The sequence below is a fragment of the Pseudomonas sp. FW306-02-D09B genome, from assembly GCF_058782685.1.
In genome coordinates this window covers 1-42,581 of record NZ_JBYSXY010000030.1, presented here as the reverse complement: position 1 = coordinate 42,581, position 42,581 = coordinate 1, and the positions used below count along the sequence as shown (strand labels likewise).

Annotated in this window: 29 protein-coding genes; 15 read left to right on the top strand and 14 right to left on the bottom strand. The window is 58.9% G+C overall.

Going from position 1 to position 42,581, the window contains the following annotated elements; genetic code table 11:
- Positions 1–105: 105 nt before the first annotated feature.
- The 3 genes from AC3WK5_RS28260 to AC3WK5_RS28250 all read right to left on the bottom strand — a co-directional run bounded on the left by AC3WK5_RS28260 (position 106) and on the right by AC3WK5_RS28250 (position 3,335).
- Positions 106–1,953 carry an amidohydrolase gene (locus AC3WK5_RS28260; RefSeq protein WP_177474935.1) on the bottom strand — a complete coding sequence of 616 codons (1,848 nt, stop codon included), beginning with the start codon at positions 1,951–1,953 and terminating at the stop codon, positions 106–108.
- 306 nt (positions 1,954–2,259) lie between these two features.
- Positions 2,260–2,574 carry an SCP2 sterol-binding domain-containing protein gene (locus tag AC3WK5_RS28255; RefSeq protein WP_103319720.1) on the bottom strand — a complete coding sequence of 105 codons (315 nt, stop codon included), beginning with the start codon at positions 2,572–2,574 and terminating at the stop codon, positions 2,260–2,262.
- 50 nt (positions 2,575–2,624) lie between these two features.
- Positions 2,625–3,335, bottom strand: coding sequence for a histidine phosphatase family protein (locus AC3WK5_RS28250; RefSeq protein WP_103319722.1), 711 nt, complete (start codon positions 3,333–3,335; stop codon positions 2,625–2,627).
- A gap of 205 nt (positions 3,336–3,540) precedes the next feature.
- On the opposite strand from AC3WK5_RS28250, the gene sohB reads away from it, so the two are divergent.
- Together sohB and AC3WK5_RS28240 are read left to right on the top strand one after the other, a co-directional pair.
- Positions 3,541–4,563, top strand: a complete 1,023-nt coding sequence (sohB, locus tag AC3WK5_RS28245; protein WP_103319724.1) for a protease SohB — start codon at positions 3,541–3,543, stop codon at positions 4,561–4,563.
- Between the two features lie 211 nt (positions 4,564–4,774).
- Complete coding sequence (locus AC3WK5_RS28240; RefSeq protein WP_103319726.1) at positions 4,775–8,608, top strand: dermonecrotic toxin domain-containing protein; 3,834 nt, start codon at positions 4,775–4,777, stop codon at positions 8,606–8,608.
- A gap of 80 nt (positions 8,609–8,688) precedes the next feature.
- Here AC3WK5_RS28240 and AC3WK5_RS28235 read toward each other — a convergent pair whose 3' ends face one another.
- Together AC3WK5_RS28235 and AC3WK5_RS28230 are read right to left on the bottom strand one after the other, a co-directional pair.
- Positions 8,689–9,183, bottom strand: a complete 495-nt coding sequence (locus AC3WK5_RS28235) for a DUF934 domain-containing protein (RefSeq protein ID WP_054597001.1) — start codon at positions 9,181–9,183, stop codon at positions 8,689–8,691.
- The gene (locus tag AC3WK5_RS28230; RefSeq protein WP_103319727.1) at positions 9,167–10,825 is read right to left on the bottom strand and encodes a nitrite/sulfite reductase; all 1,659 of its coding nucleotides are present in this window, start codon (positions 10,823–10,825) and stop codon (positions 9,167–9,169) included. Before AC3WK5_RS28230 ends, AC3WK5_RS28235 begins: the two co-directional genes overlap by 17 nt.
- Before the next feature lie 521 nt (positions 10,826–11,346).
- Between AC3WK5_RS28230 and AC3WK5_RS28225 the strand changes: the two genes are divergently transcribed.
- The gene (locus tag AC3WK5_RS28225) at positions 11,347–12,432 is read left to right on the top strand and encodes an ABC transporter substrate-binding protein (protein WP_103319729.1); all 1,086 of its coding nucleotides are present in this window, start codon (positions 11,347–11,349) and stop codon (positions 12,430–12,432) included.
- Between the two features lie 7 nt (positions 12,433–12,439).
- On the opposite strand, the gene AC3WK5_RS28220 is transcribed toward AC3WK5_RS28225, so the two are convergent.
- Together AC3WK5_RS28220 and AC3WK5_RS28215 are read right to left on the bottom strand one after the other, a co-directional pair.
- Entirely contained in the window at positions 12,440–12,658 is a 219-nt protein-coding gene (locus tag AC3WK5_RS28220; protein WP_103319731.1) for a DUF2970 domain-containing protein, read from the bottom strand.
- 77 nt (positions 12,659–12,735) lie between these two features.
- Entirely contained in the window at positions 12,736–13,092 is a 357-nt protein-coding gene (locus AC3WK5_RS28215; protein ID WP_054597005.1) for a hypothetical protein, read from the bottom strand.
- 504 nt (positions 13,093–13,596) lie between these two features.
- Here AC3WK5_RS28215 and AC3WK5_RS28210 point away from each other — a divergent pair.
- Entirely contained in the window at positions 13,597–18,498 is a 4,902-nt protein-coding gene (locus AC3WK5_RS28210) for an NAD-glutamate dehydrogenase (RefSeq protein ID WP_103319733.1), read from the top strand.
- Positions 18,499–18,574: 76 nt separating this feature from the next.
- Here AC3WK5_RS28210 and AC3WK5_RS28205 read toward each other — a convergent pair whose 3' ends face one another.
- From AC3WK5_RS28205 to pdxR, 4 genes are all read right to left on the bottom strand, one after another.
- Positions 18,575–19,282, bottom strand: a complete 708-nt coding sequence (locus tag AC3WK5_RS28205; RefSeq protein WP_103319735.1) for a lytic polysaccharide monooxygenase auxiliary activity family 9 protein — start codon at positions 19,280–19,282, stop codon at positions 18,575–18,577.
- 168 nt (positions 19,283–19,450) lie between these two features.
- Positions 19,451–20,158, bottom strand: coding sequence for an ATPase (locus tag AC3WK5_RS28200; RefSeq protein ID WP_103319736.1), 708 nt, complete (start codon positions 20,156–20,158; stop codon positions 19,451–19,453).
- Between the two features lie 268 nt (positions 20,159–20,426).
- On the bottom strand, positions 20,427–20,720 hold the full coding sequence (locus AC3WK5_RS28195) for a putative quinol monooxygenase (protein WP_019690768.1): 294 nt from the start codon (positions 20,718–20,720) through the stop codon (positions 20,427–20,429).
- 125 nt (positions 20,721–20,845) lie between these two features.
- Positions 20,846–22,279, bottom strand: coding sequence for a MocR-like pyridoxine biosynthesis transcription factor PdxR (pdxR, locus tag AC3WK5_RS28190; protein WP_103319738.1), 1,434 nt, complete (start codon positions 22,277–22,279; stop codon positions 20,846–20,848).
- Between the two features lie 187 nt (positions 22,280–22,466).
- Between pdxR and AC3WK5_RS28185 the strand changes: the two genes are divergently transcribed.
- Together AC3WK5_RS28185 and AC3WK5_RS28180 are read left to right on the top strand one after the other, a co-directional pair.
- Positions 22,467–22,988, top strand: coding sequence for a GNAT family N-acetyltransferase (locus tag AC3WK5_RS28185; protein WP_103319740.1), 522 nt, complete (start codon positions 22,467–22,469; stop codon positions 22,986–22,988).
- A gap of 244 nt (positions 22,989–23,232) precedes the next feature.
- Positions 23,233–23,727 carry a hypothetical protein gene (locus AC3WK5_RS28180; protein WP_054597012.1) on the top strand — a complete coding sequence of 165 codons (495 nt, stop codon included), beginning with the start codon at positions 23,233–23,235 and terminating at the stop codon, positions 23,725–23,727.
- 191 nt (positions 23,728–23,918) lie between these two features.
- On the opposite strand, the gene AC3WK5_RS28175 is transcribed toward AC3WK5_RS28180, so the two are convergent.
- Both AC3WK5_RS28175 and ccoN read right to left on the bottom strand, forming a co-directional pair.
- Positions 23,919–24,140, bottom strand: coding sequence for a hypothetical protein (locus AC3WK5_RS28175; protein ID WP_054597013.1), 222 nt, complete (start codon positions 24,138–24,140; stop codon positions 23,919–23,921).
- A 58-nt stretch (positions 24,141–24,198) separates the two neighbouring features.
- Positions 24,199–25,626: a cytochrome-c oxidase, cbb3-type subunit I gene (ccoN, locus tag AC3WK5_RS28170; protein ID WP_103319758.1), complete on the bottom strand. Its 1,428-nt coding sequence runs from the start codon at positions 25,624–25,626 to the stop codon at positions 24,199–24,201.
- Between the two features lie 264 nt (positions 25,627–25,890).
- Between ccoN and AC3WK5_RS28165 the strand changes: the two genes are divergently transcribed.
- A complete protein-coding gene (locus tag AC3WK5_RS28165) occupies positions 25,891–27,564 on the top strand; it encodes a nitrite/sulfite reductase (protein WP_103319742.1) in 1,674 nt (557 codons plus the stop codon).
- Positions 27,561–28,055 (top strand): DUF934 domain-containing protein, encoded by a 495-nt coding sequence (locus AC3WK5_RS28160; RefSeq protein WP_103319744.1) that lies wholly within the window; start codon positions 27,561–27,563, stop codon positions 28,053–28,055. The genes AC3WK5_RS28165 and AC3WK5_RS28160 overlap by 4 nt, the downstream gene beginning before the upstream one ends.
- Positions 28,056–28,132: 77 nt before the next feature.
- Here the strand turns inward: AC3WK5_RS28160 and AC3WK5_RS28155 are convergent, their stop codons facing one another.
- Positions 28,133–29,539 carry a DUF1254 domain-containing protein gene (locus tag AC3WK5_RS28155; RefSeq protein ID WP_103319746.1) on the bottom strand — a complete coding sequence of 469 codons (1,407 nt, stop codon included), beginning with the start codon at positions 29,537–29,539 and terminating at the stop codon, positions 28,133–28,135.
- A 272-nt stretch (positions 29,540–29,811) separates the two neighbouring features.
- Between AC3WK5_RS28155 and AC3WK5_RS28150 the strand changes: the two genes are divergently transcribed.
- The 7 genes from AC3WK5_RS28150 (at position 29,812) to AC3WK5_RS28120 (ending at position 42,490) form a co-directional block, all read left to right on the top strand.
- Complete coding sequence (locus tag AC3WK5_RS28150) at positions 29,812–30,255, top strand: SRPBCC family protein (protein ID WP_103319748.1); 444 nt, start codon at positions 29,812–29,814, stop codon at positions 30,253–30,255.
- A 235-nt stretch (positions 30,256–30,490) separates the two neighbouring features.
- Positions 30,491–30,991, top strand: coding sequence for a thiol peroxidase (gene tpx, locus AC3WK5_RS28145; protein ID WP_019690760.1), 501 nt, complete (start codon positions 30,491–30,493; stop codon positions 30,989–30,991).
- 179 nt (positions 30,992–31,170) lie between these two features.
- Positions 31,171–32,493, top strand: coding sequence for an MdtA/MuxA family multidrug efflux RND transporter periplasmic adaptor subunit (locus AC3WK5_RS28140; protein ID WP_103319750.1), 1,323 nt, complete (start codon positions 31,171–31,173; stop codon positions 32,491–32,493).
- Positions 32,490–35,594, top strand: a complete 3,105-nt coding sequence (locus AC3WK5_RS28135) for an MdtB/MuxB family multidrug efflux RND transporter permease subunit (RefSeq protein WP_103319752.1) — start codon at positions 32,490–32,492, stop codon at positions 35,592–35,594. The genes AC3WK5_RS28140 and AC3WK5_RS28135 overlap by 4 nt, the downstream gene beginning before the upstream one ends.
- Complete coding sequence (locus tag AC3WK5_RS28130) at positions 35,591–38,698, top strand: efflux RND transporter permease subunit (RefSeq protein WP_103319754.1); 3,108 nt, start codon at positions 35,591–35,593, stop codon at positions 38,696–38,698. The genes AC3WK5_RS28135 and AC3WK5_RS28130 overlap by 4 nt, the downstream gene beginning before the upstream one ends.
- The gene (locus AC3WK5_RS28125) at positions 38,695–40,188 is read left to right on the top strand and encodes an efflux transporter outer membrane subunit (protein WP_103319755.1); all 1,494 of its coding nucleotides are present in this window, start codon (positions 38,695–38,697) and stop codon (positions 40,186–40,188) included. The genes AC3WK5_RS28130 and AC3WK5_RS28125 overlap by 4 nt, the downstream gene beginning before the upstream one ends.
- Positions 40,189–40,408: 220 nt before the next feature.
- Positions 40,409–42,490 (top strand): putative bifunctional diguanylate cyclase/phosphodiesterase, encoded by a 2,082-nt coding sequence (locus AC3WK5_RS28120; RefSeq protein WP_103319757.1) that lies wholly within the window; start codon positions 40,409–40,411, stop codon positions 42,488–42,490.
- Positions 42,491–42,581: the final 91 nt, after the last annotated feature.

Below are 42,581 nucleotides of genomic sequence, written 5' to 3'. Positions count from 1 at the left end.
GTCCAGCGGGAGCAAGCTCCCTCGCCACAGATACTTCTCAGGCCTCCAGACTTCCTTAAGTGAACAGCATTGCGCCATTGGCGGGCTTACTGTCAAAGGCATTCGTCAAAACGCAAAACACGAACAGCCAAACGCGCCCCAGAATCCCTGGAAGTCGCTGACGGGTGCGTTCGACAAGCGCGCCCGCTCATGGCTGTGGGCATGCACTGCGCAGGCACCTGCGCATTGATGCATCTGGGCAGTGAGCGGTGCCAAGGGTTTCCAGTGCCCCGGCACGTTCACCACCGGTGACCAGTCGGGCATGACCGGCAAACGCGGTGGGCCGAGTTTTTCGAATTCGAGGCTGCCGTACACCACCTTGCCATCGACCACGGTCAGCACCGATTCAATCCATTTGATCGCTTCGTCGTCGACGCTGAAGTAGTCGGCAGACAACGCCACCAGATCGGCCAGTTGCCCGACCTTGATCTGGCCCTTTGAGCCTTGCTCGGAGGAGAACCAGGCGCTGCCATGGGTGTAGAGTTCCAGCGCTGTGTCGCGGCTCAGGCCTTGCGGGTAAAGCTCCAGGCCGCCGACGGTGCGGCCGCTGACCAGCCAGTAGAGTGATGTCCATGGGTTGTAGCTGGAAACCCGTGTGGCGTCGGTGCCGGCACCGACCGGAATACCTTCGGCGAGCATGCGCTGGATCGGAGGGGTGTGCTCGGCGGCTTTGGCGCCGTAACGGTCGACAAAGTATTCGCCCTGAAAAGCCATGCGGTCCTGAATCGCAATGCCGCCGCCCAGTGCACGAACCCGCTCGATGTTCTGCGGGGTGATGGTTTCGGCGTGATCGAAGAACCACGGCAGCCCGTCGAACGGGATATCGCGGTTGACCTTTTCGAACACATCGAGCATCCGGCTGATCGATTCGTTGTAGGTGGCGTGCAGGCGAAATGGCCAGCGCTGCTCGACCAGATGCCGCACCACCGGTTCCAGTTCCTGCTCCATGGTTTGCGGCAGATCGGGGCGTGGTTCGAGGAAGTCTTCAAAGTCGGCGGCGGAGAACACCAGCATTTCGCCAGCGCCGTTGTGCCGCAGGAAATCATCACCCTGGCCGTAGTGCGAGGTACTGGTCCAGTTCTTGAAGTCGGTCAGTTCTTCCTTGGGTTTTTGGGTGAACAGGTTGTAAGCGATGCGCACGCTCAGTTGCCGGTCCTTCGCTAACTGCTGGATGACCTGATAGTCGTCCGGGTAATTCTGAAAACCGCCTCCGGCATCGATGGCGCTGGTGACGCCGAGGCGATTGAGTTCGCGCATGAACTGCCGGGTCGAGTTGAGCTGATACTCCAGTGGCAGCTTCGGCCCCTTGGCCAGGGTTGAGTAGAGAATCATCGCATTCGGGCGGGCGATCAGCATGCCCGTAGGGTCACCATTGGCATCGTGCTGGATTTCGCCACCCGGCGGGTTCGGGGTATTGCGGTCGTAACCCACCACTTTCAACGCCGCGCGGTTGAGCAGGGCGCGGTCATACAGGTGCAGGACGAACACCGGTGTGTCAGGTGCAGCCTTGTTCAGCTCTTCAATCGTCGGCAGACGCTTTTCGGCGAACTGGAACTCGGTCCAGCCACCGACCACGCGCACCCATTGCGGTGCCGGCGTGCGGTCGGCCTGATCCTTGAGTATGCGCAAGGCGTCGACCAATGACGGCACGCCTTCCCAGCGCAGTTCGAGGTTGTAGTTCAGGCCACCACGGATCAGGTGCAGGTGCGAGTCGTTGAGGCCAGGGATCACCGTGCGTTTTTGCAGGTCGATGACTTGCGTGCTGGCGCCGCGCAGGGGCATGACGTCCGAATCATTGCCGACGGTAATAAACAGCCCGTCCTTGATGGCGACCGCGCTCGCAAGGGGTTTATCCCGGTCGACCGTGTGCATGCGACCGTTGAACAGGATGAGATCGGCTGGGGAGTTGGTCATGCTGGTGCTCTGCGCAAATAGAGGACTGGTCCAGGCGCTGACGGTGCCTGCCGAAAGGCCTTGCAGTACGCGGCGGTGGTTGAAGTCGTCGTGTTCATCAGGTGGGCTCATGGCGCCGTTCTCCGCAGGTGTTCGGTCGAGCGAGCAGCCGAATGTGCAGCCATACGGCCAGCAAAGAATATAGACGGCAAATCCGCAGTCGATGTGTCGGGCGTGCACATTTACGACTGGCAGAAACGACGAATCCCGCCATAAGGGCGGGATTCGTAAGCAGCCAGAGGGCTCCCAAGGTTGGGAGCCGTCGTCTTAGCTTGGGAACAGCTCGGACAGTTTCATGGCCAGCATCATGTCGCCTTCAGCGCGCAGTTTGCCGCCCATGAACGCTTGCATGCCGTCGGTCGAGCCGTCGACGATGCCTTCCAGGGTTTCGCCGTCCATGACCAGAGTCACTTGAGCGTCCGGGTTCTCGCCTTCTTTCAGCTCGCACGTGCTGTCTTTAACGATCAGCGAGAAGTTCTTGTCGTCGTCGATGCGGAAACCGAAAACCAGGTCCAGACCGGCAGCAGCGGCTGGGTTGAACTTGGCTTTCATGGCTTGTACGGCGTCAGCTACGGAGGTCATGGTTCGATCCTTTTATGAAGTGTTACAGCAAGGGTCACAGTGATCCGGACTCAACGGAAAGTGATGAGCTCCGGGGCCTTCAGCAGTTGCAAATGTGCATGACTGTTGAAGGAAGCCAGTGTCACCTCGCGACCACGGAACTTCAGTTGGTTGAGCGAGGTGTTAACGATTTGCCAATTCAGCTCAAAGGCCTGCCTGGCCGGCATTTGAGTAATCAGGTGGAGCAGGGCAGTGATGGTTCCGCCGGAGGTGAACACGGCGATTTTCTGGGTGTTGTCGGCCTGTTCGAGAATACGCTGCAAACCGGCCTGGACCCGCTCGACGAAGCCTGGCCAGCTTTCCAGCCCCGGTGGGTCGTAAGTACCGGCCAGCCAACGCTCGATGATCAAGGCAAAGATTCGCTGAAACTCGCCGCGATTCTGCGCGGCATTGCGCAGAATATTCAGGGCTTCGGGTTCTTCGGGCAGCAGGTCTGGAATCAGCGCGCGAATCACCGCGTCGGCGTCGAACTCGTTGAAAGCCGAATCGATTTCCAGCGGCGGCACTGGCAGGCCGACTGCGCCGAATTGTGCCAGGGCACTGCTGGCGGTGTGTTGCTGGCGACGCAGGTCGCCCGACAGGCAGCGATCGAAACTCAATCCCAGTTCAGCCAGGTGACTGCCGAGTATTTCTGCCTGGCGAATACCGGTCGGCGACAGCACGTCGTAGTCGTCTGCACCGAAAGAGGCCTGGCCATGTCGAATCAAATAGATGCTGCCCACGTCCGCGTCATCCGGGTACGTTGAAGGTTTTGCGAGGTTATGAGGATGGCGATGAGCTGTCAATGAAAAAACATACGCTTGTTTGAAATGCTCGTTGGAGGCCTGTTGCAGAAGGTTTCACGACTGGTCGCAACGCGGCTGCATGGGTATGCTGAAGGTATACGCGCCTGCGTGTTCTGCGGCGCACTGTCGTTAAGGAGTCAATGTGGAGTTTTTTGCCGAGTACGCAAGTTTTCTGGCTAAAACCGTTACCTTGGTGATCGCCATTCTGGTGGTCCTGGCCAGCTTTGCGGCGTTGCGCAGCAAAGGCCGGCGCAAGTTCACGGGCCAGTTGCAGGTCAGTAAACTCAATGATTTCTACAAGGAGCTGCGTGAGCGCCTGGAGCAGACACTGCTCGACAAGGACCAGCTCAAGGCCTTGCGTAAATCCGAAGCCAAGTCCGAGAAAAAACAGAAGAAAAAGCCGGAAGCCAAACCCCGGGTGTTCGTGCTGGATTTCGATGGCGACATCAGGGCTTCGGCGACTGAAAGCCTGCGCCACGAAATCACCGCACTGTTGTCCCTGGCCACGCCAAAGGACGAAGTCGTGCTGCGCCTGGAAAGCGGCGGTGGCATGGTTCACAGCTACGGTCTGGCGTCCTCGCAACTGGCGCGCATTCGTCAGGCCGGTGTGCCATTGACCGTGTGCATCGACAAGGTCGCGGCCAGCGGCGGTTACATGATGGCGTGCATCGGCGAGAAGATCATCAGCGCGCCGTTTGCCATTCTGGGTTCGATCGGGGTGGTGGCGCAGTTGCCTAACGTCAATCGCCTGCTGAAAAAACACGACATCGACTTTGAAGTCCTGACGGCGGGTGAGTACAAGCGCACGCTGACAGTGTTTGGCGAAAACACCGAGAAGGGCCGGGAGAAGTTCCAGGAAGACCTGGATGTGACTCACGAACTGTTCAAGAACTTCGTCTCACGCTACCGGCCGCAACTGGCCATCAACGAAGTGGCCACCGGTGAAGTCTGGCTGGGTGTTGCCGCACTGGAAAAACGACTGGTCGATGAGCTGAAAACCAGTGATGAATACCTCGCCGAACGGGCCAAGGGCGCAGAGCTGTTTCACCTGCATTATGCCGAACGCAAGAGCCTGCAAGAACGCGTCGGCCTGGCGGCCAGCGGTTCGATTGATCGGGTCTTGCTGACGTGGTGGAGCCGTCTCACCCAGCAGCGTTTTTGGTAGGGAGCAAGGGGCTCGCCAATGCGGGCCCGTTTTTACGGCGTCGAGTGCAATGCTCGACGCTGTACAGGCTCAGTTTCGAGTGTTTACCCGCCGCATTTCAGGTCTTTTGAGGCCGTCGTGTTTTCCCACCGGATTGAGGACATTTCCTGCTTTTTTTGCGGTAGGCGATGCATAAGCTCTCAGCTCCCGAATCAACTGCAAAGGATTGCAAATGATGGCGCTAGAGAGTCAACACCCGCCGGTCACCCGCCGGTTATCTGCTCGAAACAAACAGCCACTGTCGAGCCTTGCACTGGACGCCGTATTGCCCTCGACCCCGACCCAATATGCCGCGAAGCTGATCGAGGAACGTTGGGGAACAGAGTTATTGGCTGCTCGCCTGGTTGACCTCAATTACCATTTCTATGGTTACCCTGCACAGCAGGACGTGCAGCAAGGCCGGGTCAGAAAATCACAAAGCCTGGTACAGGTCTTGCTGAGCAACAATCAGACTGTGGGCGCGGGTCGTTTCGGGGAAACGGGATTCGGCCTGTACACGCCTCCTGTCGTGGGCCCGGAAGTCCAAATCGTCGAGATCGATGAGTCTATCAATCCAGACGGCGGGTTCCTGGACTATGAGGGCATCTACCGCCAGACCGACCCTCAGCTCTACGGTCCGAGCACTCAGCTAAAGCTGCAGCCGGCAGCGTTCAAAAAGTGGGTGTGGGAGCTGGAGTTCAAGGACAAATACACCGCTTATGTGCACGCCGCGTGGCCTTCCGACGAGGTCTGTCTTGCCCCCCAAGGTTATCCGCTGCGCACTTCGGTCAAGACGGCCTTTGTCATGGCGGCTTATTTGCAACACCGGGAAAACAGCCTGACCCAGGACGGACTCAAACTGGCACTGCAGATAGCCGGGTTTGATCCGCAGCAAACGTGGGAGCAACTGACGGTTGAGCAATTGCAGGCCTGGGCGACGACCGAATCCTCCATAGAGGCTGCGCGTCTGGTCATTTACCGTTATGTATCGAGCGATATCTGGAGCTTTCGAGAGAGAATCAGTGAGCGGATTTTGCTTTATGTCCCGAGTAACTCTTCTCCGTTCCACGAATTTGCCGATCAACAGGCCTTGCACAAATGGGTGGTCGATGTGGGCCGGGACGTCGCCCGGCGGGATGCTCTGGCAGCGCATTTTTCCGAAGATGACCGGCAGGACGGCACATTCCACGCAGGCGTGTCGACCGCGTTGGACGGCATGGCGCTTTACCCCAAACAGCATCATTTGAAGAAAGGCCATGGTTTTTTCAACGATGATGGTTACTGGGATCCTGCCGATTACATTCACTTCGAGGTCGCAACGTCTCCAATCGATCCCTTCGCGCAGTGGGTGTTGCTGATGAAGCAAGCGGCCCAGTCCAGTATTGAAAAGATTCGAGACGATGCCCAGGTCAATCGGGATGATTTGAGAGCGGTGGTCGAGCCCATTGTGCAATGGATCAACAAATTTGGTCCCTTGGCGTTGTTCGTTCCGGGTGGCGAAGGTTTGTTGGCGCTGGCCGGACTGATCGATGCCGGTTATGGATTGGCTCAGGCGGTTGATGGCAAGACCGCTGAAGAGCGTTCGGCAGGTGTCACGCGTACCGTATTCGGTTTGCTCAATGCCTTGCCACTGGCCGCGGAAGGGGCAGCCATCAAGGCCGAAGAACATGCCGTCGGCATCGGGTCTGAACCCGGTCCTGCCCCCGCGTTTATGGACGAACCCTTGTCCGGCGAGTCCTCGCTGATGGACGGAAATGTTGCACCTTCCTCCGTTGGCGCTGAACGGGCGCAGCTGATGCGAGGTATTGGGCCGAGTGTCCAGGCATTCAGTGATGAGGTTCTGGTCCAGATAGCTTATGTCAGCCCCGTGGATGATGATGTATTACGCCTGATGCACACCGGGCAGCGGTCACCGGCTCCGGTGCTGGCGGATACCATCAGTCGTTTCACGCTCGATCAGGATCTGCAGCGTGCCATTGATGCGTTCCCCGAAGGCTCGGCGCAGGCCGAACAGCTAAAAAGCACGCGAGTCGAACAGTTCAGGCAGCGCTACGACGCGCTACAGCATTCGGATAATGACTGGATCAGGTTATTTCGGGATCAATACCCGGGTTTACCAAAAAGTGCGGTGGAGCAAATGCTCGACAGGTCGGGAGTGGACATTGCTGCGCCCCACACACTGGCTGACGCCAAGCGAGTGCTCGGGCAGTTGGGCGGCAAGGCGCAGCAGTACACGCAGCATGTACGTCTGTGCCGTGCCTATGAGGGGCTTTATCTGAAGTCGGTCGAAAACGCCGACAGTGATGTGCTTGTATTGCAGACGCTGGAACGGCTGCCGGGCTGGTCGCGTGCGACTCGAATCGAGGCGCTCTACGGGCGGGTCGGTACGGCTGACTTTGATCAAGTGCTGCTCGGGCTTCTGCCGCAAGAACAACGCGCGGCCCTCGGTTTGCGTCCAGGCCATGAATGGCAGGACTTGCAGTTCAAAACTCGGGAAAACACCCTGCCGCGCTCCGAATTGATGCTCGGGTTGCGCAGGATGGACACCGGGTTGACCTTTCAGCGTCTCGGTTTGCGAGGTGGTGGATTCCCGAGCACCGCGCAGTCCGGTGAGCTGTCCATAGAGATCATGAGGCTTCAGGTTAAAGAGATTTATCCTGCGTTTACGACTGAACAAGCGGATGAGTTTCTATTGAATGCAGGCGCCCAGGCTCAGGCTGATCTTTATCGGCTGAGGTTGCAGTCAGAGCAACTACGTTTCGATATCACCGGTTGGATCGAAAACATCACCGATGATATCGAAGAGATGGATATAGATATTCTGCTCGCGGGTGATGAGGGCACGGAGGGAATGAGCGACGCCGAGATTAAGGCGGAGAACGACGCGCGCATAGACGAATGGATGGATATTGAACGTGATACCCGATATGAGCTGGCCGAAGACCTGATCGCCATTTGGCAAAAGCGTAGCGGGCCAGAAAGCCGGGTTTATCGGGACGGACAGTTCATCGGCTTTCACCTGGATATGGACTTCGAGCAGATGCACTACCTCCCGCAGCTCAACGTAAAGTTGAATGACGTAGTCTCTCTCACCATGCCGAATTTCAAGTTAACGCAGCGCGGCAGCCTTAACGGATTCCTTGAGTGTTTCCCCAACCTTCGCACATTGAATATGCAGGGCGTTGATCTACGACTCTTTGACCAGAATGGCATAGCGGTTGGTCGATTGCCGCCTGCCATCGGCCAGTTGTCTCGGCTTGAGGTCTTGAACCTGAAAGCGACCCGGCTGGTCCTGACGGAGGGAACCGTAGGCCAACTCGCCGAGCTCACCCGACTTCAGGAGCTCGATCTAAGCGAAAATCCGTTGGGTCTCCCACCGCCAGTGTTTGAGATGTCCGAATTGCGTCAACTCAAGTTGAGGCGTGCGGAGCTTGAGTCTTGCCCGACTTTTGCTCTGGATTTTCCTGGCCTGGAGCGGTTGGATCTACGTGATAACCAGCTTGTCCGAGTGCCTGAATCGGTTCGTAAGCAGTCGGTGGCCGTGGGCAACGTCTTGCTTTCAGGCAATCCGTTAACCGACGCAGACAGTTTGAAATGGATCATGGAACACCGTAAGCAGACCCGGATCAACCTGTGGATGGGGGCTGCGGCACGCGATTTTGCCAGGCCAAACGCTTGGTTGACCGGGCTTCTCCCTGAGCAGGCGGCACAACAGACCGCACGCTGGGAGCGTCTTTTTGCAAAAGAGGGGAGTAATCGTTTCTTCGACACTTTGGACGTACTGACGCGCACGGCTGATTTCCTGGTGGACTATGCACCTTTACAGCAGCGAGTGTGGCGAATGGTTGATGAGATGGATGCTTCGCAGGAGCTTTGCCAGCACCTGTTCGAGGGGGTGGAATGGTCGCCTCTCGATGGGGATGACCCGTTTGCCAGTTTTGAGCGACTGGAAGACAGAATCACTTTATTCATGGAGCCGCCTGTGAAAAAAGCCAGTCTCGATGGCGATACCATTCAAGCGCCATAGGTGAAGCGAGGGGAGTCTGTAGTCACAATGAAAGACCTTGAGTCCCGGCACAGGTGCCGGGCTCAAGGTTTTTTTGTCGATCAGCGGCGACGGAACAGCGGCAGCGGTTCGTCGGTGGCGGCCTGGTAGGTCACCGAGAAGTCCTTGAGGCTTTCAAGGGCTTCGTACGGGTCCTTGTCGGCGCGCAATGCATACGCGTCGAAACCGCAGCGGTGCAGGTAGAACAACTGGTCGCGCAGCACATCGCCAATCGCCCGCAGTTCGCCCTTGTAGCCGTAACGGTCACGCAGCAGGCGCGCGTTGGAGTAGTTGCGCCCGTCGGTGAAGGCCGGGAAGTTCAAGGCAATGACCTGGAAATGATCGACGTCGTCGCCGATTTCCTCGGCTTCTTCATCGGCATCCAGCCACACGCCCAAACCGCCATCGCGAGCCTTGAGCGCATGCGCGTGATCGCGCCACAGGGCCAGCGGGACGATCAGGTCGTCGCAGTTGGAAATGCCGTCGAAGGTCGCGTCCTTGGGCAGCAAGTGCCAGGTTTCGTCGATGACTTCGTTGTTCTTAATTATTCGCTGCATAGACGCGTTCCTTGAAGAGGTCGATGCCGATACGTTGATAGGTGTCGATGAAGCGTTCGTCTTCGGTACGTTGTTCCACGTACACGTCGATCAGCTTCGAGATCACGTCAGGCATGTCGTCCTGTGCAAAGGACGGGCCGAGGATCTTGCCCAGGCTGGCGTCACGGCTGGCGCTGCCGCCGAGGGATACCTGGTAGAACTCTTCACCTTTCTTGTCCACTCCGAGGATGCCGATGTGCCCGACGTGGTGGTGACCACAGGCGTTCATGCAGCCGGAAATGTTCAGGTCCAGTTCGCCGATGTCGAACAGGTAGTCCAGGTCATCGAAACGGCGTTGGATGGCTTCGGCGATCGGGATCGACTTGGCGTTGGCCAGGGAGCAGAAGTCGCCACCGGGGCAGCAGATGATGTCGGTCAGCAGGCCGATATTCGGTGTAGCGAAGCCTTGCTCGCGCAATTCACCCCACAGGGTGAACAGTTGGCTCTGCTCGACATCAGCCAGAATGATGTTCTGCTCATGGGAGGTGCGCAGCTGGCCAAAGCTGTAGCGGTCGGCCAGGTCGGCAACGCCATCGAGCTGCTTGTCGGTCAAGTCACCCGGAGCAACGCCGGTCGGCTTGAGCGACAGGGTCACCGCGACATACCCCGGCTTCTTGTGAGCCAGGGTGTTGCGGGTGCGCCAGCGAGCAAAGCCCGGATATTGCTTGTCGAGTTCAGCCAGTTCTGCCGTCTGATCGTTCAGGGCTTTGTAGTCCGGATCGACGAAGTGCTTGGCGACGCGATGCACTTCGGCCTCGGTCAGCGTGGTCTGGCCACCGCGAAGGTATTCCATTTCCGCGTCGACTTTTTGTGCGAAGACTTCAGGCGTCAGGGCCTTGACCAGAATCTTGATCCGCGCCTTGTACTTGTTGTCGCGACGACCATAGCGGTTGTACACACGCAGAATGGCGTCGAGGTAGCTCAACAGGTCTTGCCACGGCAGGAATTCATTGATGAACGCGCCAACGACAGGCGTACGACCGAGGCCGCCACCGACCAGCACGCGGAAACCCAGTTCGCCTGCGGCGTTGTGCACCGGCTCAAGGCCGATGTCATGGACTTCAATGGCTGCACGGTCCGAGGTCGAACCGTTGATGGCGATCTTGAACTTGCGCGGCAGGTAGGCGAATTCCGGGTGGAAGGTGGTCCACTGACGGACGATTTCGCACCACGGACGCGGATCGATCAATTCGTCGGCAGCGACACCGGCGAACTGATCGGTGGTGACGTTGCGCAGGCAGTTGCCGCTGGTCTGGATAGCGTGCATCTGCACGGTCGCCAGCTCAGCCAGGATGTCCGGGATGTCTTCCAGTGCCGGCCAGTTGAACTGGACGTTCTGCCGGGTACTGATGTGGGCATAACCCTTGTCGTAGTCGCGGGCAATCTTGGCCATCATTCGCGTCTGGCGCGAAGTCAGTTGGCCATAAGGCACGGCAACCCGCAGCATCGGAGCGAAGCGCTGGATGTAAAGGCCATTTTGCAGGCGCAGGGGGCGGAATTCTTCTTCGCTCAGCTCGCCTGCCAGATAGCGTCGGGTCTGATCACGGAACTGCTTGACGCGGTCCTCGATGATCCGCTGATCGTACTCGTCGTATACGTACATATAGGTCCTGTTCTCAGGCTTGGGCCAATCAGGAACAGCTGCGTTTTCCGCTCGCTTGATTCCGATACTGCCTTGGCAATTCTGCGCGCACGGCCGCGCACTCCCCACGGAGCCGAGGCAAGATACCAGTTTGCGTTTATGCGCAAAAGTGATGTTTGAGTATATGTAAAGAACCAAATCGACTAATGAGATTGGTTATTGTCTTACCCACATTTGTGGTGCGGGCAATCCTCTACTTAACTGTGCTCGAGTCTTTCTGCAATCACCGATAAAACCGACAAGAGGCGATGCAATGAGCAACCCAACCAAAGCACGGAAAAGCGATAGCACCGTCGATGCATGGGCCATTCTGTTTCTGATCATCCTGGTAGTGGGCACTGCGGTGTTCTGGGTCAGCCATCAATAGGTAAACGTGTCCGGGCCCTGTTCTGAAGATTGTCGGACAAAACGTCGATTAATCGCGATTTGCCAGCACTTCGCTGGCTATAATGCGCGGCTAATTGCCGGGGCTCGGATATTCAATGTTCAAGTTTTTCTGTGGGGTATTGCTGACGGTTTGCTCGGTCTATGGATCGGGTACGCAAGCGGCGTCAGTGCTGTTCCTGAGTCCTGGCACCTCTACGGAAACTTTTTGGCTGAGCTATTCGCAATTCATGCAGGCTGCCGCCCGGGATCTGGGCATGGACCTGCAGATTCAGTATTCCGAGCGCGTGCCTGAAACCACGATCAAACAGGCCCGTGAAGCCCTGCAAGGGCCAAAACGTCCGGACTATCTGGTGTTCGCCAACGAGCAATATGTTGCGCCGGAAATTTTGCGGCTGTCGGAGGGCAGCGGCGTGAAGCTGTTTATCGTCAATAGCGCGCTAAACGCTGATCAACTGGCGTTGCTCGGCAATCGCGAGAAAAAATACCCCGATTTGCTCGGTAGCCTGGTACCCAACGATGAGGAGGGCGGCTACCTGATGCTCAAGGAGTTGATCCGCCTGCATCCTCCGGTCGCCCCCGGTCAGAAACTTGAATTGCTGGCGTTTGCCGGTTTGAAAATCACGCCGGCCTCGCAGTTGCGTGAAAAGGGCTTGATGCGGGCGTTGCGCGAGCACCCCGAAGTGCATTTGCAGCAACTGGCGTACGGCGGGTGGAACCGTCAGCGCGTCCATGAGCAGGCGACGTTGCTGTTCAAGCGCTATCCGCAGACGTCGCTGATCTGGACGGCCAACGATGAAATGGCGTTCGGCGCGATGCAGGCCTATGAAGAGGCGGGCGGCACGCCGGGCAAGGGCGCGCTGTTCAGCGCCGTCAATACCTCTCCGTCAGCCTTGCAGGCACTGCTGGATGGTCGTCTTAGCGTATTGGTAGGCGGACACTTCAGCCTGGGCGGCTGGGCGCTGGTGCAGTTGCATGACTATGACCAGGGTGTCCATGTCGAACGATATGGCGGTCGTGACCGGCAGGTCCCGCTGTTGCAGTTGATTGATCGGGAACAGGCGAGGCGCTTGTTGGCCATCGGTGCCACGCAGAACTACGGCGTGAACTTCCGCAGCTTTTCGGCCAAGGATCGTCCGCTGAGCTATCGCTATCCGTTCAGCCTGCAAGCACTGATGCACTGACGTCGGGCTAAACCCCGACCAGATGCAGAACCAGTTTCACGATACCAAACAGCGTCAGCGCAAAGACTGCGGTGAACAGAATGCCCAATATCACGAAATGACTGGGTTTGCCGTGTGTGAAGTCGCGGGCGCGGTTCTTTCCGCTCTGTACGCCGAACGCCGCCGCCATCACGCTGTGCAGCATCTGCCAGAAGCTGGGTGGTTTGTTGTCGACTGGATCGTCCATAAATCCCTCGTCACCGGAGTGTATGAGGCAAGCATAGTCAATCTTCCCAGGGCCGTGAGGCCACCCACCCGCTGGGGTCAGCTCAACTGGCTCACATAAGTGCCCGTGCCCTTGAGAATGTTCTGCAACGTTTCTTCCACTTCAGCCAGATCCGCCGGCGCGGTGCTGTGGTGGATTTCCAGATGATCGTCGCCATTCAGCGCATCGGCGTCAGCGGCGGCTATTTCGATCAGCAGGCGGGTAGGGCTGAGGGTGACTTTCACGCCGTCGAGGGTCGACGGTTCGCCATCAAGGGTGATCTCCAGCTCATCTTCATCCGGGTAGCGAGTCATCAAAAACATCTCGCCCTGATTGCTGTGGCAGCAGAGCATGGCCAGGTTGTCTTCTTCGTCATCGCACGGGTTGGCGATGAGGTGGGCGGTGGTCAGTTGCATGGGGAAAATCCTCGCTCAACGAGCGTTATGAAGACGAAAAAAGCCGATTCTGCCAGCCCGAGTGAATTTCTGCTCGGATGTGTGTCTGAAAGTGTGTTGTGAACACTACAGGGGGAGTCGGTCATTTCTGGTACGAAGGCACCGTAAATCCGGGCATAAAACCGTCTTTTTTTCACGCAACTGCTAGTGTTGTTCGATGCGCTGCCGATGAGTTACGTGCCGATGACCGAATATGTCGCAGCATCGCAAGCAGGCAGGTTGTCGCACCCGATAAGCTGCGCAACCAATGGGCACCTCTAAAGACATTGCTTGTCTATCCGGCAGTCGTTTTTACAGATGCCCATTCATGGAAGGTGAATGTGACCTGAGTGTCTCGTCCAGCTTCACCCATCTGTCACCCTGTTAACCTCTGCCCGAGATTCAGGAACTGGGTGACGGATTGCCCCGACAGGGGTTTTGCACGCGACGCTTCCATCAATAACAAGCCCAAGCGGAGTACCACAGATGGCGTTCTTCACCGCAGCCAGCAAAGCCGACTTCCAGCAACAACTGCAAGCGGCACTGGCGCAGCACATCAGTGAACAGTCACTGCCACAAGTGGCGCTGTTCGCTGAACAATTCTTCGGCATTATTTCCCTCGATGAGCTGACCCAGCGCCGGTTGTCCGACCTCGCCGGCTGCACCCTTTCTGCCTGGCGCCTGCTTGAGCGCTTTGATCACGCGCAACCACAAGTGCGCGTTTACAACCCGGATTACGAACGTCACGGCTGGCAGTCGACCCACACGGCGGTCGAAGTGCTGCACCACGACTTGCCATTTCTCGTGGACTCGGTGCGCACCGAGCTGAACCGTCGCGGTTACAGCATCCACACCTTGCAAACCACGGTGCTGAGCGTGCGTCGCGGCGCCAAGGGCGAACTGCTGGAAATCCTGCCTAAAGGCACCCAGGGCGAAGGCATTCTGCAAGAATCGCTGATGTACCTTGAGATCGACCGTTGCGCCCATACCGCCGAACTCAATGTATTGAGCAAGGAACTGGAGCAGGTTCTCGGTGAAGTCCGCGTTGCGGTCGCCGATTTCGAACCGATGAAAGCCAAGGTCCAGGAACTGATCGAAGGCATCGACAAGAGCAAGTTTGCCGTCGATGCCGAAGAAAAGAGCGAGATCAAGGGCTTCCTCGAGTGGCTGGTGGGCAACCACTTCACGTTCCTCGGTTACGAAGAGTTCGTGGTTCGCGATGACAAGGATGGCGGCCATATCGAGTACGACCAGAGCTCGTTCCTGGGCCTGACCCGATTGCTGCGCGCCGGCCTGACGGCTGACGACCTGCGTATCGAAGACTACGCCGTGAACTACCTGCGCGAACCGACGCCGCTGTCGTTCGCCAAGGCTGCGCACCCAAGCCGTGTGCACCGTCCGGCTTACCCTGACTACGTGTCGATCCGCCAGATCGATGCCAGCGGCAAAGTCATCAAGGAATGCCGTTTCATGGGCCTGTACACCTCGTCGGTGTATGGCGAAAGCGTGCGGGTCATTCCGTACATCCGTCGCAAGGTCGATGTCATCGAACAGCGCTCCGGCTTCCAGTCCAAGGCGCACCTGGGCAAGGAACTGGCCCAGGTACTCGAAGTACTGCCGCGTGACGATCTGTTCCAGACTCCGGTCGACGAGCTGTTCAGCACCGTGATGTCGATCGTGCAGATCCAGGAACGCAACAAGATTCGCGTGTTCCTGCGCAAAGACCCGTACGGTCGCTTCTGCTACTGCCTGGCCTACGTGCCACGCGACATCTATTCCACCGAAGTGCGTCAGAAGATCCAGCAAGTGCTGATGGATCGCCTGAAAGCCAGCGATTGCGAATTCTGGACCTTCTTCTCCGAGTCCGTGCTGGCCCGTGTACAACTGATTCTGCGGGTCGACCCGAAGAATCGTCTGGACATCGATCCACTGCTGCTGGAAAAAGAAGTGGTTCAGGCCTGCCGCAGCTGGCAGGACGACTACGCAAGCCTGGTGGTCGAAAGTTTCGGCGAAGCCCAGGGCACCAATGTGCTGTCCGACTTCCCGAAAGGCTTCCCGGCCGGCTACCGCGAGCGTTTCGCTGCGCATTCGGCTGTGGTCGACATGCAGCACCTGCTGAGCCTGAGCGAAAAAAATCCGCTGGTCATGAGCTTCTATCAGCCGCTGGGTCAGGTGTCCGGTCAGCGCGAGCTGCACTGCAAGCTGTACCACGCCGATACCCCACTGGCCCTGTCCGACGTCTTGCCAATCCTGGAAAACCTCGGCCTGCGCGTGCTGGGCGAGTTCCCGTATCGCCTGCGTCACAGCAACGGTCGCGAGTTCTGGATTCACGACTTCGCGTTCACCGCTGCTGAAGGCCTGAACCTCGACATTCAGCAGCTCAACGACACCCTGCAGGACGCGTTCGTCCACATCGTTCGCGGCGACGCCGAAAACGATGCGTTCAACCGTCTGGTACTGACCGCCGGCCTGCCATGGCGCGACGTGGCGCTGCTGCGTGCTTACGCCCGTTACCTGAAGCAGATCCGTCTGGGCTTCGACCTGGGCTATATCGCCAGCACCCTGAACAACCACACCGATATCGCTCGCGAATTGACCCGGTTGTTCAAGACCCGTTTCTACCTGGCGCGCAAGCTGACCAGCGACGACCTCGACGACAAGCAGCTGCGCCTGGAACAAGCGATTTTGAGCGCTCTGGACGACGTTCAGGTGTTGAACGAAGACCGCATCCTGCGTCGCTACCTGGACCTGATCAAGGCTACTTTGCGGACCAACTTCTACCAGACCGACGCCAACGGTCAGAACAAGTCCTACTTCAGCTTCAAGTTCAACCCGCACGCTATTCCAGAGCTGCCGAAGCCAGTACCGAAGTTCGAAATCTTCGTTTACTCGCCACGCGTCGAAGGCGTGCACCTGCGTTTCGGCAACGTGGCTCGTGGTGGTCTGCGCTGGTCCGACCGTGAAGAAGACTTCCGTACCGAAGTCCTGGGCCTGGTAAAAGCCCAGCAAGTGAAGAACTCGGTCATCGTGCCGGTAGGCGCCAAAGGCGGCTTCCTGCCGCGTCGCCTGCCGTTGGGCGGCAGCCGTGATGAGATCGCAGCAGAAGGCATCGCCTGCTACCGCATCTTCATTTCCGGTCTGTTGGACATCACCGACAACCTGAAAGACGGCGCGCTGGTACCGCCGGCCAACGTCGTGCGTCATGACGACGATGACCCGTACCTGGTGGTGGCAGCGGACAAGGGCACTGCGACCTTCTCCGACATCGCCAACGGTATTGCGATCGACTACGGCTTCTGGCTCGGTGACGCCTTCGCGTCGGGCGGCTCGGCCGGTTACGACCACAAGAAAATGGGCATCACCGCCAAAGGCGCGTGGGTTGGCGTACAACGTCACTTCCGCGAGCGCGGCATCAACGTCCAGGAAGACAGCATCACTGTCGTGGGTGTCGGCGACATGGCCGGTGACGTGTTCGGTAACGGTTTGTTGATGTCCGACAAGCTGCAACTGGTCGCAGCGTTCAACCACCTGCACATTTTCATCGACCCGAATCCACAGCCAGCCAACAGCTTCGCTGAGCGTCAGCGTCTGTTCGACCTGCCGCGTTCGGCGTGGTCGGATTACGACACCAGCATCATGTCTGAAGGCGGCGGGATCTTCTCCCGTAGCGCGAAGAGCATCGCGATTTCCCCGCAGATGAAAGAGCGCTTCGACATTCAGGCCGACAAGCTGACCCCGACCGAACTGCTGAACGCCTTGCTCAAGGCACCGGTGGATCTGCTGTGGAACGGCGGTATCGGTACGTACGTCAAAGCCAGCAGCGAAAGCCACGCCGATGTCGGCGACAAGGCCAACGATGCACTGCGTGTGAACGGCAACGAACTGCGCTGCAAAGTCGTGGGCGAGGGCGGTAACCTCGGTATGACCCAACTGGGTCGTGTCGAATTCGGTCTCAATGGCGGCGGTTCCAACACCGACTTCATCGACAACGCCGGTGGCGTGGACTGCTCCGACCACGAAGTGAACATCAAGATCCTGCTCAACGAAGTGGTGCAGGCTGGCGACATGACCGAGAAGCAACGTAACCAGTTGCTTGGCAGCATGACGGATGAAGTCGGCGGTCTGGTTCTCGGCAACAACTACAAGCAGACCCAGGCCCTGTCCCTGGCAGCCCGTCGCGCCTACGTGCGGATTGCCGAGTACAAGCGCTTGATGAACGACCTGGAAGGCCGTGGCAAGCTGGACCGTGCCATCGAGTTCCTGCCGACCGAAGATCAACTGAACGAGCGCGTTGCGGCAGGCCACGGCCTGACCCGTGCCGAGCTGTCGGTATTGATCTCCTACAGCAAGATCGACCTCAAGGAGCAGTTGCTCAACTCCCTGGTGCCGGACGACGATTACCTGACCCGCGACATGGAAACCGCTTTCCCGCCGATGCTGGTCAGCAAGTTCTCCGAGGCCATGCGTCGTCACCGTCTGAAGCGTGAGATCGTCAGTACCCAGATCGCCAACGATCTGGTCAACCACATGGGCATCACCTTCGTTCAGCGACTCAAAGAGTCGACCGGCATGAGCCCGGCGAACGTGGCCGGCGCCTATGTGATCGTGCGTGACATCTTCCATCTCCCGCACTGGTTCCGGCAGATAGAGGCCCTGGATTACCAGGTTTCGGCCGACGTACAACTGGAGCTGATGGATGAGCTGATGCGTCTGGGCCGTCGTGCCACTCGCTGGTTCCTGCGCAGCCGTCGCAACGAACAGAACGCAGCGCGAGACGTCGCACACTTCGGTCCACATCTGGCAGCGCTGGGCCTCAAGCTCGACGAACTGCTGGAAGGCCCGACCCGCGAAGGTTGGCAGACCCGCTATCAGGCCTACGTCGCCGCTGGCGTACCTGAATTGCTGGCGCGCATGGTTGCAGGCACTACTCACCTGTACACCCTGTTGCCAATCATCGAGGCGGCGGATGTGACTGGCCAGAACGCAGCGGACGTGGCCAAGGCCTACTTCGCCGTGGGCAGCGCGCTGGACCTGACCTGGTACCTGCAACAGATCAGCGCTTTGCCGGTGGAAAACAACTGGCAAGCGCTGGCCCGTGAAGCGTTCCGCGATGACATCGACTGGCAGCAACGGGCGATCACCATCTCGGTCCTGCAAATGGGCGACGGTAAGCAGGACGTGGAAACGCGTCTGGCCTTGTGGATGGACCAGAACCAGACCATGGTCGAGCGCTGGCGCGTCATGCTGGTGGACATCCGCGCCGCCAGCGGCACCGACTACGCCATGTACGCGGTCGCCAACCGCGAACTGCTGGACCTGGCGTTGAGCGGTCAAGCGGTGGTGCCTGTCACGACCGTTGCAATCGCTGAACTGGAGCCTGCTGCCTGATCATCAGCCGCTGAATAGAAAGCCCCGTCTCGAGAGAGGCGGGGCTTTTTTCGTTAAGGCCAGCGAGCATTGCCGATCAGGAAGTGAAGTTCAGGTCAATCACTTGATAGAAGGCTTTATCTGTATTTGCCACGTCCCAAATGGCGAGAAGGACGTGGTATCCCTTGCGTGAAGGCAATGTCACTTGGTGACTTTGAAGAGGACCTGGCATCAGTTCTTTTTCGGCTTCGGGTCCCCAATACGGCTGGTACGTGTTGAGGTACGTCGCGACCGGGGTTTCTTCGAAGTGTTTCCTCGCCAGTGGTTCATTAGAGTTCCAGTCCGCTTTGGTGATCAAGTACTTCCATCGGCGGGTCAAGTGGCCTTGGCTTAATTCCCAGAGGATCGCCAGGTTCTGGCCCGACGTGACGTCATGTTTTTGCCACTGGGGGCCTGGTGCATTTAGCAGGGCGCGTGCATCGCTATGCCCGCCGCTGGCAATCATCCCGTCAACGGGAGGTGCGATATTGCGCACATCTTCTGGAGCCGCAGGGTCCGGCAACCCCCCAGCAGTCTCAGGAAACAGTTTTCCGCCCTCACACCCATTGGATTGACCGGGATCCAGCTTGCCTTCCTCAAGGAGAAACTGAGCGCGGGATTTTGGCGCAGAGACCCTGCCATGCATGGGCCCAATTCCTGTCCTTTGGCTTCGCTCGCCCAACAAACTCTTAATGAGATCGTCTATCTGATTCGGCGAGAGATTTCCCAGCGTATTATTAGAGGTATTTTGGTTTTGTGAAGCCATCGCATCGATACTCCATTCAATGAAACCACCAAAGACCGGACGATAGTCCGTCGGCCCGTCACCTGTCTGTCGAGGTGGATTAGAGAAGGAAGGATCAGTCACTGTCTACTGTCAGAGTTGACAGTAGACAGTACGGTTTGGCTGTGTTTTCAGGCCTGGAGGGGAGGGTTATTTAATGGTTCGCAATCCTTCGCTCGATAACGAAAGTTTATCTGACGGTTTAGTCAATAAATTATTGAGCGACTGGTCAAACTTTTGCAAGGCGCGAACTTGAATGCTCTGCTGTTCATTGATGTCGGCAACTATCTCGGCGGTAGGTTTAAAATCCGCCCACACCGGACTCAGGCTTTTTGCCTCATGGCCTTGAGCGGTTCCGATGTAATTGAGCCTGGCATCATAGAAAGCCGCCGAGACGTCGGCCTGTACATTGGAACTGCGCGAGGTGATGAGCTGACTATGGGTATCGATGACCGCCACGACATCCGGTTTTGCAGCTTTAAGACTTTGCATGTCCGGATAAACCGTTACCGAGCCGAACTGCCGTTGCAGGGAGGCCTTGATCCAATTCACCGCCATGTCCGGTTGGGAGGTGGAAACATAGGCGTCGTGGATCGGCTGCACCAGCAGGCTCTGGCCAAAACCGGTGCCGGCGTTGGCCTGGTAGTCCTTGAGGTAGGCACGGCTGTTCTGGGTGTTCTGACTGTAGACAATGCCCAGTGACACGTTCGGACCGTTGGTGACATGGGTGGCGCTGGAGTGCACGAGTGGTGCAGCGAAGTAATTGCTCAGCGCGGCTTGCTCTTCTGGAGCGGTGGGCACCGAACAGCCGGTTAATAAGGCAGTGAGGCTGATGCTGGTTACCAGGACTATGTTCATGGTGTGTCTCCAGTGAAACACATTCAATCGGGAAGTTTAACGGGTCGAACAGTGTCGACGTAGTTCCAGGCTAAACCTGTTGGCGGGAAATTAAATAGCCAATAGTTCCACTGGTCGGAGGGCTGATTTATTAGGGGTTTAAAAGTGCGTAGTTGATTTCCGAAGGAAATAAACAGGGCCCGAATATAGAGTTCAGGCCCTGTTGCTTATGGCTGGAAGCGCGGGTATTAGTTTTTCAATAGCGTCAGTAGTTCATCGTGTCGCCGCGTTAAACGATGGGAAAACTGTTGAAGTCGACGCTGCTGGCCAGTCGGCTGTCGATCAGGCTGATGAAGCCTTGAACTTGCGGGCAGTAGAAGTGTGATTGCATGGCGGTTTCGGACTGCCAGCGGGCACTGACCGTCCATCGATTGTCATCCTCCGGACAGCGGTCGACCATGTAGGAATCGCAGCCTGGGAGCTCACGCAATGTTTCGACGATCTTCTGCAATTGCTTGCCCAGTTCATCCGAGCGGCCAGCGGCGGCCTGTACCTGGACCGTATTGATTATTTCGTTGGGCATCGCACACGCTCCTGTATCAAGCCGGACGAGGCTCGCTCAAGGTGGGATAACGCTTGTGCAGGATAGGCCTGTGGTTGGTAGCGGCCAACAGCCAATTGGCAGTAAAAGCGCCATACCAATAGACCTCAACAGACTTGCTGCAAAATTTCCCGCAGACGGTCAAGGGCACTATCGATGTCCAGGGTTTCGATGGAGCCGAAGCCCATGAACAGCCCGGCCCGTGGTGGTTGCTGATAGTAAAAACCGTTCAGGCCATACAGCCCGACGTCGAGTTTTTTCGCCAGTGCGATGACCCGCGGGACATCCATCTCGACTTTGCACAGCAAGGCCATGTGAAAGCCGGCAGTGGTTGGCACCGCTTCGAGCCAGGGCGAAAGGTCCCCGGCGACGCGTGCGAGGATGCGCTCGCGCCGCCCGGCATAGACCGTATGGCAGCGGCGGATGTGTTTCAGCAGGCAGCCTTCGGCGATGAACTTGGCCAAGGCCCATTGTGGCAGGGTCGAGGTGTGCAGGTCGGTCAGTTGCTTGGCACGGATCACCGCTTCGAGTATGGCCGGCGGCAGAATCGCGTAACCCAGGCGCAATTCCGGCAACAGGGTTTTCGAAAAAGTCCCGACGTAGGCAACGATCCCGCGCTCATCCATGCTTTGCAGGGAGTCGGTGGGTCGGCCCGCGTAGCGGAACTCACTGTCGTAGTCGTCCTCGATAATGATCGCGCCCAGCTCATGTGCCCTTGCCAGCAAGGCTTCGCGCCGTGCCTGGCTCATCGGCATGCCGAGCGGGAACTGGTGCGAGGGCGTGACATAGATCAGCCGGGTTCCATCGGGAATCAGCTCGACCTGAATGCCTTGCTTATCCACCGGCACCCCGACCACTTCGGCGCCGTGAGAGGCGAACAACAGGCGTGCCGGCGGGTAGCCGGGATCTTCCATCGCGACGAGGCTACCGGGCTCGGTCAGTACGCGGGAGATCAGGTCCAGCGCTTGCTGCGCGCCGTTGCACACCACCACGTCGTCGTCCTGGCAATTGACCCCGCGAGAAAAGGCGATATGCCGTGCGATCGCGTGGCGCAGCGTCGGCAGGCCTTCCGGCTCGCTGTAAAAACCCTTGGAGCCAGCAATCTGCCGCAGCGCATGGGCGGTGCAGCGGCGCCAGTCATCCTGAGGAAACAGGCCCTTGCTGGTGGCACCGCCGATGAACTCGTAACGCAGCGAACCTTCCTGGGTGGGGTGGCGCAAGAACCACGGCATGTTGCGCCAACGCTCGAGGGTGTCGGCGCTCGCCAGTTCGCAATGGCTCTGTTTGCGGACGATTGCCGAGGGGCGGGGATTGACGTAGGTGCCTTTGCCGATCCTGCCGGTGAGGAAGTTCTCGTAGGTCAACTGCGCGTAGGTGTCGGAAATGGTCTTGCGTGAGATCCCCAATTGTTCGGCGAGCAAGCGGCTCGGCGGTAGCTGTGTCCCGGCTGACAGGCGACCCGACTCTATGGCGCTGCGCAGTTGCTGATACAGCTGACCGGCGAGGTCCTTGCGGCCGTTGATCACAACATGAAGTTCCATACCCGCGAGGCTCCTGCGGCAGTTGGTGTATTGGGAAGACGTGCATGGCGCCAGATTACCCGTATTGCGGTGTCGGGAAGAAGCTGCAGCGCATCCATATTCGCGCCTCGTCGCGCTATGGCTGTCGTCATCCGGGTGATGATCCGTTTAGACTCGATGGCCATGCTACTTTCAAGGAGGAATCACCATGTCAGCCATCGATCCTGTGATCAGCATTGAGCGTATGAGCGAAGCCCACATCGAGGGCATTACCGCGCTTTACAACGATCCGGCGGTTGCCCGCCAGGTGCTGCAAATGCCGTTTCAGTCCACTGAAGTCTGGCGCAAGCGCCTGGCGCCGGAGAACGAGCGGGTGGTGCAACTGGTGGCGTTGCATCAGGGCCAGGTGATTGGCAACGTCGGCCTGGAGCAGGTTTCGCGGATTCGTCGCAGTCATTGCGCCAACATCGGCATGGGCGTGGCGGTCGCGTGGCAAGGCCAGGGCGTTGGCTCTCGGCTGCTCGCGGCGGTGCTCGACCTTGCCGACAACTGGATGAACGTGCAACGGGTCGAACTCTCGGTGTATGCGGATAACGAAGCGGCGATCGGGCTGTATCGCAAGTTTGGTTTCGACACAGAAGGCTTGTTTCGCGAGTATGCAGTGCGCGATGGGGTGCTGGTGGATGCCCTGAGCATGGCGCGCTTGCGCCGTCTGCTCAAGGCGCGCTGAGTCAGTCGCTGAGGGCGAACGCCAGCGCAGCTTGCGCATACCGTTCGGCGGCATCCGGGACCAATACGCTCCTGTTGATGACGTAGTGCGGCCTACAATGTCCGCGATCCGGCAGCGGAGTAAACCCTTGGCGCGGCGCTAAAGTGTCAGCAAGGTGTGCATGCCCGGTTTTAGTCGTACGCCGGCAGCGTGCATCTGCCATGCTCAAAGTCCGCAGTACTGCTTCAACCAAAGGAACACAGCAATGGATGACGTACAGCAACTGGGTGAGATGCTTCGCCACTACGCAGAAAGCGAAGCGCACAAGAAGCAGCTGTTTGAAACCCAATCGGCAGTGTGGGCAACACGAATTGGCGAGTTGTTCGGGCAGATCGAGCAGTGGCTGGCCCCGGTCAAGGCCCCGCATTTGCTGGAGGTGAGCCGCGAAGCCTATGTGGCGTTCGGGGCGAACGTGCCGGTCGAAAGCTCGACCTTCAAGACCGAAAAACTGAGCATTCTGATTGCCGGCAAACCGGTGGAAATCGTCCCGGAAGTGATGGGTGCCGGTGGGCTGATTACACTGGCGGTCATGGGCTTGACCGCTGCGCGTTACGGCAGCGTGTCGCTGGTGTGCCAACCCCCTTCGACTGACTGGCAGTGGCGCAAGACCAATGGCCTGAAAGACCCGGACACCTTTGCCTTCGACGCGAATTTCCTGGCGCAGCAGTTGCAGAGCCTGATACCGCGCGATCGGGGTTGAGTCGAGTTCTGGCAGGTGTGAACTTTTGTGGCGAGGGGGCTTGCCCCCGTTGGAGCGCGAAGCGGTCCAAAAGTCGATGATCGTATTGTGTCAGGGAAAATGCATCTGCCGGTTTTACGACTGCTTCGCAGCCGAACGGGGCGGTACGGCGTTCCGGCAAGCCCCCTCGCCACAGGGGGTGTGGTTTGACTTCAAACCTCCAGATTCCCCCAACCCGGCCTGGCTTCTTCGGGGGCAACGGCTTTCACCGTCTTGCCCGTCGCCAACTCCACCCGCCGTGCCACTTCCGGGTCATCGGCAAACGGTATCAGACTGGCATCTTCAAGGCTTTCGGCCGACTGATGCTTCAAGCAATACTCCACCGATAAATACAGGCACGCCACGCCCAACAGATTCAACATGACTTCGATCATGACAAACATTCCCTGAGGTGAGAGGCGCAAGCCGGTGGGGCTTGCGTCATGGGCCGGATCAAGCGATCTGCGCTTCTTGCTCAGCGATTTTCAGGTCGGCGACCCGCACGGTGCGCCAGGTGTTGTAAGCCATCAGCAGCATGCCGCTGAGGAAGAACACGCCGCCGACGAAACGCACAATGAAGCCAGGATGGCTGGCCACCAGGGTTTCGACGAAGGAATAGGTCAGCGTGCCATCGTCGTTGATGGCGCGCCACATCAGGCCCTGGGTGATGCCGTTGACCCACATCGAGGCGATGTACAGCACGGTGCCGATGGTTGCGAGCCAGAAGTGCGTGTTGATCAGACTGATGCTGTACATCTGCTCGCGGCCAAAGACTTTCGGGATCATGTGGTACAGCGAACCGAAGGTGATCATCGCCACCCAGCCCAAGGCGCCGGCGTGTACGTGGCCGATGGTCCAGTCGGTGTAGTGGGAGAGGGCGTTGACGGTTTTGATCGCCATCATCGGCCCTTCGAACGTCGACATGCCGTAGAACGCCAGCGACAGCACCAAGAACCGCAGAATCGGGTCGGTGCGCAACTTATGCCAGGCGCCCGAGAGCGTCATCATCCCGTTGATCATCCCGCCCCAGCTCGGCGCCAGCAGGATCAGCGACATCGCCATGCCCAGCGATTGCGCCCAGTCCGGCAGTGCGGTGTAGTGCAAGTGGTGCGGGCCGGCCCAGATGTACAGGGTGATCAGCGCCCAGAAATGCACGATCGACAACCGATAGGAATACACCGGCCGGCCGACCTGTTTCGGCACGAAGTAATACATCATCCCGAGGAAGCCGGTAGTCAGGAAGAAGCCCACTGCGTTGTGCCCATACCACCACTGCACCATCGCATCGGTAGCCCCGGAATACACCGGATAGGACTTGAACCAGTCCACCGGAATCGACAGGTGATTAACCACGTGCAGCATGGCGATCACCACAATGAACGCACCGAAGAACCAGTTGCCGACGTAGATGTGCTTGGTCTTGCGCTGCACCACTGTGGTGAAGAACACAATGGCGTAGGCGACCCAGACCACCGTCATCCACACCGCGCCGGAGAACTCGATCTCGGCGTATTCCTTGGTGGTGGTGTAGCCCAGGGGGAGGGTGATCAGCATGCTGACGATCACCGATTGCCAGCCCCAGAAGGTGAAGGCGGCGAGTTTGTCGCTGTACAGTCGCACCTGGCAGGTGCGCTGAACCGCGTAGTAGCTGGCGGCAAATTGTGCGCTGCCGGCAAAACCGAAAATCACCAGGCTGGTGTGCAGCGGGCGCAAGCGACCAAAGGTGGTCCAGGGCAAATCGAGGTTCGCCTCCGGCCACACCAGTTGCGAGGCGATCCACACGCCCATCGCCATCCCGATAACACCCCATACCACTGTTGCCACGACGAATTGGCGGACGACCTTGTAGTTATAGGCCTGTCCGATTGCTGCTGTGCTCATGGTCAATGCTTCCACGGTTGCAAAGTCTTGCCAGGCCACCCGGTCTGGCATGCGGTCAACTGTAGAAACCCTTGTCGAAACAAAACAGACTCAGAAAAACTGCATTAATACGGATCAGATGCAGGGCCTGCCTGCGGTGATCTGCCGCGCCCTGATATGGTTTTTTAGTCTTTAGCTGAATCTGTAACCACCTGAGCCGCTACTGCATAGTCACTCCCCCAGAAACGAGCCGCAGAGCCCGATCAACCCTGATGAGGTAGCGACATGTATCAGTACGATGACTATGACCGGGCCCTGGTCTTTGAACGGGTTGCGCAGTTTCGCGATCAGGTCGAGCGGTTCATGGCTGGAGCCTTGAGTGAGGAAGAGTTTTTGCCGTTGCGCCTGCAAAACGGCCTGTACATGCAAAAGCACGCCTACATGCTGCGGGTGGCTATTCCTTACGGCACCCTGAGCGCCCGGCAGATGCGTACGCTGGCGAGCATCGCCCGGGATTACGATCGGGGTTACGGGCACTTCACCACCCGACAAAACATGCAATTCAACTGGATCGAACTGGCCCAGGTGCCGGACATCCTCGAGCGCCTGGCCCAGGTCGAAATGCATGCGATCCAGACCTCCGGCAACTGCGTGCGCAACATCACCACCGAAGCCTTTGCCGGGGTGGCGGCCGATGAGCTGATCGACCCGCGGCCCTTGGCGGAAATCCTCCGGCAGTGGTCGACCATCAACCCCGAATTCCTGTTTTTGCCACGTAAATTCAAGATCGCCATCTGCTCGGCGGAACAGGACCGTGCGGCGATCATGATGCATGACATCGGCCTCTATCTTTACCGCGACGCGGCGGGGCAGATGCTGCTGCGGGTGATTGTTGGCGGCGGTCTGGGGCGCACGCCGATCCTCGGCTTGCAGATCCGTGAAGGATTGCCGTGGCAGCATTTGCTGTCCTACGTCGAGGCCGTGTTGCGGGTCTACAACCGCCACGGTCGACGTGACAACAAGTACAAGGCGCGGATCAAGATTCTGGTCAAGGCGCTGGGCATCGAGGCTTTCGCCCAGGAAGTCGAACAGGAGTGGCAACACCTCAAGGACGGCCCGGCGCAGTTGACCGACGTCGAATACCAGCGCGTCGCCAGCGCATTCGTGCCACCCACCTATGTGCCGCTGGCCGACACCGACCTGGACTTCGGTACTCGCCTGACCGAGAACCCGGCGTTCGCGCGTTGGGTCGCGCGTAACGTGCAGCCGCACAAAGTACCTGGCTACACCAGCGTGGTGCTGTCGACCAAACCTGGCATGGCCTCGCCGCCCGGTGATGTCACCGATGCGCAGATGGACGCGGTGGCCGACTGGTCCGAGCAGTTCGGTTTCGGCGAAATCCGCATTGCCCATGAACAGAACATTGTCCTGCCGGATGTACCCAAGGCTGACTTGTACGCATTGTGGTGCCTGGCCTGCGAGCACGAACTGGGCTGCGCCAATATCGGTTTGCTGACTGACATCATTGCCTGCCCCGGCGGCGATTTCTGCGCGCTGGCCAATGCCAAGTCGATCCCCATCGCCCAAGCGATCCAGGCACGTTTCGATGACCTGGATTACCTCCATGACCTGGGTGACATCAGCCTCAATATTTCTGGCTGCATGAACGCCTGTGGTCATCACCACATCGGCAACATCGGCATTCTCGGCGTCGATAAGAATGGCAGCGAGTGGTACCAGATCACTCTCGGTGGATCACAGGGCAAGAACAGCGCGTTGGGCAAGGTCATCGGTCCGTCGTTCAGCGCCGCCGAAGTACCGCAGGTGATCGAGCGGATCATCGCGACCTTTGTCTGTTACCGCGAGAGCGAAGAACTGTTTGTCGATACCTTGCAGCGCATCGGTCTGGAGCCGTTCAAGGAGCGCATTTATCCCAAGAGCCTGGAGGTCGTCGCATGAATAATCTGCTGCGGTTGGAAGAAGGTGTTGCGCTTAAGGTCGACGACGATCTGTGGACCCTGGTCAGGGACCTGGAAAGCCAACTGCCAGCGGGGCCGCTGATTTTGCCGCTGGCTCTGTGGCTGACCCGCCGTACTGAACATCATCCGTCACGAGACGCGGTGTGGTTGGGGCCGGATGACGAGGTCGACAGTCTCAAGCCGTGGCTCAAGCTGATACCCATGATCGCGCTGGAGTTTCCAAGTTTTCGCGATGGTCGGGCTTACAGCCAGGCTTACCTGTTGCGCACGCGTTTGGGTTGGGCGGGGGAGTTGCGGGCGATTGGCGATGTGCTGCGCGACCAGCTCAGCCATATGCGCCAATGCGGTTTCGATGCGTTCGCGGTGCGTGAAGACAAATGCGCTGAAGATGCCCTGAAGGGGCTGGTGGGGATGAGCGTGCATTACGGTCGCTCGGTGATCGAGCCGCGACCGTTGTTTCGCCGACGCTGATCAATACGTTCAACAGATCCGGGTAATGTGTGCACCCACGGTCGCGGGGGTGCACACGGTTTGCGTATTACTTCAACTTACGGGTTGATCGGGGTCAGCGGCGGCAGTTTCCATTGACCGTTGCCGACCTGAGGCTGGGGCAGGTACAGGCGCAACACCGCGTAGAACGGGCCGTGCGGCGCCGGTAGCCAGTTGCTGCGCTGATCCTTGAGCGGCTCGGAGTGCTGCAGGTAAAGCGTCAGTCCGCCGTCCGGGTCGCGCTTGAAGGTGGACAGCATGCGCGAGTTGAGCAGATAGCGTTTCTTGTGGTTAGGCACCAGCAGCTTGGTCTTGCCGTCGTACATGGTCAGTGACCAAAACGCATCGGCTGGCGGCAACTGATCCTTGTCAAAGTGCACGGTGTAGCTGTGTCTCGCGCCGTTGGCCGGTTTGCCCAGGCTGTCGACCAGATAACTGAACTTGGCTGCTTCATCGGCCGAGTTGCCAAAGATCCCCAGGTTGGCGCCGGCGTAGCGGTACAGATAATTGTTGTTCAAGTGGTCGCGGGTGCCGAACAAGTCACCGTTGTTGACCTGATGGGTATCGATCTTGTCTTTCTTGAACGCCGCGTACTCGGCCTTGGCATCGGCAATCCCGTCGTCGAGGGCTTTGCGCTGTTCGGCGGTGAGAGTTTTAAGGTCGTACGGCTGGCCGGCAACAATGCCGATTTTCGCGAAACGTGCCAGTTGGTCTTTTTCAACGTCTTGCGCCGGGGCGAAGCCGAGCATGAAGTTCAGGTAGCGGAACAGCTCCGGGCTGTCGCTCATGGTCGGAGTTGGCTTTGGCCAGTCGATTTTTGGTGCAGCAGCCGGTGCCGATTGCCCCAGGTACTGGCTCAGCGTCTGAACCTTGTAGCCGTGCTGGATTTTCTTGACCTTCTCCAGGTCCTTTTCATCAAACAACTGCGTGCGGTACAGCGCATAGGCAATATTGGTTTCGCTACGTACCAGGCGATCGATCTTCAGCGGTTGCTGACCTTGCCAATTGGGACCGGCAATCATGAAGGTCCCGCCCTTGTTGCCCGTGCTGCGGGTGCCCAGGTAAGCAAAGTTCTGGGTGTAGAGGTCGACCAGTTGTACCGAGTAGTAACGCTCTTCGGCGATCTGCGGCAGGGTCACAACCACAGGCTCGGCGCGCAGGTCCATCCAGAGAAATGAGCTGGGAGTGTCCGGGTTTGGGCTAACGAACGCGGTGTCCTTGGGGGTGAACGCTCTTGCCGTATTGCTGATATGGTTGAGCGGTGCCTTGAAGTTCGGACCGTTCTTGTCCACCGCCTGGGTGTACAGGGTCTTGTACATCTCAACCACCGGGAAGCCGTAGAGATACGCGTCTTTGGCGATCCCCCGGGCTTCTTCGGGGCTGGCGCTGAAATCTGCCCAGGCGCTTGCGCTCAGTAGCAAAGAGAGGCCGGCGAGCAACAGGCGGGTCGGTTTTTCGATGGTCATTGCACAGTCCTATGGATAAGCGCGATTCAGGTGTCATTGCACGGGCGTAATGTCGTCGAGTTTGCGGTTTTTGTCGAAACAAGTTTCCGTTACCGAACAAAGGTGCACGTCATTGCGGGTCGTTACCTGGTCACTTTGTACATAAAGTCCCCTAAATTTCGTGCGCCAAAATAATAAGCCTATTCACAGGCTTGCATGTGAAAAGCGCTGTAATGCGTTAAAGGGTGAATGCTAATCTGCCGGTATTCGTGCTCAAAGGAAGGACACTGACCATGCCCGTACTGGAACTCTCCACCCTGATCAAAGGGCAAACACCCGCGCAGGTTCTCGATTTTTGCCTAGAAGGCGCCAATTTCCCGAAAATTTTCCCGGAACGGGTGACGCCATTAGGCAACATCGACGTGAACGATTTGCGCATTGCTGCCGGTCGCGAGTTCAGTTTTCGTCACTGGATGTTCGGCTGTATTCCGGCGACCTGGACCGTGACGATTCGCGAGGTCAGCGACAGCCATTTCATCGACGAAATGCTCAAGGGCCCGATGGCTGCATTTCGTCATGAGCACCGGGTCGCGGCGGCGGAGGGGGGGACGCTGTACACCGATCGCGTCACCTATGCGGCCATTGGCGGTGCACTTTTCGAGTGGTTGATGGTCAATGCCTACATGCGGCGGATTTTCGAGGCGCGGCACCGCAATATGCTTCGTTTGCTGGGCTGAATCGCGCCCCCGTAGGAGCAAGGCTTGCCCGCGAAGAACGATAACGCGGTGAGGCTGTTGCACCGCAGTGTTCCAATCGCGGGCAAGCCTTGCTCCTACAGGGGCGGCTTGTGTTGTATCCAGTTTGGGTCGCGAGATATCACAATTTGTGTTCGGCCATAGGTCGTCGGACAATTTCGTGGTTAACTTCGACCTCTTCGATATTTTCCAAACAACGTTCAGAAGGACTCCGTTCATGGCTCAAGTCACCCTCAAAGGCAATCCGGTTCAAGTCAACGGCCAACTGCCACAAGCCGGTTCCAAGGCGCCAGCCTTTTCCCTGGTTGCCGGCAATCTGTCCGACGTGACCCTGGCAAGCTTCGCCGGCAAGCGCAAAGTGCTGAACATCTTCCCAAGCATCGACACTCCGACCTGCGCCACGTCGGTACGCAAGTTCAACGCTCAGGCCAACGACGTGGCCAACACCGTTGTCCTGTGCATCTCGGCTGACCTGCCGTTCGCCCAGGCACGTTTCTGCGGCGCTGAAGGCCTGGAAAACGTCCAGAACCTGTCGACCCTGCGCGGCCGTGAGTTCATCGAAAACTATGGCGTTGCCATTGCCGACGGCCCGCTCAAAGGCCTGACCGCCCGCGCCGTGGTGGTACTCGATGAAAACGACACTGTGCTGCACAGCGAACTGGTTAAAGAAATCGCTGAAGAGCCAAACTACGAAGCGGCGTTGGCCGTTTTGAAGTAACCGCATTTTACAATTATTAACGGCCTGGCTCTGTCCAGGCCGTTTTCATTTGTGCTTCAGTGCCTTAGCAAAAAATCGCAAAAGCAGGCTGAAGGTAAATTGCCGGTAAAGGCGCTTTGCTTCAATGCCGTCAGTGCTTATCGTTCACTCTCCCGTATAAAGATGCCCACACGCGCCCAATGGTTGATCATTCCATGCAATCCTCTGCTTCCCGTCATCCCCGTCGCTGGCTATTTGGCCTGCTGGTCCTGTTGGTCATTGCCGGCCTGTGCTGGAAGTTCTGGCCAGGCGGTACGGCTCACAAAGACGCCCCAGTAGCTAAAGCGGCGGCGGGGCATGTCGGCAAGTCTGGCGGGATGCGTCCGGGTTTTGGTGGCGCCACAGGACCGGTCCCGGTTCGGGTCGCGCCTGCTGTCGTGGGTGATTTCCCGCTCTATTACAAAGCGCTGGGCACGGTCACTGCGCTGAACACCATCAATGTGCGCAGCCGTGTGGGCGGTGAACTGGTGAAGATTGCGTTTGAAGAAGGGCAAATGGTCAAGGCAGGCGACCTGCTCGCCGAGATCGACCCGCGCCCTTACCAGAACGCCTTGCTGCAGGCCGAAGGCACGTTGTTGCAGAACCAGGCACAGTTGAAAAACGCACAGGTGGATCTGGAACGCTATCGCGGTTTGTATGCGCAAGACAGTATCGCCAAACAGACCCTCGACACCGCCGCTGCGCTGGTGGGGCAGTACCAGGGGACGGTCAAGACCAATCAGGCGGCGGTCAACGACGCCAAACTCAATCTGGAATTCACCAAGATCCGTGCCCCGATCACCGGGCGCGTCGGTCTGCGGCAGCTGGACGTTGGCAACCTGGTGTCCGCCAATGACACCACGTCCCTGGCGGTCATTACCCAGACCCAGCCGATCAGCGTGGTCTTTACTTTGCCGGAAAACACGCTCGATACCGTGCTGACCCGCTACCACTCTGGTGCCAAACTGCCGGCTGAAGCCTGGGATCGTGGCGATACCAAATTGCAGGCCAGCGGTGTCTTGCAAAGCCTCGACAACCAAATCGACACCACCACCGGCACACTGAAGTTCAAGGCACGCTACGACAACCGCGATCTGGCGCTGTTCCCTAATCAGTTCGTCAACGTCCGACTGCTGGCCGACACCCTCAAGGGCGTGGTGCTGGCGCCTTCGGCAGCCATTCAGTTCGGGACCAACGGCACTTTTGCCTACGTCCTGGACGGTGATAAAAAAGTCACTATTCGCCCGTTGAAGATCGGCGCCAGCGATGGCGACAACACAGTGATCCAGGAAGGCTTGAAAGCCGGTGATCGTGTGGTTCTGGAAGGCACTGACCGCCTCAAGGAGGGCAGTGAAGTCGAGGTGGTCAACGACAGCAGTAATGTCGCCCCCGCGACCCCGACCCCGACCGAAAGCCAGGACCCATCGACCAACGCCACGACTGATCCGAAAGCCACTGGCAAGGCGCACAAGGGCCGCGCATGAACATCTCGCGGCTGTTTATCCTTCGCCCGGTAGCCACCACCCTGAGCATGCTGGCCATCGTTTTGGCCGGCATGATTGCCTACAAGTTGCTGCCGGTCTCGGCATTGCCTCAGGTCGACTACCCGACCATTCGGGTCATGACCCTGTACCCGGGCGCCAGTCCGGATGTAATGACCAGTGCGGTGACTGCGCCACTCGAGCGCCAGTTCGGGCAAATGCCCGGCCTGACACAAATGGCCTCGACCAGTTCCGGCGGTGCCTCGGTACTGACCCTGCGCTTCAGTCTCGACATCAACATGGACGTCGCCGAGCAGCAGGTGCAGGCGGCGATCAACGCGGCGACCAATCTGTTGCCCAAGGACTTGCCGGCACCGCCGGTGTACAACAAGGTCAACCCGGCGGACACCCCGGTGCTGACTCTGGCGATCACCTCCAAAACCATGCTGCTGCCCAAACTCAATGATTTGGTCGACACGCGCATGGCGCAGAAAATCGCCCAGATCAGTGGCGTCGGCATGGTCAGTATTGCCGGTGGCCAGCGTCAGGCCGTGCGGATCAAGGTCAATCCGGAAGCCCTGGCGGCCAACGGCTTGAACCTGTCGGACGTACGCACCTTGATCGCTGCGTCCAACGTCAACCAGCCCAAAGGCAACTTCGACGGCCCGACCCGAGTCTCGATGCTCGACGCCAACGATCAGTTGACCTCGCCCAAGGACTACGCCGAACTGATTCTGGCCTACAAGAACGGCGCGCCGTTGCGACTCAAGGACGTCGCGCAGATTGTCGATGGCGCCGAAAACGAACGCCTCGCCGCGTGGGCCAATGAAAACCAGGCCGTGCTGCTGAACATCCAGCGCCAGCCGGGGGCCAACGTGATCGAGGTGGTCGACCGGATCAAGGCCCTGTTGCCGAGCATCACCGATAACCTGCCGGCTGGCCTCGACGTTACCGTGCTGACCGACCGTACCCAGACCATCCGCGCGTCCGTCACCGACGTGCAGCACGAATTGCTGATCGCCATCGCCCTGGTGGTGATGGTGACGTTCCTGTTCTTGCGCCGGGCCAGCGCCACGATCATTCCGTCGATTGCCGTGCCGTTGTCGTTGATCGGCACCTTTGGCGTGATGTACCTGGCCGGTTTTTCGGTCAACAACCTGACCTTGATGGCGTTGACCATTGCCACCGGTTTTGTGGTGGACGACGCGATCGTCATGCTGGAAAACATTTCGCGCTTCATCGAGGAGGGCGATAGCCCGTTGCAGGCGGCGCTCAAGGGCGCCAAGCAGATCGGTTTCACCCTGATATCGCTGACCTTGTCGCTGATTGCGGTATTGATTCCACTGTTGTTCATGGCCGATGTAGTGGGGCGGCTGTTCCGCGAGTTTGCGATTACCCTGGCGGTGGCGATCCTGATTTCCCTGGTGGTTTCCCTGACCCTGACGCCAATGATGTGCGCGCGGTTGCTCAAGCGTGAACCCAAGCCAGAAGAACAGGGCCGCTTCTACCGGGCCAGCGGTGCGTGGATCGACTGGCTGATCGCCGCCTACGGGCGCAAGTTGCAGTGGGTGCTCAAGCATCAGCCGCTGACCTTGCTGGTGGCCGTCGCTACCCTGGGCCTGACGGTGTTCCTGTACATCGTTGTACCCAAGGGCTTTTTCCCGGTGCAGGACACCGGGGTAATCCAGGGTATTTCCGAGGCGCCGCAGTCGATTTCCTTCGCCGCCATGAGCCAGCGCCAGCAGGAGCTGGCCAAGGTCATCCTGGCCGATCCGGCGGTGCAAAGCCTGTCGTCCTATATCGGAGTCGACGGCGACAACGCGACCCTCAACAGCGGGCGCTTGCTGATCAATCTCAAGCCGCACAAAGAGCGTGATCTGAGCGCGGCCCAGGTGATCAGCCGGTTGCAGCCGCAGCTGGACAAACTGGTGGGCATTCGTCTGTTCATGCAGCCGGTGCAGGACCTGACCATCGAAGACCGGGTCAGCCGCACACAGTACCAATTCAGCATGTCGTCGCCGGATGCCGAGATGCTCAGCCTGTGGAGCGGGCGACTGGTCGAGGCGCTGCGCAAGCAACCCGAGCTGACTGACGTTGCCAGTGACTTGCAGGACAAGGGCTTGCAGGTCTATCTGGTGATCGACCGTGACGCGGCTTCGCGAATCGGCGTTTCGGTGTCGAACATCACCGACGCGCTGTACGACGCTTTTGGCCAGCGGCAGATTTCGACCATTTACACCCAGGCCAGCCAATACCGCGTGGTGATGCAGGCGCAGGACGGCGAAAAGATCGGCCCGCAGGCGCTGGAGCAGATTCACGTCAAGACCACCAATGGCGGCCAGGTGCGGCTGTCCAGCCTGGCCCACGTCGAAGAGCGCCAGGCGCAATTGGCGATTGCGCACATCGGCCAGTTCCCGGCAGTGATGATGTCTTTCAACCTCGCGCCCGGCGTGGCGTTGGGGCAGGCCGTCGAGCTGATCAACAAGGTGCAGCAGGACATCGGCATGCCGCTTGGCGTGCAGACTCAGTTCCAGGGTGCGGCCCAGGCGTTCGAAGCCTCGCTGTCGAGTACCTTGCTGCTGATTCTGGCGGCGGTGGTGACCATGTACATCGTGCTCGGCGTGCTGTACGAGAGCTACATTCACCCGATCACCATTCTCTCGACGCTGCCATCGGCGGCGGTCGGCGCCTTGCTGGCGTTGATTCTCAGCGGCAACGACCTGGGCATGATCGCGATCATCGGCATCATCTTGCTGATCGGCATCGTCAAGAAGAACGCGATCATGATGATCGACTTCGCCCTCGACGCCGAGCGTAATCAGGGCATGGACCCGGCTACCGCGATTTATCAGGCGGCGCTGCTGCGTTTCCGGCCAATCCTGATGACCACCCTGGCCGCGTTGTTTGGCGCGGTGCCGTTGATGCTCGCCACTGGTTCGGGGGCCGAACTGCGCCAGCCATTGGGTCTGGTGATGGTCGGTGGCTTGCTGGTCAGCCAGGTGCTGACGCTGTTTACCACGCCGGTGATCTATCTGTACTTCGACCGCCTCGGTCGGCGCTGGCGGCGTGCGCCTGAGCGCCTGGAGCCGGTAGAGCAGCCATGAACCTGTCCGGACCTTTCATTCGCCGGCCGGTAGCGACGATGCTGCTGAGCCTGGCGATCATGTTGCTGGGCGGCGTGAGTTTCGGCTTGCTGCCGGTGTCGCCGCTGCCGCAAATGGATTTCCCGGTGATCGTGGTGTCGGCGAGCCTGCCGGGCGCGAGCCCCGAGGTCATGGCGTCCACCGTGGCGACGCCGCTGGAGCGATCCTTCGGCGCCATCGCCGGGGTCAACACCATGAGCAGCCGGTCCAGCCAGGGTTCGACCCGGGTAATCCTGCAATTTGACATGGACCGCGACATCAATGGCGCGGCGCGAGAAGTGCAAGCGGCGATCAACGCCTCGCGCAACCTGCTGCCCAGCGGTATGCGCAGCATGCCGACCTACAAGAAGGTCAACCCGTCCCAGGCACCGATCATGGTGCTGTCGCTGACCTCGGATGTGCTGGAAAAAGGTCAGCTCTATGACCTGGCCTCGACCATCCTTTCGCAAAGCCTGTCTCAGGTGCCCGGTGTCGGCGAGGTGCAGATTGGCGGCAGTTCGTTGCCGGCAGTGCGCATCGAGCTTGAACCGCAACTGCTGAACCAGTACGGCGTGGCGCTGGATGATGTACGCAACACCATTGCCAACGCCAACGTGCGCCGGCCCAAGGGTTCGATCGAAGACGACCAGCGGATGTGGCAGGTCCAGGCCAACGACCAGTTGGAGAAGGCCAAGGATTATGAACCGCTGATCATTCGCTACCAGAATGGCTCGGCGTTGCGCCTGAGTGATGTGGCCAAGGTCCGCGACAGCGTCGAAGACCGCTACAACAGCGGTTTCTTCAACGATGACGCGGCAGTGCTGTTGGTGATCAACCGCCAGGCCGGCGCTAACATCATTAAAACGGTCAACGATATCAAGGCGCAGTTGCCGGCGTTGCAGGCGGTGTTGCCGGCCAGCGTCAAACTGAACCTGGCGATGGACCGTTCACCGGTGATCAAGGCGACCTTGCACGAAGCGGAAATGACCCTGCTGATTGCCGTGGCGCTGGTGATTCTGGTGGTGTACCTGTTTCTCGGTAACTTCCGCGCGTCGTTGATCCCGACGCTGGCGGTACCGGTGTCGCTGGTCGGTACGTTCGCGGTGATGTACCTCTATGGCTTTTCGCTGAACAACCTGTCGCTGATGGCGCTGATTCTGGCCACGGGGCTGGTGGTGGACGATGCCATCGTGGTGCTCGAAAACATTTCGCGGCACATCGACGAAGGGATCGCGCCGATGAAGGCGGCGTACCTGGGCGCCAAGGAAGTCGGTTTTACTTTGCTGTCGATGAACGTTTCGCTGGTGGCGGTGTTCCTGTCGATTCTGTTCATGGGCGGGATTATCGAGAGCCTGTTTCGTGAGTTCTCGATCACCCTGGCGGCGTCAATCGTGGTGTCGCTGGTGGTCTCGCTGACCCTGACGCCGATGCTCTGTGCCCGCTGGCTGAAACCCCACACACCCGGCGAGGAAAACCGTTTGCAGCGTGCCAGCCGGCGCGCCAACGACTGGATGGTCAAGCACTATGCCAGCGGCCTGGATTGGGTGCTGCGTCACAAGCGGCTGACTCTGCTCAGCCTGTTTGTCACCATTGGCGTCAATATCGCCTTGTATGTGGTGGTGCCCAAAACGTTCCTGCCGCAGCAGGACACCGGTCAGCTGATCGGTTTTGTCCGCGGCGACAATGGCCTGTCGTTCAACGTCATGCAGCCGAAAATGGAAACCTTCCGCCGTGCAGTGTTGAAAGACGCTGCGGTGGAAAGTGTCGCCGGTTTTATCGGCGGGACCAACGGCACCAATAACGCTTTCATGCTGGTGCGCCTGAAGCCGATCAAGGAACGCAATATTTCTGCGCAGAAGGTCATCGAACGCCTGCGCAAGGAAATGCCCAAGGTCGCCGGTGCCCAATTGATGCTGATGGCTGACCAGGACTTGCAGTTTGGCGGTGGCCGCGAGCAGACCACCTCGCAATACACCTACATCCTGCAAAGCGGCGATTTATCGGCGTTGCGCGAGTGGTATCCGAAGGTCGTCACCGCACTCAAGGCATTGCCTGAACTGACCGCCATCGACGCCCGCGAAGGGCGGGGTGCTGCACAGGTGACGCTGGTGGTCGATCGTGATCAGGCCAAACGCCTGGGTGTCGACATGTCGATGGTCACCGCCGTGCTGAACAACGCTTATAGCCAGCGCCAGATATCGACCATTTACGACAGCCTCAACCAGTATCAGGTGGTGATGGAGGTCAATCCGAAATACGCCCAGGACCCGATCACCCTCAATCAGGTCCAGGTGATTACCGCTGCCGGCGCGCGCATTCCGTTGTCGGCGATTGCCCACTATGAAAACAGCCTGGAAAACGACCGGGTCAGCCATGAAGGGCAGTTCGCTTCCGAAAGCATCTCTTTTGATATGGCCGAAGGCGTCACCGTTGAACAAGGCTCGGCCGCCATCGAACGGGCGATTGCCAAGCTGGGGTTGCCGGAAGAAGTGATCGCCAAGATGGCCGGCACTGCCGACGCTTTCGCGGCGACCCAGAAGAGTCAGCCGTGGATGATTCTCGGTGCGCTGGTGGCGGTGTATCTGGTGTTGGGCGTGCTGTACGAAAGTTATGTGCACCCGCTGACGATCCTGTCGACATTACCTTCGGCAGGGGTCGGTGCGTTGCTGTCGATCTATGTGCTGGGCGGCGAGTTCAGCCTGATTTCGCTGCTCGGGCTGTTTTTGCTGATCGGCGTGGTGAAGAAAAACGCCATTCTGATGATCGACCTCGCGCTACAGCTTGAACGCCATCAGGGCATGGAGCCGCTGGAGTCGATTCGCAGTGCGTGTCTGTTGCGTCTGCGGCCGATTCTGATGACTACCCTGGCGGCGATTCTGGGCGCCTTGCCGTTGTTGCTCAGCACCGCCGAAGGCGCGGAAATGCGCCAGCCACTGGGCCTGACCATTATCGGCGGGTTGATTTTCAGCCAGGTGCTGACGCTTTTTACCACCCCGGTGGTTTACCTCTATCTCGACCGTTTGCGCCATCGGGTCAACCGCTGGCGTGGGGTTCGTACCGATGCTTCTCTGGAAACTCCGCTATGACTGACCGTTGCCCACTCAACCTCGACGCACCGATGGCCCGGCGCCTGGTATCGGCCCGAGGTTCGCGTTTACTGAGTCTTTCGCTCAGCGTCTTGATGCTCAGTGCCTGCGCCATCGGCCCGGACTATCAGCGTCCGACAGTGGCCGAGCCGGCACAGTACAAGCAGGCAGACGGTTGGCGTCAGGCGACGCCGAGTGATTCATTGGCGCGTGGCGCCTGGTGGGAACTGTACGGTGATCAGCAGCTCAACGGGCTGGTCGAAAAACTCAACAGTGCCAACCAGACCGTTGCCCAGTCCGAAGCCCAGTACCGTCAGGCTCAGGCGTTGGTCCGCAGTGCCCGAGGTGCGTTTTTTCCGACGGTTGATCTGAGCGCCGGGAAAACCCGTTCGAGTCAAGGCACCGGTAGCAGCAGTTCGAGCCTGAGCAGTACCAACAGTGGTATCCGCGACACCTATAACACTCAGCTTGGGGTGAGTTGGGAAGCGGACGTCTGGGGCAAATTGCGTCGCGGCCTGGAAGCCGACAAGGCCAGTGCCCAAGCGAGTTTTGCCGACCTGGCCGCGATGCGCCTGAGCCAGCAATCGGAGCTGGTGCAGAACTACCTGCAATTGCGAGTGATCGACCAGCAAAAGCGCCTGCTGCAAGCCACGGTCGAGAATTATCAGCGCTCGCTGCAAATGACCGAAAACCAGTACCGCGCGGGAGTGTCCGGCAAGGACGCGGTGGCCCAGGCGCAAACCCAACTGAAAAGCACACAGGCCGACATGGTCGACCTGATCTGGCAGCGTGCGCAGTTCGAGAACGCGATTGCGGTGCTGATCGGCTTGCCGCCGGCTGGCTTCAACCTGGCAGAAACCCCGAACATTCCAGCATTGCCGCAGGTACCGCTGAGCCTGCCCTCGCAACTGCTGGAGCGACGCCCGGACATTGCCTCCGCCGAGCGTTCGGTGATTGCCGCCAACGCCAACATCGGCGTGGCCAAGGCAGCCTACTACCCGGACCTGACCTTGAGCATGAGTGGCGGCTACAGCAGTAGCACTTACTCTAACCTGATCAGCTTGCCGAACCGTTTCTGGTCGGTAGGGCCGAAACTCGCCATGACCTTGTTCGACGGCGGCCAGCGCTCGGCGGAAGTCGACCGAACCGAGGCGGCCTATGACCAGACCGTGGCCAAGTATCGGCAAACCGTGCTCGACGGGTTCCGCGAAGTCGAAAACTACCTGGTGCAGCTCAAGGTCATGGAAGACGAAGCGGCGGTGCGTCAGGAAGCGCTGGACGCGGCCCGCGAGTCGTTGCGCCTGACCCTGAACCAGTACAAGGCCGGGTTGATCGCCTACCTTGATGTGGTGGTGGTCCAGGCCACAGCGCTGAGCAACGAGCGTAGCGTGCTGACCTTGCAGCAAAGCCGGCTGATTGCCAGCGTGAACTTGATCGCCGCATTGGGCGGTGGCTGGGATGGTCAGACCCAGATCAGCGAAAAAAACTAGGGTAGAGCGTTTCTGTGGCGAGGGAGCAAGCTCCCTCGCCACAAATTGCAGTCAGCCTTACGCTCTGTAAGGGCATGTTCTGCCTTGTTTCAGACTGTCCGTCGCGCTAATGGCCTTTTGGTTACTTTGTGAGTGCGTTCGTTGATGGAATCAGTACAATCGCGCACTTTGCCCCAACGAGCATGGATGCAGTCCAGCGGGGGCGCCACGAGAAGTTCTGATGCTCATCGGTAGCTATTCCCCCGCGCTGGTTCTGATCTCCCTTTGCGTGGCGATTCTTGCATCCTATACCGCCCTGGACCTGACCGGTCGTATCGCAACCGCCAAAGGCCGCGCAGTTCATTTTTGGACGGCGGGTGGCGCGTTGGCGATGGGTATCGGCGTCTGGTCGATGCACTTCATTGGCATGCTGGCATTCAGGTTGCCGATCATCCTCGGCTACGATATCGGTATCACCGCGTTGTCGCTGGTGATCGCCATTCTGTCCTGCGGGTTCGCGCTGTGGCTGGTCAGCCAGCCGCGTATGCCGGGCTGGCAACTGGCGTTTGGTGCATTGATCATGGGCGCGGGCATCAGCGGCATGCATTACACCGGCATGGCCGCCATGCGCATGCTGCCGGGTATCGATTACGATCCGACATTGTTTGGTGCTTCGCTGGTGATCGCGGTCGGCGCTTCGGCCGCGGCATTGTGGATTGCCTTTCGTTTACGCCAGAACACCCCGTATGTGCGCCTCGTTCGTGGCGGCGCCGCGGTGATCATGGGTATCGCGATTGTCGGTATGCACTACACAGGGATGGCGGCCGCACGATTTGCCGAAGGTAGCTACTGTGGCGCGACAGTCGACGGTTTGAGTGGCAAGGGCCTGGACAATCTGGTGCTGGTCACCACTCTGGCAGTGTTGAGCATCGCGCTGCTGACGTCGATCCTCGATGCACGCCTGGAAGCACGCACCGCCGAGTTGGCCAATTCCTTGACCCTGGCCAACCGCGAACTCACCCAGCTGGCATTGCACGACCCCCTGACCGGGTTGCCGAACCGTGTACTGTTGGCCGATCGCATCGATCAAGCCATGCATGTGGTGCAGGAGCAGGGCGGTTGTTTTGCGTTAATGTTCATCGATCTCGATGGTTTTAAACCGGTCAACGATGCCTTTGGTCACCATATAGGCGACCAGTTGCTGCGCGAAGTCGGCGTACGCTTGCGCGAGGACCTGCGCGGCCAGGACACGCTGGCGCGGATAGGCGGCGATGAATTCGTGTTGCTGGTACAGCTCGCCGAACCTGACGATGCCTTGCGCCTGGCGGCGCGTCAGGTGGGGTTGATCTCGCGCGCATTCCGGGTCGCCGAACACGACTTGCAGATCTCTGCCAGCATTGGCATTGCCGTATATCCTGGCAACGGACAGACCCCGCAAGAACTGCTGATGAACGCCGACGCGGCGATGTATCACGCCAAGGGCGCGGGCAAGAACGGTCACAGCTTCTTCGATGCCTCGATGAATACCAACGCCCGCAAGCAACTGCAAATGCTTCAGGATTTGCGTAATGCGCTTGAGCAACAGCAATTCAGCCTGCACTACCAACCCAAGTTTGACGCCAGCAATGGTCGGCCGGTCGGCGCCGAAGCCTTGCTGCGCTGGGAACACCCGACCCTGGGCATGCTGCTGCCGGACAAGTTCATCGAACTGGCGGAGAAAACCGGGTTGATCATCCCGATCGGCGACTGGGTGCTCAACGAAGCCTGTCGGCAAATGAGCCTCTGGCACAGCCAGGGGTACACCCATTGGCGTATTGCAGTGAATCTTTCGGCGTTGCAGTTCTGTCATACCGGGCTGGTTCAAAGCGTCGCCAAAGCCTTGGCCACTCACCGTTTGCCGGCTAACAGCCTGACCCTGGAAATCACCGAAACCACCGCCATGAGCGATGCCGACGCGAGCATGACGGTGCTCCAGCAACTGTCGGAAATGGGCGTCGATCTGTCCATCGACGACTTCGGTACCGGTTACTCGAGCTTGATGTACCTCAAGCGCCTGCCGGCCAATGAGCTGAAGATCGACCGTGGTTTTGTCCGTGACCTTGAGCGCGACAGCGATGACGCGGCGATCGTCTCGGCCATCGTCGCCCTTGGGCAGGCGCTGGGTTTGCGCATCGTCGCCGAAGGCGTGGAAACCGATGTGCAACAGGACTTCCTGACTCAGCTAGGCTGTGATTCCTTGCAGGGCTACCTGCTCGGCCACCCGTTACCGGCCGACAGGTTCATGGTCGATATACACCGGGCCGAGCAATTGGTGACGGGCTGAACGCCGCAGGCGACCCGTAGATACTCTGTTTCCGGTCAAGCTTTCGCGAAGTGCTTTTCGCTGAAAAGCTTGGCCGTATCAAAATCCTCTC

What these genes read in the sequence shown, in the direction of transcription:
- AC3WK5_RS28220 (WP_103319731.1), bottom strand. Translation starts at nt 12,658, where the DNA reads ATGGACGATCCAGTCGACAACAAACCACCCAGCTTCTGGCAGATGCTG.
- AC3WK5_RS28125 (WP_103319755.1), top strand. Translation starts at nt 38,695, where the DNA reads ATGACTGACCGTTGCCCACTCAACCTCGACGCACCGATGGCCCGGCGC.
- AC3WK5_RS28140 (WP_103319750.1), top strand. Translation starts at nt 31,171, where the DNA reads ATGGTTGATCATTCCATGCAATCCTCTGCTTCCCGTCATCCCCGTCGC.
- AC3WK5_RS28180 (WP_054597012.1), top strand. Translation starts at nt 23,233, where the DNA reads ATGGATGACGTACAGCAACTGGGTGAGATGCTTCGCCACTACGCAGAA.
- AC3WK5_RS28135 (WP_103319752.1), top strand. Translation starts at nt 32,490, where the DNA reads ATGAACATCTCGCGGCTGTTTATCCTTCGCCCGGTAGCCACCACCCTG.
- AC3WK5_RS28130 (WP_103319754.1), top strand. Translation starts at nt 35,591, where the DNA reads ATGAACCTGTCCGGACCTTTCATTCGCCGGCCGGTAGCGACGATGCTG.
- AC3WK5_RS28215 (WP_054597005.1), bottom strand. Translation starts at nt 13,092, where the DNA reads ATGCAACTGACCACCGCCCACCTCATCGCCAACCCGTGCGATGACGAA.
- AC3WK5_RS28205 (WP_103319735.1), bottom strand. Translation starts at nt 19,282, where the DNA reads ATGGCTTCACAAAACCAAAATACCTCTAATAATACGCTGGGAAATCTC.
- AC3WK5_RS28260 (WP_177474935.1), bottom strand. Translation starts at nt 1,953, where the DNA reads ATGACCAACTCCCCAGCCGATCTCATCCTGTTCAACGGTCGCATGCAC.
- AC3WK5_RS28165 (WP_103319742.1), top strand. Translation starts at nt 25,891, where the DNA reads ATGTATCAGTACGATGACTATGACCGGGCCCTGGTCTTTGAACGGGTT.
- AC3WK5_RS28225 (WP_103319729.1), top strand. Translation starts at nt 11,347, where the DNA reads ATGTTCAAGTTTTTCTGTGGGGTATTGCTGACGGTTTGCTCGGTCTAT.
- AC3WK5_RS28175 (WP_054597013.1), bottom strand. Translation starts at nt 24,140, where the DNA reads ATGATCGAAGTCATGTTGAATCTGTTGGGCGTGGCGTGCCTGTATTTA.
- AC3WK5_RS28210 (WP_103319733.1), top strand. Translation starts at nt 13,597, where the DNA reads ATGGCGTTCTTCACCGCAGCCAGCAAAGCCGACTTCCAGCAACAACTG.
- AC3WK5_RS28120 (WP_103319757.1), top strand. Translation starts at nt 40,409, where the DNA reads ATGCTCATCGGTAGCTATTCCCCCGCGCTGGTTCTGATCTCCCTTTGC.
- AC3WK5_RS28195 (WP_019690768.1), bottom strand. Translation starts at nt 20,720, where the DNA reads ATGCCCAACGAAATAATCAATACGGTCCAGGTACAGGCCGCCGCTGGC.
- AC3WK5_RS28255 (WP_103319720.1), bottom strand. Translation starts at nt 2,574, where the DNA reads ATGACCTCCGTAGCTGACGCCGTACAAGCCATGAAAGCCAAGTTCAAC.
- AC3WK5_RS28160 (WP_103319744.1), top strand. Translation starts at nt 27,561, where the DNA reads ATGAATAATCTGCTGCGGTTGGAAGAAGGTGTTGCGCTTAAGGTCGAC.
- tpx (WP_019690760.1), top strand. Translation starts at nt 30,491, where the DNA reads ATGGCTCAAGTCACCCTCAAAGGCAATCCGGTTCAAGTCAACGGCCAA.
- AC3WK5_RS28150 (WP_103319748.1), top strand. Translation starts at nt 29,812, where the DNA reads ATGCCCGTACTGGAACTCTCCACCCTGATCAAAGGGCAAACACCCGCG.
- pdxR (WP_103319738.1), bottom strand. Translation starts at nt 22,279, where the DNA reads ATGGAACTTCATGTTGTGATCAACGGCCGCAAGGACCTCGCCGGTCAG.
- AC3WK5_RS28185 (WP_103319740.1), top strand. Translation starts at nt 22,467, where the DNA reads ATGTCAGCCATCGATCCTGTGATCAGCATTGAGCGTATGAGCGAAGCC.
- AC3WK5_RS28155 (WP_103319746.1), bottom strand. Translation starts at nt 29,539, where the DNA reads ATGACCATCGAAAAACCGACCCGCCTGTTGCTCGCCGGCCTCTCTTTG.
- AC3WK5_RS28200 (WP_103319736.1), bottom strand. Translation starts at nt 20,158, where the DNA reads ATGAACATAGTCCTGGTAACCAGCATCAGCCTCACTGCCTTATTAACC.
- AC3WK5_RS28240 (WP_103319726.1), top strand. Translation starts at nt 4,775, where the DNA reads ATGATGGCGCTAGAGAGTCAACACCCGCCGGTCACCCGCCGGTTATCT.
- AC3WK5_RS28230 (WP_103319727.1), bottom strand. Translation starts at nt 10,825, where the DNA reads ATGTACGTATACGACGAGTACGATCAGCGGATCATCGAGGACCGCGTC.
- ccoN (WP_103319758.1), bottom strand. Translation starts at nt 25,626, where the DNA reads ATGAGCACAGCAGCAATCGGACAGGCCTATAACTACAAGGTCGTCCGC.
- AC3WK5_RS28235 (WP_054597001.1), bottom strand. Translation starts at nt 9,183, where the DNA reads ATGCAGCGAATAATTAAGAACAACGAAGTCATCGACGAAACCTGGCAC.